This is a genomic window from Paenibacillus sp. J2L1-98 (assembly GCF_056269405.1).
The window spans coordinates 1-57,671 of sequence record NZ_JBWDNW010000014.1 but is presented as its reverse complement, the minus strand read 5'-3'; the positions used below and the strand labels follow the sequence as shown (position 1 = coordinate 57,671).

At 42.2% G+C, this 57,671-nt stretch carries 46 protein-coding genes and 2 pseudogenes (1 of these 48 running past the window's edge); 10 read left to right on the top strand and 38 right to left on the bottom strand.

The window, feature by feature from the left end:
* The 6 genes from AC0YNZ_RS21595 to AC0YNZ_RS21570 form a co-directional block, all read right to left on the bottom strand.
* Nucleotides 1-366, bottom strand: partial view of a cache domain-containing sensor histidine kinase gene (locus AC0YNZ_RS21595; RefSeq protein ID WP_475828569.1) — the 5' portion only. Its footprint begins 1,425 nt before the window's first position; the window shows 366 of its 1,791 coding nt (coding positions 1-366); it begins with the start codon at nucleotides 364-366; the stop codon falls past the left edge of the window.
* Nucleotides 367-747: 381 nt separating this feature from the next.
* The gene (locus AC0YNZ_RS21590; protein ID WP_475828568.1) at nucleotides 748-1,599 is read right to left on the bottom strand and encodes a carbohydrate ABC transporter permease; all 852 of its coding nucleotides are present in this window, start codon (nucleotides 1,597-1,599) and stop codon (nucleotides 748-750) included.
* Nucleotides 1,596-2,498, bottom strand: coding sequence for a carbohydrate ABC transporter permease (locus AC0YNZ_RS21585; RefSeq protein ID WP_475828567.1), 903 nt, complete (start codon nucleotides 2,496-2,498; stop codon nucleotides 1,596-1,598). Before AC0YNZ_RS21585 ends, AC0YNZ_RS21590 begins: the two co-directional genes overlap by 4 nt.
* 363 nt (nucleotides 2,499-2,861) lie before the next feature.
* Nucleotides 2,862-7,139, bottom strand: coding sequence for a carbohydrate-binding protein (locus AC0YNZ_RS21580; RefSeq protein ID WP_475828566.1), 4,278 nt, complete (start codon nucleotides 7,137-7,139; stop codon nucleotides 2,862-2,864).
* A gap of 369 nt (nucleotides 7,140-7,508) precedes the next feature.
* Nucleotides 7,509-12,905: an OmpL47-type beta-barrel domain-containing protein gene (locus AC0YNZ_RS21575; RefSeq protein ID WP_475828565.1), complete on the bottom strand. Its 5,397-nt coding sequence runs from the start codon at nucleotides 12,903-12,905 to the stop codon at nucleotides 7,509-7,511.
* Nucleotides 12,906-13,531: 626 nt separating this feature from the next.
* The gene (locus AC0YNZ_RS21570; protein ID WP_475828564.1) at nucleotides 13,532-14,362 is read right to left on the bottom strand and encodes a phytanoyl-CoA dioxygenase family protein; all 831 of its coding nucleotides are present in this window, start codon (nucleotides 14,360-14,362) and stop codon (nucleotides 13,532-13,534) included.
* Nucleotides 14,363-14,533: 171 nt separating this feature from the next.
* On the opposite strand from AC0YNZ_RS21570, the gene AC0YNZ_RS21565 reads away from it, so the two are divergent.
* Nucleotides 14,534-15,433 (top strand): helix-turn-helix domain-containing protein, encoded by a 900-nt coding sequence (locus tag AC0YNZ_RS21565; RefSeq protein ID WP_475828563.1) that lies wholly within the window; start codon nucleotides 14,534-14,536, stop codon nucleotides 15,431-15,433.
* A gap of 170 nt (nucleotides 15,434-15,603) precedes the next feature.
* On the opposite strand, the gene AC0YNZ_RS21560 is transcribed toward AC0YNZ_RS21565, so the two are convergent.
* Nucleotides 15,604-17,979, bottom strand: coding sequence for an AraC family transcriptional regulator (locus AC0YNZ_RS21560; protein ID WP_475828562.1), 2,376 nt, complete (start codon nucleotides 17,977-17,979; stop codon nucleotides 15,604-15,606).
* A gap of 227 nt (nucleotides 17,980-18,206) precedes the next feature.
* On the opposite strand from AC0YNZ_RS21560, the gene AC0YNZ_RS21555 reads away from it, so the two are divergent.
* The 7 genes from AC0YNZ_RS21555 to AC0YNZ_RS21525 all read left to right on the top strand — a co-directional run bounded on the left by AC0YNZ_RS21555 (nucleotide 18,207) and on the right by AC0YNZ_RS21525 (nucleotide 30,458).
* Nucleotides 18,207-19,172, top strand: a complete 966-nt coding sequence (locus AC0YNZ_RS21555) for an ABC transporter permease subunit (RefSeq protein WP_475828561.1) — start codon at nucleotides 18,207-18,209, stop codon at nucleotides 19,170-19,172.
* A gap of 102 nt (nucleotides 19,173-19,274) precedes the next feature.
* Nucleotides 19,275-20,162, top strand: coding sequence for a carbohydrate ABC transporter permease (locus tag AC0YNZ_RS21550; protein WP_475828560.1), 888 nt, complete (start codon nucleotides 19,275-19,277; stop codon nucleotides 20,160-20,162).
* A gap of 53 nt (nucleotides 20,163-20,215) precedes the next feature.
* Nucleotides 20,216-21,775, top strand: coding sequence for a DUF3502 domain-containing protein (locus AC0YNZ_RS21545; protein WP_475828559.1), 1,560 nt, complete (start codon nucleotides 20,216-20,218; stop codon nucleotides 21,773-21,775).
* 154 nt (nucleotides 21,776-21,929) lie between these two features.
* Nucleotides 21,930-24,107: a hypothetical protein gene (locus tag AC0YNZ_RS21540; protein WP_475828558.1), complete on the top strand. Its 2,178-nt coding sequence runs from the start codon at nucleotides 21,930-21,932 to the stop codon at nucleotides 24,105-24,107.
* Complete coding sequence (locus tag AC0YNZ_RS21535) at nucleotides 24,101-25,315, top strand: Gfo/Idh/MocA family protein (RefSeq protein WP_475828557.1); 1,215 nt, start codon at nucleotides 24,101-24,103, stop codon at nucleotides 25,313-25,315. Before AC0YNZ_RS21540 ends, AC0YNZ_RS21535 begins: the two co-directional genes overlap by 7 nt.
* A 24-nt stretch (nucleotides 25,316-25,339) precedes the next feature.
* Nucleotides 25,340-28,315, top strand: a complete 2,976-nt coding sequence (locus AC0YNZ_RS21530) for a glycoside hydrolase family 2 TIM barrel-domain containing protein (protein WP_475828556.1) — start codon at nucleotides 25,340-25,342, stop codon at nucleotides 28,313-28,315.
* A 70-nt stretch (nucleotides 28,316-28,385) separates the two neighbouring features.
* Nucleotides 28,386-30,458, top strand: a complete 2,073-nt coding sequence (locus AC0YNZ_RS21525; protein WP_475828555.1) for a DUF5054 domain-containing protein — start codon at nucleotides 28,386-28,388, stop codon at nucleotides 30,456-30,458.
* Nucleotides 30,459-30,531: 73 nt separating this feature from the next.
* Here AC0YNZ_RS21525 and AC0YNZ_RS21520 read toward each other — a convergent pair.
* From AC0YNZ_RS21520 to AC0YNZ_RS21505, 4 genes and pseudogenes are all read right to left on the bottom strand, one after another.
* Nucleotides 30,532-30,953, bottom strand: a pseudogene (locus AC0YNZ_RS21520) (ABC transporter ATP-binding protein).
* Nucleotides 30,954-31,016: 63 nt separating this feature from the next.
* The gene (locus AC0YNZ_RS21515) at nucleotides 31,017-31,775 is read right to left on the bottom strand and encodes a PDDEXK family nuclease (RefSeq protein ID WP_475828554.1); all 759 of its coding nucleotides are present in this window, start codon (nucleotides 31,773-31,775) and stop codon (nucleotides 31,017-31,019) included.
* A gap of 223 nt (nucleotides 31,776-31,998) precedes the next feature.
* Nucleotides 31,999-32,109 (bottom strand): annotated as a pseudogene (locus AC0YNZ_RS21510) (single-stranded DNA-binding protein); the annotation flags it as partial.
* A 791-nt stretch (nucleotides 32,110-32,900) separates the two neighbouring features.
* Nucleotides 32,901-33,890: a hypothetical protein gene (locus tag AC0YNZ_RS21505; protein WP_475828553.1), complete on the bottom strand. Its 990-nt coding sequence runs from the start codon at nucleotides 33,888-33,890 to the stop codon at nucleotides 32,901-32,903.
* A gap of 375 nt (nucleotides 33,891-34,265) precedes the next feature.
* Here AC0YNZ_RS21505 and AC0YNZ_RS21500 point away from each other — a divergent pair, with 375 nt between their 5' ends.
* Nucleotides 34,266-35,372: a tyrosine-type recombinase/integrase gene (locus AC0YNZ_RS21500; RefSeq protein ID WP_475828552.1), complete on the top strand. Its 1,107-nt coding sequence runs from the start codon at nucleotides 34,266-34,268 to the stop codon at nucleotides 35,370-35,372.
* Nucleotides 35,373-35,665: 293 nt separating this feature from the next.
* Here the strand turns inward: AC0YNZ_RS21500 and AC0YNZ_RS21495 are convergent, their stop codons facing one another.
* From AC0YNZ_RS21495 to AC0YNZ_RS21395, 21 genes are all read right to left on the bottom strand, one after another.
* Complete coding sequence (locus AC0YNZ_RS21495) at nucleotides 35,666-35,881, bottom strand: hypothetical protein (RefSeq protein ID WP_475828551.1); 216 nt, start codon at nucleotides 35,879-35,881, stop codon at nucleotides 35,666-35,668.
* 272 nt (nucleotides 35,882-36,153) lie between these two features.
* Nucleotides 36,154-36,546, bottom strand: a complete 393-nt coding sequence (locus tag AC0YNZ_RS21490) for a type II toxin-antitoxin system VapC family toxin (protein ID WP_475828550.1) — start codon at nucleotides 36,544-36,546, stop codon at nucleotides 36,154-36,156.
* Nucleotides 36,543-36,773: a hypothetical protein gene (locus AC0YNZ_RS21485; protein ID WP_475828549.1), complete on the bottom strand. Its 231-nt coding sequence runs from the start codon at nucleotides 36,771-36,773 to the stop codon at nucleotides 36,543-36,545. The genes AC0YNZ_RS21490 and AC0YNZ_RS21485 overlap by 4 nt, the downstream gene beginning before the upstream one ends.
* Nucleotides 36,774-37,919: 1,146 nt before the next feature.
* Nucleotides 37,920-38,570: an rRNA methylase gene (locus AC0YNZ_RS21480; RefSeq protein ID WP_475828548.1), complete on the bottom strand. Its 651-nt coding sequence runs from the start codon at nucleotides 38,568-38,570 to the stop codon at nucleotides 37,920-37,922.
* Nucleotides 38,571-38,732: 162 nt separating this feature from the next.
* The gene (locus AC0YNZ_RS21475) at nucleotides 38,733-39,626 is read right to left on the bottom strand and encodes a metal-dependent hydrolase (protein ID WP_475828547.1); all 894 of its coding nucleotides are present in this window, start codon (nucleotides 39,624-39,626) and stop codon (nucleotides 38,733-38,735) included.
* A 376-nt stretch (nucleotides 39,627-40,002) separates the two neighbouring features.
* Nucleotides 40,003-40,587, bottom strand: coding sequence for a hypothetical protein (locus tag AC0YNZ_RS21470; protein WP_475828546.1), 585 nt, complete (start codon nucleotides 40,585-40,587; stop codon nucleotides 40,003-40,005).
* Between the two features lie 219 nt (nucleotides 40,588-40,806).
* Nucleotides 40,807-40,941 (bottom strand): hypothetical protein, encoded by a 135-nt coding sequence (locus tag AC0YNZ_RS21465; protein ID WP_475828545.1) that lies wholly within the window; start codon nucleotides 40,939-40,941, stop codon nucleotides 40,807-40,809.
* A gap of 137 nt (nucleotides 40,942-41,078) precedes the next feature.
* Nucleotides 41,079-41,924, bottom strand: coding sequence for an ornithine carbamoyltransferase (locus AC0YNZ_RS21460; RefSeq protein WP_475828544.1), 846 nt, complete (start codon nucleotides 41,922-41,924; stop codon nucleotides 41,079-41,081).
* A 351-nt stretch (nucleotides 41,925-42,275) separates the two neighbouring features.
* A complete protein-coding gene (locus tag AC0YNZ_RS21455) occupies nucleotides 42,276-43,349 on the bottom strand; it encodes a hypothetical protein (protein ID WP_475828543.1) in 1,074 nt (357 codons plus the stop codon).
* Nucleotides 43,339-43,866 carry a sigma-70 family RNA polymerase sigma factor gene (locus AC0YNZ_RS21450; RefSeq protein ID WP_475828542.1) on the bottom strand — a complete coding sequence of 176 codons (528 nt, stop codon included), beginning with the start codon at nucleotides 43,864-43,866 and terminating at the stop codon, nucleotides 43,339-43,341. The genes AC0YNZ_RS21455 and AC0YNZ_RS21450 overlap by 11 nt, the downstream gene beginning before the upstream one ends.
* 278 nt (nucleotides 43,867-44,144) lie before the next feature.
* A protein-coding gene (locus tag AC0YNZ_RS21445; RefSeq protein WP_475828541.1) for an IS3 family transposase occupies nucleotides 44,145-45,505 on the bottom strand; the annotation gives its coding sequence in 2 pieces (ribosomal slippage) (nucleotides 44,145-45,049 and nucleotides 45,049-45,505; 1,362 coding nt in all).
* Nucleotides 45,506-45,911: 406 nt separating this feature from the next.
* Nucleotides 45,912-46,115, bottom strand: coding sequence for a helix-turn-helix domain-containing protein (locus tag AC0YNZ_RS21440; protein WP_113035934.1), 204 nt, complete (start codon nucleotides 46,113-46,115; stop codon nucleotides 45,912-45,914).
* A complete protein-coding gene (locus AC0YNZ_RS21435; protein ID WP_475828540.1) occupies nucleotides 46,112-46,585 on the bottom strand; it encodes a DUF2975 domain-containing protein in 474 nt (157 codons plus the stop codon). The genes AC0YNZ_RS21440 and AC0YNZ_RS21435 overlap by 4 nt, the downstream gene beginning before the upstream one ends.
* Before the next feature lie 301 nt (nucleotides 46,586-46,886).
* A complete protein-coding gene (locus AC0YNZ_RS21430; protein WP_475828539.1) occupies nucleotides 46,887-47,315 on the bottom strand; it encodes a hypothetical protein in 429 nt (142 codons plus the stop codon).
* A gap of 161 nt (nucleotides 47,316-47,476) precedes the next feature.
* Complete coding sequence (locus AC0YNZ_RS21425) at nucleotides 47,477-48,073, bottom strand: hypothetical protein (RefSeq protein ID WP_475828538.1); 597 nt, start codon at nucleotides 48,071-48,073, stop codon at nucleotides 47,477-47,479.
* Between the two features lie 305 nt (nucleotides 48,074-48,378).
* Nucleotides 48,379-48,642 (bottom strand): NUDIX domain-containing protein, encoded by a 264-nt coding sequence (locus tag AC0YNZ_RS21420; protein ID WP_475828537.1) that lies wholly within the window; start codon nucleotides 48,640-48,642, stop codon nucleotides 48,379-48,381.
* A 157-nt stretch (nucleotides 48,643-48,799) separates the two neighbouring features.
* Entirely contained in the window at nucleotides 48,800-49,381 is a 582-nt protein-coding gene (locus AC0YNZ_RS21415; protein WP_475828536.1) for a hypothetical protein, read from the bottom strand.
* A 1,033-nt stretch (nucleotides 49,382-50,414) separates the two neighbouring features.
* The gene (locus tag AC0YNZ_RS21410) at nucleotides 50,415-51,194 is read right to left on the bottom strand and encodes a hypothetical protein (RefSeq protein ID WP_475828535.1); all 780 of its coding nucleotides are present in this window, start codon (nucleotides 51,192-51,194) and stop codon (nucleotides 50,415-50,417) included.
* Nucleotides 51,195-51,628: 434 nt separating this feature from the next.
* Nucleotides 51,629-52,057, bottom strand: a complete 429-nt coding sequence (locus AC0YNZ_RS21405) for a hypothetical protein (protein ID WP_475828534.1) — start codon at nucleotides 52,055-52,057, stop codon at nucleotides 51,629-51,631.
* 179 nt (nucleotides 52,058-52,236) lie between these two features.
* A complete protein-coding gene (locus AC0YNZ_RS21400; protein ID WP_475828533.1) occupies nucleotides 52,237-52,722 on the bottom strand; it encodes an Imm26 family immunity protein in 486 nt (161 codons plus the stop codon).
* A gap of 129 nt (nucleotides 52,723-52,851) precedes the next feature.
* A complete protein-coding gene (locus AC0YNZ_RS21395) occupies nucleotides 52,852-52,983 on the bottom strand; it encodes a hypothetical protein (protein WP_475828532.1) in 132 nt (43 codons plus the stop codon).
* Between the two features lie 295 nt (nucleotides 52,984-53,278).
* Between AC0YNZ_RS21395 and AC0YNZ_RS21390 the strand changes: the two genes are divergently transcribed.
* Nucleotides 53,279-53,683, top strand: a complete 405-nt coding sequence (locus AC0YNZ_RS21390; protein ID WP_475828531.1) for a hypothetical protein — start codon at nucleotides 53,279-53,281, stop codon at nucleotides 53,681-53,683.
* Nucleotides 53,684-53,852: 169 nt separating this feature from the next.
* On the opposite strand, the gene AC0YNZ_RS21385 is transcribed toward AC0YNZ_RS21390, so the two are convergent.
* The 6 genes from AC0YNZ_RS21385 to AC0YNZ_RS21360 all read right to left on the bottom strand — a co-directional run bounded on the left by AC0YNZ_RS21385 (nucleotide 53,853) and on the right by AC0YNZ_RS21360 (nucleotide 57,421).
* Complete coding sequence (locus tag AC0YNZ_RS21385; RefSeq protein ID WP_475828530.1) at nucleotides 53,853-54,230, bottom strand: hypothetical protein; 378 nt, start codon at nucleotides 54,228-54,230, stop codon at nucleotides 53,853-53,855.
* 175 nt (nucleotides 54,231-54,405) lie between these two features.
* A complete protein-coding gene (locus AC0YNZ_RS21380) occupies nucleotides 54,406-54,702 on the bottom strand; it encodes a hypothetical protein (protein ID WP_475828529.1) in 297 nt (98 codons plus the stop codon).
* A gap of 188 nt (nucleotides 54,703-54,890) precedes the next feature.
* Nucleotides 54,891-55,319: a hypothetical protein gene (locus tag AC0YNZ_RS21375; RefSeq protein ID WP_475828528.1), complete on the bottom strand. Its 429-nt coding sequence runs from the start codon at nucleotides 55,317-55,319 to the stop codon at nucleotides 54,891-54,893.
* 616 nt (nucleotides 55,320-55,935) lie between these two features.
* Complete coding sequence (locus AC0YNZ_RS21370; RefSeq protein ID WP_218230387.1) at nucleotides 55,936-56,391, bottom strand: DinB family protein; 456 nt, start codon at nucleotides 56,389-56,391, stop codon at nucleotides 55,936-55,938.
* Nucleotides 56,392-56,447: 56 nt separating this feature from the next.
* Entirely contained in the window at nucleotides 56,448-56,681 is a 234-nt protein-coding gene (locus tag AC0YNZ_RS21365) for a YdcF family protein (RefSeq protein WP_475828623.1), read from the bottom strand.
* Between the two features lie 323 nt (nucleotides 56,682-57,004).
* Nucleotides 57,005-57,421, bottom strand: a complete 417-nt coding sequence (locus tag AC0YNZ_RS21360) for a hypothetical protein (protein WP_475828527.1) — start codon at nucleotides 57,419-57,421, stop codon at nucleotides 57,005-57,007.
* Nucleotides 57,422-57,671 lie beyond the last annotated feature (250 nt).

Here is a 57,671-nt window from a genome sequence, read left to right as displayed (position 1 = left end):
CACTTCAATCGATTGGATCGAATTCGTGCTATTGGCGATATTGGTCAAGACAGATCGCGCTGCAAGCTGGTTCAAATAAGTATCATACGTACCGTTACTCTGAACAATAAATTCCAAAAGATCCGAATTACGGGACGACGCAAGTGACATTTGTTCGATAGAAGTCATTTGAATGACTAATTGCTGGTTCAACTGATTCAAGAGCTCCTGCTGATAGCTGGAAGTATTGCTGACCGCCTCCTGGGAGGAAACCCAATATCCAACCCCTGTGACAACCAACAACAAAATCGTGATAAAAATTGAAAAAATGCCGGACAATAAAAATTCAATTCTGTATGTCTTAAAAGGGTGCCGCCAGTCGCTCATTGCTATATGCCTCCGCTCCAAACAAAGAAAGCTACGGTTTCTGCATGAGAAACAACGTAGCAATCGACTCTTTAATTTATCTTATCCTTTAAAACCAGTGGATGCAATCCCCTCTGCGCTAGCAAGAAAAGGTATACCGAAGGTACATTATTCTATCCAGCCAGCGTTTTGCATAAACCAAAAGTGGGCTCGCTAGAGTCCCTTGATTTTATCCACCGACTTGAAGAGATGGTGAGCCGTTTGAACGTCCGATTCACCATCTTGTATGCATTTATTTTTTCGCTTCGTATTCCTTGCCCTTTAACTGCAATACATTTTTCGATACAGGAACACAGGCACTTTTTTAGGCGATCGATTTGTTCATGCACCTTATCCTTTTCCTTATCCTTTAATACCCGTGGAAGCAATCCCTTCAACAAAGTGCTTCTGCGCTGCGAAGAACAGAATAACCGAAGGTACGATTGACAATAGAGACATCGCCATAAGCTGACCCCATGGCACGGAAGCCTGCGTATCGACAAACAGACGAAGCGCCAACCCTACTGTATACTTATCAACCGAATTAATATAGATCAAATGCCCAAAGAAGTCATCCCAATTCCACAAAAAGCAAAAGATTCCTACTGTTACTAATGCCGGTTTCATTAGCGGCAGGATGATACGGTAGTAAATACTGAACGAGTTGCAGCCATCCACAATGGCGGCCTCATCGAGCTCTCGCGGAATGCCACGAATAAACTGAATCAGCAGGAAGACGAAGAACGATCCTCCAATGCCTCCGGACAAAGCATGCGGTACCGTGAACGGCAAGTACGTGTTAATCCACCCGAACCGGTTAAACAAAGAATATTGAGGCACAAGCGTGACCTGGCTTGGAAGCATTAATGTCATGAGAAGGACCGAGAACCAAAGCTTCTTGAGAGGAAACTCCATCCGTGCGAAGCCATAAGCGACCAAACTACAAGAAACAAGCGTTGTAAAGAGCAGACTGATAATAAGCGTGAAAGTGTTCATATAAAAGTGCGTGAACGAATACTTGGGGAGAGCTACCCAACCATCCGAGAAGTTACTCCAAACGGGATGGCTTGGAAAAATGTTTGGCGAGCTAATCTCTGCGTTCGTCTTTAAACTCGCCCCAAACCACCAGAGAACAGGATAGATCATGACCAGACCAAATATTAGCAAGAATAAATGTGTGCGAAATTCACGCGATAATAAACGAGATAGTCTCATCCTTTTTTCCCCGCTTCCGTTTCATAGAATACCCAGTATCGTGAGCTTGTGAAAATAAGTGCCGTAGCAAGACCGATGATGACGAGCAGCGCCCACGCCAATGCGGAAGCATATCCCATCTCGAGGCGGGTAAATGCCTTCTCATACAAATATAAGGCAAACATATAGGTTGAATTGATCGGGCCGCCATGGGTAATAACGAAAGCTTGGGTAAACATCTGAAATGAACCGATGGTTTGCAGGACAAGATTAAACAAAATGACCGGCGAGAGCATCGGCAGCGTGATTTGGAAAAACTGTCGCAGCTTCCCTGCCCCGTCAACCGATGACGCTTCGTATAAATCCGGGGAAATTTGCTTCAAACCTGCCAGAAAAACGACCATGGCGGAACCGAATTGCCAAACGACCAGCAGGATTAATGTGCTTAGAGCTGTCTCGGGATTACTGATCCAACTCGATGCTTTGATGCCGAACACCGATAAAATTTGATTGATAAAGCCATCCATGCCAAAAATATTTTTCCACAGTACCGCAACCGCAATACTCGAACCAATCAGCGATGGAAAATAAATCAGCGTGCGATAGAACGATATCCCCCGTATTTTGCGATTGAGCAGCATTGCTACGAGCAAAGCTGATGTTATCTTAAGCGGTACAGAAACTACCACGAAAAGCAGTGTTACCTGGAGCGATTGATAAAAGTCCATATCTTGGGTAAGCATATAACGGTAATTCGAAATCCCTACCCACTTCTCTTTTCCCAGCAAAGAATAATCGGTGAATGAATAGTATAGCGATTGAATCATAGGCCACAGCGTTAACGTAAGAAAGCCTATAAGCCAGGGCGCTATGTACAAGTATCCGCTCCATGTTCTTTGAGCGGTCGTTTTGTTGTTCATGGTGTTGCCCCCTCATTTAAGAATTATGTTCTTAGTATAAAAGGTCGGGCGTTTTCGAATGAATAATTAAAACAACGAATTCTTTCACTATTTAACAAGACCTGCATTCCTCTTAACGAAAACCCAGCGTCGCGTCTAATTCGGTTCATTGAGTAAACAGAAGCTTAACCGCTTCTTAGCCTCGCTCTTCTAGTATTCGCGCAAATCAAAGAGGGGGAGAAACGAATCTCCCCCTCTTTCATTACCGATCCTAATTTTCGTTAATTGTGACGAAAGCTGCATTTATTCTCTTGGTGTCATACACTTGAATTGCTCTACGTTTGTGTCCATACATATTGAGCTATCCGGCCTGCGGGAATACTCTTATGACGTTGGCGTCGGCGTTGGCTCTGCAAACAACTTAAACCAGTTTATGTTGAATCCGTCTGTATTCCCCTGAAGCCTGATTGTATGCTTCCCGGCCGTCAGTGTAACCTTATCGGACACTGTTATCCAATTCTGCCAGCCCCCCGAATTCGGTAATGTGGTCGTCTTTTGCTCTTCTCCGTCTACGATAAAACTGATACTTGATCCTGTCGACTTCGTGACAGCCACTCTGTAATTCAGGGTATATGTTCCTGTTGACGGAATATCGATGCCGCTGTATTCCATCCAGGAACCTACATTAATCCATCCAACATTCTGCCCACCGCCAATGTCAGCGGTGTCTTCCGTCTGTACATTGTTCGAGGAAGTATAGTTTTCCGCCTCAACAAAGACTGCCGGCAGTGCCTCTACAGTTACACTGATGCTCGTTGTCAATGGCACGTTGTTTGGATTTTCCACCCCTAATGGCAAGATTGCTGCTCCAGTTATTGTAAAGGTTTGTTCAGTCTTTATAGCCGGATCATAGCTTGAAGCGTCAACATTCCAAATCACATAGGCATCTATACCTCCATCATCGGTATCCAATTTTACCGTTTTCGGCAATCGAAGAGCTGCTGCTGTCTTCGCTGTTCCATTGTCCACTTTTACCGCTGCAGGCGCAGTGATGCTGTTCAATTTAACACTATTTATCATAGGTGCTGACTTGTCAACAGCGAACACCTGAGCCTCCAGCACATCAATTGGGCTGCCGCCTTGACCGCCGCCAGGGAAGGAAATTCTTACATAACATGCCTGCACGCTAGTCTTGCTCGGATCAACCGGATAGTTGTAATACAAGCCATCTTGCTCCCATCCATACAATGTTGTATCGCTTTCCGGAACTGCCAGTGTATTTCTCGATGTCGGCAATCCGCCGCCGGACAATGTGTTTGTTTCATTACCTGCTATCCAATTTGTACCGTCAGCGCTATACTCAATCTTTACCTTGTTCGGCACGTTGTAGTAAGTAACGTTGTCGGCATTCGGCATATGGTGGTTAAAGAAAATATTAACGCGGGTAAGGTCTTGCTCTTTGCCCAAATCATACGTGATGCTCGGATTTGCGTCGCTTGCCGGTGCTGCCCATTTTGCGCGGTTGCCGCCGGTGGTATCGTTGATGATGCCGTCAGATAATTTACCGGCGTTACTGCTGTCGCTTGTTAATGTCGGCGTAATTCCAGCTGCTACGTTTGCATCCGGAATAAGCGTAATGTAGTTACGGGTTGACGTATATGTCTTTCCATTTACAGTTATGTCAGCCCAGTAGCAGTACATTGTAGAAGTAGCAACATTTTTTGTAAATTTCATCGTGTTATCATTTACAACGAACGGTACTTGATCGGCAGGCACTTCGGTTACAATGATTTTGCCTGCAGAGTTGCTACGTTTACCGTCAACTTTTGCATAGTGGTATTTGATATTTGTGTCGCCCAGAATATCAACCGCGCCGCCTTTTTGTGTGAAGCCTTTGAATGTCACAGGAATGTCTTTGTTTGTAGAGAATTGTCCCCAGAACAAATTACCATTTGTGAGCATATTTACGCCAACAAGCGGAAGTGCAGCCGAAATCGCACCGCCCGATACCTTTACAGGATAGGTGTCGGTCTTAACCTGAGGAGCGTTCACACCATCACTATATGTTGCCGTAACTGTGATTGTAGCTGCACCGTTACTGACAGCTTTTACCAAACCTGTTGCAGCGTCTACAGTTACTACCTTATTATTGTTACTTGTGTATTTAAGTTTAGCAGGTGCGAAAACATTGGTGTAATCATTCATATAGCACTCCGCTTTGAGTTGCAGCTTGTTTGTTGAGGTCTGGCTGCTGAACAACTTGACACTTGTCATCTTGTATTTTCTTGCAGGATTTTTTGTTTTAATTTTAATGATTGTATCAATAGGGTCTGTACTAACTTGTGAAGTATCTATTGTAATGTAATATTTATTATTCACTTTTGTTGTTGTGAATGGCAGAGAAACACCCTTGTTCAGCCACTCGACCTTCTCAACCTGATAATTGAAGGGTCCAATTCCGCTCATCGAGGCTTGGCCGGTAAAGCCTGTCTTGCTAGTACCTGAAATCAGGTTTTTGACCATGTGCATATAGACATACTGGTCACGGGACATTGCGTAACCCCAGTCAGGACCCTGACCGTGGGCGATAGCCTTCTGCGGATCGGTATACCAGCCTGATTTTAATGTGTAATCCATTGTGTATGGCATAGTGCCATACATGGACTCGCGCAGGTCAGGACCGCCGGCATTATCCATCCACTTCACTATAGAAGCACGCATATCCGACAATTGCTGTGAAGAAATCGGCACCATTGAGAATATATTGGTATTATCCAAATTACTGCTCAGGTTATCCATACCGCGGGTAACCGTAATGGACGAGTCGTAATTCATGACATAGCCGTGTCCGTATTGGTTAATGAGTTCTTTTGTTGCTTCAGCCCAATCGTCACGTTCGTTACCGTTGGCGTATATTGTCCATACATCCAATGCAGTTGTATACGGGTCATTCCATTCCTCATGGGCGACTTTTCTTGTTTGCGGCAAAATACCGTTTCTCCAGCCACCGTCAGTATAAGGTTCACTGTTCCAGAATGGACGCTCGTGAAGTGTAATATCTTGGTCACCGGTTTGTGCATTGGGGTTTGCATCAATTAAAACACGGTCGTTATAGTTGCGGGCAGAACTCCACGCCACGTCAACATTGGCATAGCTCTCGGGGCCGCCATCGGCAAAGAGATACCATGGATCGTATCTTTCTACCAAGCCTTGGATATCGCTTTCTAAAATTTCACCGCCTTCGTATAGTGACGACACGTACACACCGAACCTCATGCCGTAACGCTCTGCAGCCTTCTTTGCCTGCATTACTCTGTCTTTCACATGCCAGGCGCCGTCCTCAGACTGGTACAAAGCGTTGAATTTGTACATTTTATTACTGTCGCTTGGGGTTAATTTCGCGTTGGGTGACGGCCAGTAGTAAATGGTGTTTTGAAGGCTTTCTGTTGACAACATGGTCATACCCATTTCTTTAGCTGTCTGTGCCCACTCGTCATAGTTGAAGTTCGGGTCATAAAGATTCGGCATTGTACCTGTGGTGTGTGAAAGAGCCGACATTTTACCCTCAATAAACCAATCAACCGGGTTTTGTTTGACCGTTATAGTATATGGATTTGTTGCGGTATTACCAAGAGCGTCCGTTACCTTCACTGTGAAGGTGTAGTCCTTTTTCGAAGAACCATGAGCGCCGTCTGCAACCGTACCTTCAATGTGACCGTCTGCGGCGAGTGTCAAACCTGGCGGCAATTGACCATCAGCGATTTGCCAAGTATAGCCGGGATTTCCGCCCGCAGCCTGGAATGCAAAGGCAGACGCCTGCGGAGCAATAGATGACGTATTCACTTTGCCGTCAATTTTTGCAACCATCGCTACATATGGGTTTTCATCATAAGCGTATGGCAGTGTATTTGACGGATAGTCGTTTGCCGGGACATTTGCATTGCGGGCATCAAATGCATCTTTATCGATAGCAAGGCCCTGTGTAACAATTTTCAGTTGGTTGTTTGTTACGTTTGGTCCCGTTACCGAGTAGGTGAGACCGGGAATTGCGTTTCCATCGCTATCGCTAAGTCTTGTATAAAATCCGAGGAAATTCTTGTTAGCGCCGGTGTTTTTATGCTGAATTTCAATGAGAAGCTTGTTCCAACCTTGTTTTAATTGGACTGGATATTTTGTACCGGTCTTGCTCACACGAGCTGCAATTTGATCTTGTTGTCCAATGAGAATATCGTTGGCGAAAACTTTATACACACCCGAACCGCCTACCTGCCACTGAACCGTTTGCTCTGTAGGGCTGTAAACAGAGGTTGCGGCGAAAACCCACTTGTTGTTTGTAGCCTGTCCCTGTTTGACATCAAAATAACCCATCAGGTCATTGTAATCGTCATAGTTGCGATTGAAGATACGGTCGTCGAAATATTGCCAGGTGGATATTTCTGTACTGTTCGGATCGGCAAAAGACTCACCAATGACAGGAACGATGTTTCCAACCACCGGATTGGTAAAAGGTCCAGAAACCGCCCACTGGTTAATGTAAGGCGCGGTGCCGTTTGTTTGAGCCGCATATGCATGAGGTCCAACAAGAACATTGCTGCTTGCAATGTTTGCAACCACAATTGAAGTTGCGGCAACGATAGAAAGTTTTTTGCGCAATCTCTTCATAACACTTTCCTCCTGTTTTCTTTTACATGATGATAATACATAGTGAAGATCAAAACCGAACTAATATCCCGATAGGCGTCCCCCCATAAATACTGGATGCGCTTTCACAATAATATGTACAAGAAATCTTGTATACATAAAAAAGTATATTATCCTTCGAATAATGGTGCAGATCAGCTACGATTTTTTAACATTTCTCTAATACAAGCTCCCTAGCAGTGATAAACTGAACTTAGTTACTTTAAGAATCACATTTGTCTTTTTGAAGGCGTTTCAAAAAGAGCCCCCTTAAGCTTGACTTCTCTCGCTCAAAGGGGGCTGTTCAGCTCAGCTGGGTTGTCGTAGTTACCAGCTGCTTTTGCTAATGCTTTACTTTTGTGTCAATACATATTGAGCGTCTCGCAGCAAATATTTTGCCGCTTCGCTTGAAATGTGCTTCCCGCTTTGAGCTTTCACTAGATTCACAAAGCCCGTCAATTCGTTGTTTGCCAATTTTCCCAGAAGACTTTTGGTAATATCGGCATCATCGATCCACTTGTAACTAGCAAAGCGTGTCACCAATGCCTTTAATGAATCGATGCTGGCCACCGTCGTAAACTGAACGGTCTTGCTTGCCTGGTTGCCGGCCAAGTCACTGGAGGATACAACAAGCTTATGCTGTCCAAGCGGCAGCTTATAAAGCGGGATCGTCGTGCCGTTCTGGTAAGCATTCATATCGAGCGTTACCGTCGTCTTGCTGTTGTCGACACCCGACAAGTCGTCGGTCACTGCAAGCTGAAGCGTCACATCCACGGAATCTTTATAAATGCTGTTGTCTCCCGGTGCGGTCACCGCGATCGACGGACCTTTCTTATCAATACTAACGGATACCGTATGCGCTTGTTCCACGTTGCCTGCTTTGTCTACGCTCCAATATACAAGTTTGTGAACGCCTTCTTCAGACATTATGACCTCATTCCCCGACTGCGCTTTGCCATCTACCGTGTAATAGGTGTTAGCAACACCGATTCCGCTGTCAGTTGCTTTCAAGAGTACGGTGACGTCTTGCTTCGCCCAACCGCTAGGCGCATTGTCCGTTGTCGTTGGTGCTTGTTGATCGACTACTCTGTAAGTAGCCTTCGCTTTTACGGCTGTTCCTTCAACGGATCCGTAAACGTTAAATACACCCACTTTTGCTACCATGTCTGCAGTGATTTCCTCCCATACAACGTCCGCTAATCCCGTCGTTCCGTCGTTGTAGACGGCTTCAACCTGCGCGGGAAGTGCGGGGATTACGCCTTGGTCCGTATCTACGGCAACCGATTTGTAATCCACGATTTCCTTCACGAACGGCTCCGGCGCTTCGAATACTTCGAATTCGGTAAGCCCGAGTTCTCCCTGTTCAGACGGGGAGGAGTTCGAATATTTATTGTCCGGGTCAATCGTAAATTTAATCCAGCTCGTCACAATCGACTCGTCAAATAGGACAATGTTGTCAGGCTTGCCGTCCCACTTGATATTCTCTACCTTCCTGCTGCCGCCTTCCCATTCCAGAAGCCCTTCTCCGATCTCATTGATTTTCTGGCCGCGGTCAATGAGATTCACCTTCCCGATTGTCTGCGGAGCATCAAAATCCAATCGAATCCATGGCGCTTTAGTATTGTCGCCAGGAGCTGATGCCCAGCTTGTCGATTTGTCTCCGTCGATCGCTTTCGCCCCCACATACCGGGCATCATTGAATCTGACCGATTTGACAGAAACCTTGGCAGAAGGAGCGATATTGTTCCCGACTGCAGAGATTGTAATAGGGCTGCTGATTAGAGTGACCCCATCCAATGTGACTTTCACTGTAGCCGTCGCTTTAAATCCGCTGCCGATCTCGCCCTTCACAACGATCGTGCTGCTGCCCTCGACAACGGATAACCTTGAGTCGCTGAACTGATATTCGATAACGGCTTTGGATAGATCGGCTTTTTCTCCTGTGTTTAATAGACCGTCAATCGCAACGACGATCGGGTCATTCAGCTGAATCATCGTTTTGTTAGGCGTGACAGTCATTTTGTTTAGATAAGAGCCTGTATAGATTTTTCCTGACTTGTCAACGAAAAGATACGTAACATATTCAATCGGACGTCCGCCGCTCGTCACTCTAATTTTCAGCTTTGCCGTGCCTTCTGAAACAGCGGTTAGCAGGTTTGAATCCCCTACCTTAATAATATCCTGGTTTTCGCTTGTTACTACGATCTCGGCAGCTTCATCAATCGGTTCACCATTGCCCTTGAAAGCTTTGATTTCATATTTGCCTGTAGTCGCATCAATCGGCTTATACTCATATTCGAAGCGATCAAATAAATTCGAATCTATCCCGTTTATGGCCACTTCAAGCAAATCAATCGTTGACCCGTTTGAACCGCCATCAAATAGTAATTTAACGTATTGAGCTTTCGTGTTGATTGGATATTGGTTGTAGAAGCCAAAATAAGCAGTTCCCGTCGGACCGTTAACGGTGCTGACATCTTTCCACTCTGCCCCATCGTCGCTAGTTTGAATTGTAATTGTTTTAGGCGTATTGACGTATCTTTGGTCTAAAGAATTAAAGTTAAGATTGATATTGGCAATGTCGGACTTTGCCGGCAGCTTAAATTGAATCCATGCCTTTTCACTTGCAGGTACCGACCATTTGGATTGATCAAAATGAATTCCGTCAATTGCTTTTCCATCAACTAAATGTTGTATCGCATCTTGCTCATGACTCGCTGTAATTTCCGTGGTCTTCGCTAGATTCTGGTGCGCCAACAGGTCCAGGAACACTTTGTTGGTCGTGAACGTCTTGCCGTCCAGCGTGACGTCGGCCCACACGACACCCCGTGTAAGTTGCTCTACATACGGCGGGATGATTTTGTTGTCCTTGAACGTGAAGGTATTGACTTCGTTGATGAGGACGGGCTTGTATTTATCACCCGCATTGATATCCACAATCCCGCCGTGCCACTTTATTTGCGCCGCGTCGAGTCCGATGGCGCCGCCTTTCGCCGATCTGCCTTTGATTTCATAGCGGAGTCCCTTCAGCAATTCAAACTCGCCGTAAGCTTCTTTGTCTTCAACCAGCAGCGTTGCGCTGATCATATCCTCGCTAACGTAAATTTTGCCGTCTCTTGCCGTCACTTTCAGCGTGTCATGTTTCGTTACCCCTTCATAGGTACCGCTTACGGTGATGCTTGTTGCTCCGTTTGATACCGGACTCACGATTCCGTTATCGTCAACCGCCGCTATTTCAGGATTCGCACTATGGTATGTTAAACCCGAAAGTGCGGCTTTAAGCACTGGAAAAGTCATATATCCCTCAGCGTTGATTTTGAGTGACGAGGGTGTAAGCTGCACTCCAGTTGCATTGACATTCGTAAGCGTATATCTACGTGCGGCATTGTCCGTTACAATCTTGATGATTGAATCTATTGGATCCTCCTGAACATTGGTAAGATCGATTGTCAGGCTGTCTCCAGTCTGTACAAACGACGTGACAGGAATATTCTCGTTTAACCATGTAACGGATGTCACATGATCTTTAATCGGACTAATGGTTAAAGACTTGCCGGCAATGGCATCAAACCCTTTTTTGCCATCAGGTCCCTTCATAATATGAAGATAAACATTGTTGTCTCTATATGTTGCATATCCCCATTGTGGACCTGTAGTGCTGTTAGGGAAAGCAAATTTCTCGTAGTTGCCTTTTCCATTATTTTCGTAACCATAGCCCGACAAGAAATATGGCATTGTGCCGGTAGTAGACTCGTGTCTTTCCGGCTTGCCTTCAGGCGCAAACCATTTTATCAAACTTTCTCTTACATCAATGAATTCCTGCTCTGCCTTAGGATATCTTGTCGCAATATCCTGAACAGAGTCCCAATAGGGCCCGCGGCTATCTATAGGCGTCTGATCATTATTATCCACATAGCCTCTGCCGGCGTTCATCACCATTTCCTTTGCAACTTGCCTGAAATCGTCGCGTTTACCATAATAGGGAGATAAGGCGTTTTTTGTACGTATCATTTTCCACGGTTCCATCGGAGTGCGTTTTACAAGATGATTTGCCGCGGTATTTGAGTAAATGCCAGCTGCTTCGGCAGTTCTTAAATCAGGGTCTCCATACTCTTCACCCCATGCATTGGAGTTTACGATAATTTCATCGCTATAATTGCGTATAATACTGTACATCACGTCATAATTGGCATTGCGCATTGCCTGAGGACCGTCAAAATAGAGGTATGCCGGATCATATCGCAAAATGAGATCCTCAACATTCTGCACAAACACATCAGTTGAAATATGCTGCAAACCGCCGCCCTCGGTTGCGTAATACAGGCCGAATTTCATGCCATAGCGTTTGACCGCCTGCTCAAAAGGCTTAATGGTGTCGATAAGCTTGCCGTTTTCATCCTTGGGCAAATACAGATGTCGGGGATGGTTCGGATCTGCAAACTTGGACGGCCAAGTATATAGTTGTTGCAACGATTCAATCGAAACTAATGAATGCCCTTGACGCTTTGCTCTCTCCGCCCATAGATCAGCCGAGAAATTCGGGTCCACAAAGTTACTGTAAGACGGGAAAGCATGTGTTAAAGCGCCGACCCGACCTTCTTCAAACCATTTATTGGGGCGTTCCTTTACTGTAATGGTCATATTCTTTGTCGCGGTATTTCCATTGAGGTCCGTTACTTGTACCGTAAAGTTGTATTCTCCCGGTTTGCTATTGATACTGATGATGCCTTTACCGCTATTTAAATCGACATTTCCATTCACTAATCCATCGCTAATAGTGCCATCAGCATTTAATTCCAAGCCATCAGGCAGTCTGCCCTCTACGATACTCCAAGTATAACCGGGAGCTCCTCCACTTGCCATGAATTGGAATGCCGAAGCTGCAACGCCGTATTTATTAGTCGTTTTTGATTTATTCCATACATACGGCCATTCCTTGTAACCAAACGGCATATTGTTGGTTGGGAGCGGCATTTTTATGGCATCCTCGGTCGATAGACTTTGGGTGACGATTTTTAGTGCTTCAGATTCGCCTTCAACCGAATGGACAAGTCCGTTTATTTTGTTGCCGTTTAGATCGGCGACTCTCCCATAAAACCCAAGGTACGCCACGTTCTGATCCTTAGCTATCGGAACATTGTTGGCATTAACGTCTTCTGTATACGTATGTTTGATTTGAATCATCAATTTATTCCAACCCTGCTTTAACAGGACTGCTTGTTTGGTCAAATCCTTTTGTACTTCCACAGGTGTGGTCGGTGTAGATACACACCGATCGTTGACATAAAGTCGATATGAACCGCTGGCGCCTACATTAAAATAAGCTTGTTGTTCTACAGGACTGAATATATATGAGGAAGCGTATACATATTTGTTTTTTGTATCAATTCCTTTCTTCACACTATAATAACCATACAAATCCTGATAATCATCGTAGTTTCTGTTATAAATACGATCATCGAAATATTCCCATTTATGGCTTTCGCCATTCAAGCTTAACGGATCGCCGATTTGGGGAGTGATCGCAGCAGCGTCAGGATTTACGATTTGCCCTGCTTCACACTCATAAATTTTGTCCACGACAGGCGAATCGAAAGGACCTGATACCAACCAAGAGTTAATAAACGGAGCGTTCCCCGTTGCTTGCTGCGCGTTTACCTTCGTACCGGGAGAACCAACCACGAATGATGCAATGAGCATTGAAGCAGTCAATACTACAGCAGTAAATTTACGATAAGTTTTTAACATTTTACACCTTTCCTCCTTTTAAAAGTGATTGCTACGTAACCGTAGCAGGCCCCAAGCTTTCAGAATCAAAACAACTGAGAAAGCATTTCTCGCTTTAATTAGGCCTTGAACTCCTCCTTTCTTAATAGAAAATCTAAAGAGGAAAAACTTCACAAATACGCCTACAACTTAAAGTGCTTCGGGAATATAACCTCGCCGAAGTATAATGCTACTTTTTCACTGTACAGCCATAAGCAGTTCAACAAAATCAAATAAACTGTAGATTTCTTTGAAATCTAGTCAATGATCTTCACCAAAAAAAGCAATTTTCTTTAAAAAGTTAATAAATGACATAAAAATAATAATTACCGTTGATAAAAGAAGGTTACAACTTTGCATGCTCCGGACAACAAGCAAGTGGTGTTATCATACCGGTTGGTAAAGGAGCCTTTGATCGGATAAGGACCCAATTGTACGAGTGGTATGCTATGTTCAATCGCTCCTTAAATGCATAAAGGATGCCATTCTTGCTTAGTGGCATCCTTTATTTATGAGTACTTTTTTATTGGATCAAATTGTTGTTTCCAAGCTTTATTACCTTACCTATTTCTTTATCATGTGAATTTACTTATGCTCGCATTAACACCTTACTTGCTATACACAACCGGATTGAGCGGGCTGACAGCCAAATCGCCCGCTTCGCAGCCGGGAAGCCACGACTTTAAATCGTTTTTGCGTGAATTACTGTCCGGCTCGGCAACCTTCGTTCCGTCCGCGTAATAAATGATGGTCATGACCTCGCGCATCGTTTCGGTCGGATTGCCAGGAGCCGAATGGAGCGTCCAGCCCGCATGGAACGTCGCGTCTCCGGCAGTCATCGCTCCGTAATTAACCTGCTCCAAACCTTTTCCTTCAATATAAGCCTTTAGCGTGCGGTGAGATTCATCGGAAATAACGACTCTGCTCACATAACCATTTTGATGGGATTCGGAAGCGAAGGTCATCGAGCCTACCTCTTCCGAGATCGGTACGAGCGGCATCCAAAGCGTGATCGTCTTGTCCGTATCGAACGGCCAGTAAATTTGATCCTGATGCCATGGTGTATGACCGCCACCCGGTTCTTTGAACAGCGCTTGATCGTGATAAATGCGCACCGCGTCTACTCCCATGAGCTCGGCAGCAATTTTAGCAAACCGCTCGGCTAATACGAATCGCGCAGCCTCCTCACTTTTTTCCCATAGATTTGTAACTTGAATGAATGCCTTGCCGTAGGTATCCCTTTCTTCGAGCGGCTTGTCATGGTAATTCAGCTCTTTCACCAGATCTCTAATAATGGGTCTGTACGTTGAAATTTCATCTGCCGACGCCACATTTCGCAGCATAATGTGACCGTTCTTCTGATAACCTGCTATTTGATCCTCCGATAGAACATAGTTTTCATCTATTTGCGGAAATTTTGTTGCACCTGTCTCGTTCATTAATATCTCTCCTTATGATCTTGTTTTAGGTATCCTTACCTGTACTATATTAGTTTCAAAACATTGAATAATCTTTGTGGGAAGTGATTGTTATTTTGTCAAAAATGACTGTATACACGATCACGCTTTTACGGCATCATAAAAGAAAAGCTGAATTTGGATGGTGAATAATTGACTAACCTAATAGACCTGCTAGAACAATCGCCGATACTGCCCTATATTCGGGAATGTGACTTTGCCGTGCGTTCGCCGTGGTTTATGCATGAACGAAGGCTGCTTGATTACCTGTTGATCTATATCCAGGAAGGTACGTTGCAGGTTGTTGAAGACGGGGAACGGACGGACTATCAGGCAGGTGAATTCTGTCTGCTCCAGCCCGGCACCCTGCATACTCTCCAAGGGCTGACGCATTCGGTTACTCCGTTTGCCCACATGGACATCTTCTATAAAGTGAACCGAATGGACAGCTTCCCGACGCGGGCGGGCCAAACGGACCTAACACCCTATTTGCATCTTATGCAGCCGCGGATTAACGACATGATTGGTTTGAAAATCCCAAGCAAGTTTAGGCCGCATGATCCGTTTCGATTTCGGGACACGCTGCTCAGGATGATCGATTGCTGGAACAGGCATGACACTATGAGCCGGCTTGAAGCGCAAAGTCATGCTATGGATCTGGTCGTCATGTTGTTTCAGGATCATGCGGAAAGAGACTTAAATTCATCGCCTTCCGACACTTCTCTGAAATGGATGACGTCTTACCTGCACTTAAATCTGGCCAAGTCACTTACCATTGAGCAAATGGCCAGCCGCGCCAATCTTTCCCCGTCCCGTTTCAGAACGGTATTCAAGCAGCAATTCGGACAGCCTCCGCATCAATACTTGTTGCAGCTGAGGCTGCGACATGCATGCGATTTGCTGCAGCAAACGGATTACCCGCTTCAAACGATAGCTGAATATTGCGGTTTTGCCGACCTGCATCATTTTTCCAAATCATTTCGAAAGGAAATCGGACACGCGCCCGGCGCATATCGCAAAGAACGACAGCAAGCCCGGTTAATCATTGGATGATAACAGCAATCTATATCTGGATTGCTTTGTAATGACCGGTTGCTTAATTACAATGAAAGGTACCTATCAAGACGATAAAAAGGCGATCGGAAAGTTTCCGGTCGCCTTTTCATGCCATAACCTAATTTCATCCGTCTCGAGCAAATCAGCCGATAGTTCTCCAATTTTCGTTAATTTAGATCTTCCTCAATGGTCTGTCCAAGCTGCAATTTGTACTCGCTGAGAGACATGCCAAAATGCTTTTTAAATCGAGTATAAAAATAATTGCTCTTTTCCAGGCCAACCTTTTCAATGATGGTCGACAAAGGCAGTTTGGTGTTCTGCATATATTCGTCCAGCTTAAGCATCCGGATGTCAAAAATATATTGCGCAATCGACTGTCCGTTTGCTGTTTTAAACAGACGGCCGACATAATTCGGTGATAGACGCAATTTTTCGGCAATGGAGCTAAGGCAGAGCTCGGTGTTGGAATAATCCTGCTCCACTATTCCGATAATGCGCTGCATCAGAAGGTCATTGCTATTGGATGTGTTTTTGAGCGCTGTTACCTTATTGCTGAGCTTTTGTAAAAACACATTCATCAAACTATCAATATCTTCACTTACTTCCGCATGTTCTATATCCTTCAAAAACTCCTGCAGCGTTAGATCCTGATTGTCCTTTATGGCAGACATTTTACTGAGCACACCAGAATAGATTCTGTAAACCAAATGTACAATGCCGAAGAAAATCTCGTTGTACGAATATTGATACAGCACTTGACTGATAGACTGATAGATCGCAGTGGCTTCCTCATCGTTGCCCTCCAGCACTTTTTCGATCAGCTGTTCCTCCTTTTTGACCGAAACTTGGAATTCATCGGGATTGATTTCATCCATCATATAAGGAGTGATTATGCAACCATGACCATAGCGCATTTTCAAAAGAATCGAGCCTTTCATATTGTTATACATGCTAGGCAAATGTTCCAGACCCTGGAACAACGTGCCGTATGCCATAGACAATGAAATATGAATATACTTATGCGTATTCCATTGTATTTCTCGTAAAATATGTTCCACTTCATCCTGCAGCACCTTATATTGCGATACGGTGTCACAGTCAATAAGCATCACAAATTTATCGGAATCACAGCTGAAAATTTCGCAATTTCCGTATTTCTCAGCAATCTCTGTTGCGATATTAACAATCGCATAGCGCAATGCCCAACGTTCTTTCTGACTATTTGCAGACATAAACCGACTGTAATTGTCAATTTTAAAAAGACACATACACAGCTGATTGGATGCGATATAATCCAATTTCAAGTCATGCAGCTTTTCTAGCACGGTGTCCATTGAGTAGGTGGAGCTTTCACTTAAAAGAGCATTCAGGAAATCTTGCTTGGCAGCATAACCTGTTTCACGCATGATTTTATCGAGCTGTAGATTTTGCTCCTTCATGGATTCAAATACAGACAGAATATCCTGAAATTCTTCCGTTTCAGACACTAGCGTATCGTTTTTTTGGGGAGTTTCCCCTTTTATAATTTTCGTAATGGCTTGAATCGGGTTATTGAGCCTGCGGGCCAAAAACAGACAAATCATTGCGCAAAAAATGAATACAATCACAACTATACCCACAGATATAATCGATGCTGTAATAACATCCTTGAAAATTTTTTTAACGGGTGTAACGCCCATAATGTACCAGTTATTTGCATTACTTTTGCTGCTCGAAACAAGGTAACTGATTTCGTCCATTTTTTGTATCTGATTGATACTGCCATCCAGCTCCTGTGCTTTCTGGCTTAATGCGCGTAATTCACTCATGTCATGACCGAACTCCGGTGAGAGAACCATACTTAGAATAGAACCGTTGGTGTCAACCACCAAAAAAGACGTTTCCGTTTCAGGATCATTACCATTGATTGCTTGAATGGAATCCGTAAGCGCTTTCGTACGAATATTGACAACAATGGCGTTTTTTAAACCAGATGCAGTGGCGCCAGGTTCAAATAATATATATGAACACACCTTTGCCGATTGTGTTGCTTCATCAGCAGATGCCACAATGGGGCGACCACGATAATCGGCCACAAAATTTTTGTCAGTTAACAGCTTTGCAATCGCCTGATCTGAAAATGCAGATGCCGATCGACGTTCTCCGCTTCGTGAGGAATAAAACAAATCCATCCGCGCATTATAAAGATACACACTTTCGATATCTTTCAGTGTCAGAAAGTGCTTGTCTATGACCTTACTTGCCAAAATCGCCACGCGCTCATCATTTTCCTTCATATTTAAAAAATCGATGATATCCTTGTCACTGTACAAAGCATTGCCTAATTTTTTTGCGGTCTCGTCAAGATAGGTAATACTATAATTTGACTGTGCAATCAGTTTGTCGTTATAGCGGCTAATCAATGAAATCGTAGTGCGCAAATAAGTAAACGTCAAAAAAATCGTAAGCAAAACCGTGATGATGATCGTGATAATCAAAAAAGAAAAAAAAGTTTTGCGCAGAAAGCTCGTGCTTCGATTTTTTGTTTTAATAGAGAGCTTCATTGCGACCTCCTAGTCATGTGACTTCTTATGCATTATCCGATTTTTATTATAGTTTTAATTACCGGATGCCTCAATGTTTTTTAATACTTTGTAGAAATCGTTAGTTTTTGGAGATGCCTATTGTCGAAAAACTAAGATAAGTATACTTTTGAATGTTGAGCAAACATTATCCGACTCCTAATATTAGGTCAGAGATAAAAAATGATGCAACGAAAGGGGTGAACTAAATGAAGACGATTACGAAATCAGCCCACACGGGCAAGCCCTACAGGACATTGCGCAGCATGCGCCGTCAGACACCTTTCTACTTCATGATGGCACCGGGTTTAATTTTTATTGCGATCTTATTCTACATTCCGATGGCCGGCGTTCTCATTGCCTTCAAAGATTATAAGGCACGCGACGGAATTATCGGAAGTGCGTGGATGGATCCACTGTTCAAAAACTTTGAATTTTTCTTTAAATCCGACACCGCGAGAACCGTTACTTTCAATACGCTTTTTTACAATATAATAGAAGCGGTTACCGTTACTCTTCTCGCACTGGCGTTGGCAATTCTATTAAGTGAAGTGAAAAACAAATTTGTCTCGGCAACTTATAAAGGTTCTATCTTGCTGCCAACCTTCCTCTCATGGATTGTCATTCAGTACATTCTCTTTAGTCTGTTGAGTGTGGACCGTGGTATTGTTAACAGCATGATTACCGCAGACGGCGGAGAAGCGATTTATTGGTATAGTGAACCGTCATACTGGCGCATCATCATGCCAATCGCTTATCTTTGGAAGAATGTCGGATACTATTCTGTGCTGTATGTGGCAGCGATTGCGGGGATTAACACCGACTACTATGAAGCTGCACAGCTGGACGGTGCTTCGAAGTGGCAGCGAATCAAACATATCACATTGCCGCTGTTGCAACCGACCATTATTATTCTTTCCCTGCTTTGGGTAGGTAAATTATTCAATGGCGGTCTGGGCGACTGGAACGGATTCTACACGCTTCCGAATGATGCGGGTGCTCTATACCCAACAACAGACGTTATTGACACGCTTGTATTCCGCTCTTTGAAGAAGGTCAATGACTACGGCATGACAGCGGCAATTGGTTTATATCAAGCGGTTGTTGGTTTCTTCCTTGTGTTGATCTCTAATTACATCATTAAAAAGAAGGATCCTGACAGCGCACTATTTTAATCGAACAGAAAGAATAGAATTTGTGCTTTCTGACCGGTCTGCAGAAACGGAGGCTGTCTTTGTAAGAAGACTTCAAGCCGTTTCTACTTGGGGGGGATATACATGCTTCTAAGAAAGCTAGATTTTTCAAAATTTGTGATTCATCTGATTTTCATTGCAATGAGCCTGGCGTGCATCCTTCCGCTGCTTCTGGTTGTATCCATATCGTTCACGGACGAGAAAGCATTGATGCTTGACGGATATCATTTCTTGCCTAAAGAGTTCAGCATGACAGCTTACCAGTATGTATTCAGCGGAGCAGGCTCAATTGTAGACGCCTATTCAGTTACGATTTTTGTGACTGTTGTTGGTACACTTTTGCATTTGCTGATCTCTTCCATGCTAGCGTATTCGCTGACACGTCCCGAAGTAACACACCGTAGAGCGCTCTCTTTCTTTGTGTTTCTTCCGGTACTGTTTAACGGCGGTCTCGTTCCGCAGTACATTTTGCTGACGCAATTTCTGCATTTGAAAGATACCATATGGGTGCTGATTATCGTCTTTCTGGTGTCAACGGTTAACGTGCTGATCATGAAAAACTTCTTCCGCACCATTCCGGATTCATTAATTGAATCAGCACGCATCGATGGCTCGGGTGAAATCCTAACTTTTTTCCGGATTGCACTTCCGCTTTCTAAACCATCGCTTGCTACCATCGGATTGTTTGTAGCTATAGGATACTGGAATGACTGGATGACCGCCTCATTGTACATCGAGTCAGCAAAACTGCGCCCCTTGCAATATTTGCTGCAATCTTTGATGAACAACATTGGATATTTGCAGTCGAACGCACAAGCTTCACAGTCGATGGAGGCTGCTATTGGTATGCTTCCTAGTGAAGGCGCGCGCATGGCAACCTGCGTACTCGCCATCGGCCCTATTATTTTGCTGTATCCTCTACTGCAAAAGAACTTTGAAAAAGGCTTAACAATAGGTGCTGTAAAAGAATAATTTTACCGGGTAAAACACCCGGAAAATTAAATAAATTTCAGGGGGGAACGACAATGAAAAGATTTTCCATGATTCTGTTGTCTGTAACGATTCTGTTTACCATGATGCTGACCGGCTGCGGACAGAAAGACCCAAGCTCTACCGACGATCCTGTTTCAGGTGATGGTAAGTTGGTTGAACTCACCTTCTACATGATGAACAGCCCTGTCAATGAATTTGACCGCGTCATGAAGAAAGCTAACGAAATCATTGCCAAAGAAATCAATGCAAAACTGAATCTGATTCTGGTAGACGGCAGTACTTACGCTGACAAAATGAATCTGATGATCAATTCCGGCGATAACTGGGATCTAGCATTCACTGCTAGCTGGGGTGGAATTAATTTCTTTGATAACGCTGCCAAAGGTGCTTATGCTGACCTGACTGACCTTCTACCTAAATATGCGCCTGAAACTTATTCCCGTATCCCTAAAGGCCTATGGGATGGCGTGAAAGTAAAAGACCGTATCTATGCAGTGGTCAATTATCAGCAATGGGGCACTGCCAAGCGCAACGGCTTTAACTTCCGTCAAGATCTTGTTGAAGAAACGGGGTTTGACTGGCAAGCCGTTAAAGGCAAGCCAACAATAGAAGCCCTCGAAATGGTAGGACCATTCATTGGCGATGCGCTGGCTAAGCATCCCGATATGATCGGTTTTGAAACCAGCTCTGTCCATAGTCTCTTTGCCAATGAACCTCTTTACTGGAATATGGAATCTGTTGGTGACTTGACTATCCCTGGCTGGATCAATCTTGATGAGCCAGACAAAGTCATCAACCAGTTCGAAACTCCAGAATTCTCCAAATACGCAGAAATTATGCGCGACTGGTACAACAAAGGCTATGTTCGCAAAGATGGTGCAACTGTAAAGGATACTAGTCCAGATCGTAAAGCGGGCAAATTTGTCGTTGAGAAAACCTATGGCTGGCCTGATAGTATCGATCTTCCCGATCAAGAGCTTAGAATGTCCATGAATCAAAGTGGAAATGCCCCTGCTGTATCCGTATCGACTACTCGTACGATGATTCAAGCAGGAGCTGGCTCCAATGCTGCTATTGCTATCAATTCAAGTTCAAAAAATATTGAAAAGGCTTTGCAGTTAGTTGAGCTGCTAAACACCAACGATGACCTATACAAGCTGATTACGCTCGGTGAAGAAGGCGTTGACTACAAATACGACGAAAATGGTGACTACACTCAAATTGAAGGAAAATACAATTTCAACTGGAACGAATGGCAGATCGGTCAATCTTACAGCCCGACGTTCAACCGTGCTCCATATGCCAAGAGCAAAACCGGTGAATTACAAAAAGAGACCCAAAAATTTGTATATGAGGCGGACAAAACCGCAGAGATCTCACCACTGTCGGGCTTCGTATTCGACCCGACTCCTGTAAAAACTCAGGTTGCGAACTGCTCATCAGTTACCACCGAGATGATTCCGGCAATAAGTTCAGGTTCTGTAGATCCTGAGAAAGCATTGCCTGAATTCCTCAAGCGCCTGAAAACTGCAGGCGTGGACGATATCATTAAAGAAAAACAAGCGCAATATGACGCCTGGAGAAACAAATAATCTCGTTTTCCTTTGTGAAATCCGGTGTATTGATTTATATCGTACACCGGATTTCTATTTTAATAAGCCGAACAGAAAGGAATCCGATATGCGATATTCACTTTTGTGTAAATCTTTTTCCGGCAGCGAAGTATTAGACTGTGAGAAAGTTTCTGTGAATCTGGAAAACAGCCAATCTACTTTCTCACACTACCCTTGCAATGCTTCGATTACTTCTCAAACACTGCCGCATGGGCAACGAGTGGATATTACCTTGTCTTTTCATGAAGATGCTGCCTATCCTATGAATTTTTCATTTTCTATGGAAGCGGAACAATGGGAAAAAGGCAACTACGTGTTGATGCCCGGTGCGGTTTATAATGGCAATCGCTTTACAAGCCTGCCTCTTCCCTACCCGCCTTATTATGAACCTCCCCAAAATAGCCGATTTACAGATGCCGAAGTCATAACCAGCATTCCTCATCTCGATATTGAGAAAACGCAATCGCAAATCTCTTTGCTTTCTGGTGATATGACATCGTCTTTGTGCGGATTTTATGATTTCAACGATCAATCCGGTTCTGTCCTGTTGGGTGAGCACCAGTGCGGGGGTTATTATACAGGCTTTACCGTCGATGAAAATCAAGTCGATCGCCAAGCATCCTTTGTACTCTCCGTTCCGGGCGTACGCGAAAATACGCAATATTATTTTGGAGATCAAAACGACGGACAAGGCTTCCGTCCAGATGTCTCAGCTCCATCGCAGGATACCGGGGCATTGTTCAAGCAAGGTGAAACACTGACTCTTACTGCTTGTGTCTTTCATTGGCGGAAAATATCTTTGCCGGACTTTTTTAAGCTGGTAAATCGTTCGAAAACAACTTTGGAGTTCCCAAAGCATTTTTATAACGTTCCATTTTACAAGGCATATGTAAGTATCAAAGAAAAGTACCAAAGAGAAAACTTTACAGAAGAAGGATATTACTCTGTAGGAACCGACTGGAGCATCCCCCAGCAGTGTTGGCAGGCGGGCTGGATTGGCGGAGGCATCAACAGCTATCCGTTTTTGCTGGAGGATTCATCCGAAGCACGGCAGCGAGCGGTGTCTACCCTTCGCTTTATTTTTTCACGGTTGCAGCATCCCACCGGATGGGTGTTCGGCATGTATGGAAACGGAAAGTTTTATGGTGATGGTGGCGGCAGTAACCCTGATACCGTTTTATTGGTCCGGAAAAATGCCGATTTGCTTTATTTCATGCTAAAGCAGCTCTTCTGGCTTACGGATCACCACCATTCCACGATCGAGTTAGAGCAGCCCGTAAAGGCCCTTTGCGATGCGTTTGTACGGCTGTTCCGAAAATACAGGCAGCTCGGACAGTTTATTGATATCGCTACAGAAGAAATCGTAGTTGGCAACTCGGCTGGAGCGTGTATGGCTGTGGGAGCACTAGCATTAGCTGGCGAATATTTTCAGTCTGCGGAATACCTCGATGTCGCCGAACGACTCGGTGAGTATTATTACAACAACTATGTAAAAAAAGGCATGCTGAACGGCTGTCCAGGAGAAATCTGTCAAGCACCGGATAGCGAAGCGGCCTTCGCCATGCTGGAAAGCTATGTCCAGCTGTTTGAAACGACCCAAAAGAGCATCTGGCTTTCCTATGCGGAATACACCTCCGAAATTGCCATGACCTGGGTCATGAGCTATGACTTTGTGTTCCCTGCACACAGTACGGCTGCAAAACGCGGTGTGCACAGCAGCGGCACAGTGTTCGCCAACGCGCAGAACAAACACTCTGCACCTGGTATTTGTACACTTTCAGGCAATAGTCTCATCAAACTATATCGCTTTACAGGCAATGTAAAATATCTGCACGCTCTACATGCTATTTCACACAGCTTGCCGCAGTATGTATCACTGGCTGAGGATCCGGAACTTTCGCTCGAAAAAAAATATCTGCCTCCAGGCTATATGAATGAACGTGTGCAAACAAGTGACTGGGAGGGCAAGGAAACCGTCGGTGAATTCCTATATGGTTCCAACTGGCCGGAGGTTTCCATGCTGCTTACGTTTGTGGAAATACCCGGCGTCTATGTGGATTTCACAAGCCGCATACTTCAGGTATTCGACCACGTGGAATGCTATGTTACTCAGTGGGGTCAGGATTCCGTACACCTGGAAATGTATAATCCTACGGCGTACAGCACGATGGTTACGCTGCTTGCGGACGAACGCACAAACGCTCGGCGCGTAACGCATCATTACTTTGGACTAATGAAAATGGTCTCCCTTTTAGCCGGTGAACGTACACAAATTGAACTAAAAAATAACAGGAGGTCCTCCCTTTGTTGAATATTGGTGTTATTGGATACGGCGTTCGGATCGACATGCTGATGGATGATTTGTTCGCGCTACCTTATGAAGTCCGGATCAAGGCAGTAGCAGATTCCGCCCATGAGCGCGTTCGTGCTTTGATGAAAAAAGACGGCTCCAAAGAAGAGATGCACCAGATGGGAATCGATAAAATCGACGGGCTTATGCGCAGCTGCGAGATGAATCCGGATACCATCACCTTTTATACGGATGCGGACGAGATGCTGGACAACGAAAAACTGGACGGCGTGATCGTGGGTACGAACTGCAGCACGCATACTTATTTCGCCAAAAAGGTGCTGGATCGCAATCTGCCGCTGTTTTTGGAAAAACCGGTGGCGACTACGATGGAGGATCTGAGAACGTTAGCCGACTGCGAAGCGAAAGCAACGGCTCCCACAGTTGTTTCCTTCCCCTTGCGCGTCACACCGCTGGTGCAGGAGGTCAAACGTATTCTGGATACAGGCACGATTGGCAAGGTAGAGCATGTACAAGCGTTCAACGATGTAACCTATGGCTATGTATATTTCCATGACTGGTTCCGAGATGAATCCGCATCGAATGGGCTCTTCTTGCAAAAGGCTACGCATGATATCGACGTCATCAACTATCTGCTCGGTGAAGAACCCGTGAACGTTTGCGCCATGAAATCCAAACAAATTTATAAAGGCGACATGCCTGCCGGCCTGCGCTGCAGCGAATGCGACAAATGGGAAACCTGCATGGACAGCACTTACAATATCATTCATTTGCGCAATGACACTCCGCGTAACGACTATTGCGGCTTTGCGGTAGACACCGGTAATGAAGACTCCGGTAGCATGATTGTGAAATACGAAAGCGGCATGCACGTCATGTATTCGCAAAACTTCTTTGCCCGCAAAGGTGCCGGGCGGCGAGGTGCCAGACTGTATGGCTATAAAGGTACCGTGGAATTCGATTTTGTCACGAATGAAATCAAGGTATTTGATCATATGAGTGACAAAGTTACCGCCGTGAGGCTTGATGATCAAAGCTCGCGGCATGGCGGCGGTGATATTATACTCATGCGGAATTTTGTACACCTGATGCAGGGCAGAACTACCGAATCCGTCGCCCCACTGAAAGACGGGATTCGCAGCACCCTTGTATGTCTGCAAGCCAAAGCTTCTTCCGAAAGTGATCAATTTTATCCTGTCACTTTATAAATCAAACGATAATGGAGAGATATTATGAATTATAATTATCACCAGGATTTAAATATCGTTCGAGTGAATACGATGCCAGACCGGGCTTATTACATTCCCTCTGCATCCAGCAAAAACACCACATCGAAAGAAAATAACGAGCGTGTATTGCTCTTGAACGGAAACTGGAATTTTACGTATTATCCATCCTTTGCAGAAACTTCTCTGGAGGGTGTTTCGGACAACGTCCTCCCGGTTCCGTCCAACTGGCAAATGTACGGGTACGATAAACATCAGTATGTCAACTTTGATTATCCGCTGCCGTATAATCCGCCCTTTGTGCCAAAAGAAAACCCATGCGGTGTTTATAAGCGCACCTTCTCTGTGAAGCTTACAAAGGAAATGCGGTTTTATTTGAATTTTGAAGGTGTGGATTCCTGTCACTATGTATTTCTCAACGGCGTATTTATAGGCTATAGTCAGGTCTCACATTCCACAGCGGAATATGATATAACTCCGTTTTTACAAGATGGTGAGAATGAAATCGCCGTTGCCGTTCTGAAATGGTGCGATGGAACCTATCTGGAAGCGCAGGATAAATTCCGCATGTCAGGCATTTTTCGCGATGTATATCTGCTGCAACGCCCGCAACTTCATGTACGCCATTATGTTGTACAAACGTCCTTGCAACAAGAAAGTGCCACGGTATCATTCAGGTTTGATGATTTTGGCACGGCGCTTTTTAAATCCGTCAAAATTCTGGACGCCGAAGGCACAAACGTGGCACAGGGCGAAACATGCGATGATACGCTTAGCCTGACTATAGAAAATCCTGTGCTTTGGAATGCAGAGCAACCGTATTTATATCAGATGGTTCTCGATACCTTAACTGAGCGGATTGTGGATAAAATTGGGATTCGCACGGTATCCGCTCAGGGCAATCTGCTGCTCGTCAACGGTCAGCCTATCAAGTTCAGAGGTGTAAACCGTCACGACAGCTATCCCGATACCGGCTATGTGGCTTCGCATGAGCAAATGGTACGGGATTTGGAGTTGATGAAGCAGCACAACATCAACGCCATTCGCACATCGCATTATCCGAATGCGCCGGAATTTTATCATTTATGCGATCAATACGGCTTTTATGTGATTGACGAGGGTGACATGGAAACCCATGGCGCATGGTCAAGCCATGGTGAGCGCGAAGATGACTGGTATGGACTACTTCATCACGATCCGCAGTTTGAAACGGCTGTTGTGGATCGTGTGCAGCGACTTGTCACTCGTGACATCAATCGCCCATGCGTGCTTATCTGGTCTCTTGGCAATGAGAGTGGATTCGGCGTCAATACGATTGCCGCTGTGGACGCCATGCGGAAATTGGACAGTTCACGCCCCCTTCATTACGAATCCAAATTGCTTATACCTGAAGATCAGGGGAAATTCAGCTTTGACATTATGGATGTGGAAAGCTATATGTATCCAGATCTTGAAACCGCTGAAAAACTGGCTCAAGAAAGCAAAAAGCCATTGATCTTGTGTGAGTTTGCTCATGCTATGGGCAATGGTCCTGGCAGCCTATCCCAATATTATGATTTGTTCTATCGTTATGATGGCTTTGCCGGGGGCTTTGTGTGGGAATGGTGTGACCATGCCATATTGCAGCATGATGCAAACGGCAAGGCGCAGTATCTTTATGGCGGGGACTTTGGCGAAGAACTGCATGACGGTAACTTCTGTGTGGACGGATTGGTTTATCCCGACCGTACGCCGCACACCGGCTTGCTGGAGCTGAAAAATTGTGCCCGTCCTGTTCATATAACAAGAGCTGGAAATACATTCTCTGCAGAAAACAAATTAGACTTTGCAGACCTCTCCGATGCTCTTACCATAGTCTGGTCGCTGGAGCAAAACGGTACTAAAATTGCAGAAGGCAGCATTGCCAACTTTAACCTGGCCCCGCACGCAAAAGCACCATTACCGCTTTCGCTCCCTCCAATAGACGGAGCTCGTGTATATCTGAAATTCGAATATTTGCAAAAAGCCGCACATCCGCTAATCCCGGCCGGAACATCGCTTGGATTTGATCAATTTGATCTTTCCACAGAAGAAATGAGTGTGTCCTTGCCTGTGTCGCGCTCTGTCGTAACGGCTAAGCAAACCGAAACCGGATGGCTGATTTGTGGTGAAGCTTTTTCTTATCATTTTAATACAAGACTCGGTACGTTTGATTCGTGTGTGATAGACGGCATCGAGTGTTTTGTGAGACCCGCTGAATTTGATATTTACCGCGCCCCTACGGATAACGATATGATTGAGGCTGGGATTTCCAGTTACAGCAAACGGTCCTGGAAAAGCCTGCGGCTGGATGCAGCCTATGCCTACACATACGAAACAGTAGTGGAGCAATCCAATACATGTGTTACCATTACCTGCCCGCTGTCGCTTGTGGCAGATCGCGCAGCGCCTTTCTGCAATCTGCAGTCCGTTTATAAAGTGCATGGAAGCGGAGCCGTTGAAGTGTCATTGCATGTATCCGTACGTCAGGACCTAGCCTATCTGCCGCGCTTTGGGATGCGCTATTTTCTAACCGAGGAATTTCAGAATTGTACCTATTTCGGCTATGGCCCACAAGAGAGCTACAGCGATAAGCACGCTGGCTGCTATAAAAGTATGTTTCATGCAAAAGTACCGGAGCTTTTTGAAAACTACATTTACCCGCAGGAGAACGGCTCGCACTATAGCACAGAAGAATGTACGCTAGCGAATGAAAATATGTCACTTAAAGTATCCAGTACAAAACCCTTCAGTTTCTGTGCATCGGATTATACACGGGAAGAACTCGCCGTCAAAAAACATCATTTCGAGCTGCAAAAGAGCGGCTGCACGGTCTGGAACATTGACTATGGGATGACGGGAGTCGGCTCTGGAAGCTGTGGCCCCTACACACTCGAGCAGTATCGTTTAACTGATAAAGAATTTGTGTTTGACTATACGTTCTTGCCTCTGAAGAAATCATAATAAGATTGGGGCACCCCTAAAGGTCCTTTGACCTGGGATGCCCCTTAATAAGAAACGGAGGGGCATTCTCATGACAGCCATCAAAAGAGTGCACGTCATCTTCAAAACGCATCTGGATATCGGCTTTACGGATTTGGCGGGCAACGTCTACGACAATTACATGAACAACTTTATCCCGCAAGCGTTAACGTTATCGGAACGGTTGGCGAAGGAAGACGGAAAATCGAAATTTATCTGGACGGTCGGGTCCTGGCTAATTCGGGAATACTTAACGTCGGCAACGAAAGAGCAGTGCAAACGAATGGAGCTGGCGATCGAACAGGGTCATATCGTTTGGCACGGGAGTCCATTTACGACTCATACGGAACTCATGGACGAAAAGCTGTTCGAGTTCGGCCTGTCGCTTTCCCGAAAATTGGACCGACAATTCGGCAAAACGACGATCGCGGCGAAAATGACAGACGTGCCCGGACACACGATCGGCATGGTGCCTATTCTGGCGAGAAACGGAATTCAGTATTTGCATTTGGGCGTCAATCCGGCTTGCAAGCCTCCGAGCGTTCCGAAGGTATTCGTCTGGCGCGCGGCCGACAGTTCGGAGATCGTCGTCAATTACGCGGCGGATTACGGCGAATCGCTCCAGGTGGAAGGGCTCGAGGACGCGCTTTATTTCGCGCATACCGGAGATAATTCAGGTCCTCCTTCCATCGAAGAAATCGAGCGAATGTACGAACGTTTGCGAGATAAGTATCCGGAAGCGGAAATCTTCGCCTCGACACTGGACGCCTTTGCAGAGAAGCTGCTTGCCTGCAGGCCATTGTTACCGATTATTTCGGAAGAAATCGGGGACTCGTGGATTCATGGTGTCGCTTCCGATCCCAAGAAAGTCGCGCATTATCGGGAGTTGCTCCGATTACGGGATAAGTGGGTTGATTCCGGGCTGCTGGATACCAATAGCGAAGCTTACGAAAGGTTTTGCAGCCGTCTGATGTTGATTCCGGAGCACACTTGGGGATTGGACGAAAAAAGCTATTTGGCGGATTACGTGAATTACGGCGCGGCGGAATTCGCGGCGGCTAGAGCGATGGATGAAGTCGTGAATCTTCCCGTGAAAAATAAATACGAAACGTTGTATGCGTACTACAAAAAGCGCAGCTACCGTTTGCTCGAAAGTTCCTGGGAAGAACAACGCTCTTATCTCGATCAAGCTCTGGCGGTGCTGAGTCCGGAGCTGCAGAATGAGGCCCGGCAAACGTTCGAAAAGATGCAGCCGGAAAATACATGCGGTGAGGAAAGCACCGAAACCCTGGAAGCGAACAGGAGCTACGAGCTTGGGAATTTCCGCGTAAGCTTCGCAACAGACGGCTCGATCCAACAATTGGACGACCACAACGGAAAGTCGTGGGCAAAAGACGAAAAACGGCTAGGCTTATTTCAGTATGAGACGTTCGGTAAAGAAAATTACGATCGTTTCTACAAGGAATATGCCAAAGACCTTGAAGTTCATTATACGTGGGCGGAGCCCGATCTCGGCAAGCCGGGTTTGGAATATACGAAGCCGACTCCCGAGCATAAGCGGTACACGCCGGTCTTAAGAAGCCTGCGATTGGAGAGGCAAGTGAACTGCGCCATCGTCCGCGCCAACTTGGAAATGCCTTCCGACGCTTGCCGGTATTTTGGAGCGCCTAAAAAACTCATGATTACTTATCTTTTCAAATCCGAAGAGCCGATCATCGATATCGAACTGCATTGGAAGGACAAACCGGCTTGCCGCTTGCCGGAAGCCGGGTGGTTCTCGTTCGTTCCTTTCGTCGACAATCCGAACCGATGGACGATGGACAAACTGGGCGAGCGGATTTCGCCTTTGTCCGTCGTGAGGGACGGAAACCGGAACATGCATGCCATAAATAGCGGGGTTTACTATGAAGGCGCGGACGGAAAGCTGACCATCGAGACGCTTGACGCCCCCGTCGTTTGTCCGGGCGAAGCGCGGTTGCTGCAATTCGACAATAAGTTCGTGACGCTGGACGGAGGGTTTCATTTCAATTTGCACAACAACGTTTGGGGAACGAATTTCCGCATGTGGTTCGAGGAAGACATGAAATTCAGGTTCAGATTAACTTTCGGTTCCTATCGAATTTAGATATACACTAAGTCTCAAACGAAAGAATTAAAAAGTCTCCAAATCACGTTTAAAGTGAATTTGGAGGCTTATCTTATTTATAAATTAATTTTCCTTCTTCAAGGAAAAGCACTCGATCACAAAGTGGCAACACTCGGTCATCATGTGTAACAATCACCACACTCTTTTGCTGATCTTTTACTTGCTTCGCGATCATGCTTACTACATCTAACCCTCTTGACGCATCAAAGCTTGCTGTTGGTTCATCTGCGAAAAGGACAGCTGGGTCATTCATTAGTGCCCTTGCGATAGCGACCCGCTGCCGCTCCCCACCTGAAAGCTTATCAGGATATGCGAGTAGTCGATGAGACAAACCCATCTTATTGAGTAAGTCTTTTTCCCGTTTGGCTCAATAGACAGAAATGTGCTCTTCCCTGAACCAGATGGGCCCATAACGGCGACCAGCTCACCTTCTGATACCTCCAAGTTTAACTTATCCAAAATCTTTCTTTCTATGCCGCCATCTTCAAAAGTTCGTTCTTATGTTTCTTTCCATACAGGAAAAACTCCGAGTACAGTTTAAGTTGGTTGATAGACATCTATTAACACCTGCTTTTCAACTGAAATAAGTGGATTCATGAGCTGGTTAATTGTTATGGAACTATTAGAAGCGATATTTTGGTTTACATCCGTTTGAAAGAGCCCCCTTGCTATCAAATGATAAATTAAAGGCTTAATTAGTAGGGGATGGTATTCGTCACTAAAACAGTCCGCTAGATTGTCTACCGTGCTCCTTTCCAAACAAACTAATCGATAAGTAACCTTTTCAATCCATTCCGAATAATAAGACCTCTCTTTAAGAAAGTTTTTTAGGAACCGAATATTACGCGCGAGAACGGACGGCATCATTTTGGGGTATATCACAAGGTATTCCCAGCCGTGGCTTCGTGCATATCCCTCGCAGAAATAATTGACTTGTTCTAAGCGTTCATCTTTCTCTTCTTCGGGTTCATGCTTTACTTGGTAAAGAAACGGAATCGTATTCTCACGAAATACTAAGGTATCCGGAGTATGATTCCATGACTCTTTAACTAAATTATGTATAAGAATTTCAACGGGTTGAACGTAATATCTAACAACCGATTGATCCAACTCCAAGTAGTAATAAAAGAGTCGTTCCCCTAAGGATTCATACTCAACGAGACGTTCCATTTTTTGACTATAGAAGCTCCCGATAATATGCGGATGCTGATGACTATTTCGGTTATTTACCTTCCGCTTAGGAGCATAGAGGTCATCCTCTTGCTTCCAATCCATGTTTGACCAGTCATAACTCATATGATTCCTCCGATAAATATCATTTATTATCCGAAAAAAACACCAAGTTTCATGTTATCATGTATGGTCAAATTCTCGATACAGATATTTTGAACAATAGGAAAAACCTTGATATACCAAGGCATCTGGTCATCAAGGTTTTCCTATTTGTCTCAAACATATGACGTTATTTATCTCATTTATTACCGCAATCTGTCTCAATTATAACCGTTACTCACAACATAAACGGACGGTCAACAGCAAGCACGAATTGCGTTACTGCGACTCCGCTAGGCGTTTAGCGCAAGTCGGGATCCCTAGTGAATCTTCCAATGACTACTACACGATTCAACAATACAATCTCCTCAAATAAATTATGTATTATTTACCTCCAACTTCTTGCATAACACCATATGAAAATGTCAATTTACATTAAGGTTGGAAACCGAAGAATCCTTATTTTACAAGGGTTTTCAGTGGTTTCTTGCCTCACAGAAATTACATTAAAGTTTGAAATTAATTCAATCCATTTGTGAAAAGAGAGCCATTAAAGTTGGATATTTTATAAAAAAGTCTGTTTGGTTCCCAACTATAATGTCATCGGACAGAAAGTTTGCTAGTCTAATATTTTAGCTACCTGCGGAATGTATCCGGCAACGGTAAGACCATCTATTCCCTTGCCTAGTGAAATGTCCCACATCGCTAGACTTAACGTCATATCTGTGTTCTTCGCAAAGAATTCGATACACTGTTCCAGATCCATCTCGACCTCTGGCGTGCTCACAACGTCTGCGGGAGCTTATCATACCAATTGGTGCATTCGGAAATATCTCATCTAATAGTACAGAAACAGTTTTATGCCAGTGATTCTCTGGTACCGAGATAAAATTAGAAATAACTTTTTCGTGATTTTGTTCGAGATCAGCCAGGGATATAGAGAATAAAATTGTACAAGTATATTGATAAACTTTTCTTTTAACGCTTCATTTTCAGGTAACTTATGTAGATCTGCCTTTGTCAGTTTGACACTCTTCAAATAAACCCATTCCTTTCAAATATCGTTGGATAGCCCCCCCTAAAAAAGGAAAATAAATTTCACTTCTACTCATTCTTCGAGAAAGTGGCAGTTGGCTTTGTACTCTGCTCTCATTCGTGTAATAATTCCTTCCCTAAAGCTTCGAAAACAATGGATTCCAGCCATTCCTGCAGCGATTTGTTAGCACTACTCGCTTTAGCAGTTAGTTTGTCCTTTTCTTGCTCAGATAAATAGAACGTCACCGGCGATAAACCCGTCTCGATGAGCGTTCCATCGTATTTAGGCGTAATCTCACCTGAACGTATAAAAGTTTTCAGCTTGTCGATCATATCGGGATGAGTAGACGGCATTACACCAGTCAAAACAGACTTCTTCACTTCAACCTGAATGGTTTCACCTATCTGGATGCGAAGATTTGCAGGACCAATCAGCTTAAAAAACTCTTCAATGATGGTGTAAATCATGGAGTCCAGAGTAATAGGCAGTGGAAATTGGAACACGGCATATCCATAAGTGGTTATAGCTTTACGATCCGTAATAGTGGTAGCAGGCCGCCATCCTTCATCGATCGCTCTTTCTAGTGGTATTCGTTCGTCCATACTAACCTGCAGCATAACTTCAATCCGGTTTCGATTTACACGCTTCATGCTGCAGACGCGAGCCAATCTATTCCCCAAGCGGTATGGTTGGAATAAGAAAACCTTCGATTTTCGGTCGTAAATGGTATCATATTTACCTGAATCCGGATTGTTAGTCAGAAATCTTTCTAGATCGACATCTTTAACAAAATACGTTCGCTTCCCACGAAACTCCATTTCATAATGAGGCAATCCCTTTTTAAAAAGCTGGTGAATATAGGTTGTAGACCTTCCGATTCTTTTAGCAGCTTGTGCCGATGTTAAATCCTCTTTCACGTATGCCGGTTTAATACGCTCGATCTCTTCCCACGTAAATCGGTATCCTCCATCTCCTTTATGTGTTAAACGGTTAACGGGATTAAGTCGCTTCTTCGCATCCTCAAGGTTCACGATTTTATATATTGATCCTACTGTAACCTTTAATTCATTAGCAGCCTGGGTCGTATCTAAATATTCGTTCATCGTTCTCTCCCTCCAATAATTTTTTTAACCATGAGAATGTCTGTCTGGATTTTTATCAAGCTATCTCACAATATTGTAATTTTTCTATTCACTCATAAACTAATCAGCATATATAAAACAATGATACCATAGGAAAAGATTTCTTAAAATAAGACTGACCTTACTTGCTTTTTAGTACCAAAGTTCTTATTAGATCACTTTTCAAACTTATTCTTATATAGAATGACAAACATAAAGATCCGGTTAAAGAAAAACTAATTATCTATTATTTTTTCTTAACCCTTCTATCTACAAACTTTCTCTTATAGAACTATTTTTATAAATCAATTTTGCTATACTAGTCTTATAAATATCACTATAAGGTGAGTGAGATATTTGACTGAATATAGTGAATTACAGTTATACACGAATAACTCTGCACAAGCACTAGAAAATTTATATGATCCACAACTCATACATCGTTTAACGGATGATCATTTCTTTCCAATTATATATTCGTCAATTATTGCTTCAGAGAATGATAAAGGCGACTATGATTATGAGCCGCTTTCAAATATCGGAATGGTTTACTTATTCCTACACAGAAGAAATGGCAGCCGTAATCCAAGAACAATTACTGAATATGCCCGCGAACTCCTTCAGTTTTTGCGTAAGGTCACCGAGTATGAAATATCCGATTTTCGCAAACTAAAACGGTCCCAGATTGAGGCATATCAGGAGTGGATTGAATGTGAATATCCAAAAAAGAAGACACAAGCGAAAAAAATAGCGATCCTCTCCTCTTTCCTCTCTTGGTGTTTTGATGAAAAATATCTGAAACGGGATTTGACTCGTGGACTTACTGGCGTTACCTTAGACAAATCTCAAATTCCAGATCGAGAAATATCTCCGGCTTCGCTGCAGGAGGCTGTACATTTCTATAAGGACGATCCTAAGTTCAAAAGCCTGATGCTCCTCCTGGTCAGTACAGGATTGCGGATTAATGAGGTCATTACGCCGATGTGGAAAGACCTCTACTTCGACTCGATCCGGCATAAATACTATGTCCGAACAAAGACAAAGCGCGGCGGAGAGAGACATGCTCATATCAAGGATTACGTTCTTCAAGAGTTGCAGGAGTATCGTCGTCGCCTTGGATTAAGTACCACTATTGATCCAAATGACGAGAGCCCGCTCTACCCAAATCGAAATGGGAAGCATTACTTACTTACGAGCTTATCAGCTATCGTGACAAAAAAACTGGCCGCGGCGAATCTACGGACAGAGCATAATCAGAAAACGACTGCCCATTATTTTCGCCATTATTTCGCACGAGCTGCCTATAACAGCGGCGCACCGGTTGATAAGATTGCTAAAACCCTTGATCATGCCACGAGCCGTACAACGGAAGATAATTATCTATCCCGTGACATAAAAAAAGAAAATGACGTCAGCGAGTTTGTTGTAATTCCTGGATTCGAGCTTAATGGCGATAGGGTATAATCCAATAGGCTATGCCAAGTGAAAGGCGCTTTCACCGCCTTTCCGGCTTGATTTTCTGATCCTTACTCGGACACCGCCTGCCTGTCTAGCCCGAGCGGCAATGAGCGGAAGGTGTTAATGTTTGTGAGCAGTTTCTTTCTTGCTGACTTGCTTAGTCGTATGTAGGTTTCAAAGAACAATAATTACTCGTTGTACCGTAGCCATCGCAGATTTAGGAACATATAGGTTCTCGTAGGGCAAGGGTGTCCGAAGGGATGATAAAAAGTTTTTTGAGCGATTTTCTCATAAAAATTTTATCGTCTTGTGCGGTGAGGTTCTATGTGATCGAAATACGACCAGATGACTAAGGTATGACGAGTGTCTACTTTGAAAAACGAAAAACGATAAGGATGCACGCGGGAAGACCTGCGAAATAAACCTTCCGCTTCTTCGATAGGTTTTGCTTCTTTGAAATAGCCGGATGCATTTAGAACGATAATGGAACGAAGCGATAGCGAAAGTGGAATCATGTTTCCCCTTACTCCGCAGAACATGATAGTTTGAGGAGATGGAGTGTTAACGAAAGCGGAGGAAGCCATGATGTTCAAGAAACACCCAAGAGGTGAGGTTTTTTACTTCTTAATAGATGCGAGTTTTAATACCATGTTATAAAGCTCGCCATTTCCTCATTGCCTCGAGCTAACTTTAAATGTAAGAGAGCTCGGCAATACTTGTTGGCGGTCTCGATCCGATGTAAATTACCATAACAAAAATCCCGCACTCCAATAGCAAGAGGCGGGAATTAGATGTCTATCACATTTATATTCAGCTCTTCATTCACGAATTTCATATCGTGGTCTCTTGAAACAAGGCATAAGTTTTCATTCACAGCTGAAGCAATAATAAGAGCATCGGGCGTTTTTAGTTTCCGTCCTTTCTCCCTTTGAGTCCTTCGTAATGATCCGGCTGTTTTAGCAATTTCTGATGAAACTTCAATGACCCGCCCATACCCAAATAACTTTGCTGCTCGCAAATGTTCGTCATCCTTTAGCCCTGACAGAACCTCACACTCTGTTATGACCGAGAAATACATCTTCATGCGGTCACGTGAAGCCTGTTGAATAAACTCGATCACACGAGATTCGTTACTCAATATTGCAATGGCTATGTTCGTATCCAACAAGTATCCCTTCATCGATCCCATTCCTCACGAGCACTATTCACATCACACATTAACTCATTTGCCCGTTCTTGAGACAGTGTTCCTGCAGCCTCCAACAGATCTTCAATACCCATTTCATCTTCTTGTATTTCAAGCGTTTCATTTTGAAGATCAATCAGGACCTTCTGGTTACTGACATTTAGCTTTTTAAAAATACTTTTTAACTGGATGACTGTCTCATGGTCCATTTTTTTGGCCATAACCACCATCACTCCCTACCCGTTCTTCATCTCAGTATACCATATCTAATACAATGCAAAAAGAAGCCTGAGCAAAGGCTTCTTTTTTATTTCCTTTGTAGACCAAGAAATAAATTTATAAATGCTGGCGAGGTCTTATTCGCCTTGGCAGACCAACTGAGCTTTAATAATAATGGAGATGGCTATGTATTACTTCAAGCCAAAACAGGATTGATGGAGCATTACATAGACCATTTTATCAGTATATCCTTAACCAATTAAGTAGGGTTATGAATACCCTTTAATATAGACGGCTTTCCAATGAGTCGCAAAGCGATGCTTAAATATATCCGGATTAATTTTCGGATCAACTATCCTTAAGGCTCCTGTTCTAGGGGCCTTTCCTCTTTCCTCCGCGCATTGTAACACATTAATAATTAATGTACTGAATACTTTAGATCGGAGAGATTTTTGGAGATGCTTGCTGCCTAAATATCCGGAGTTGATATATTAGATTAAAATTTAAAAAGTATTACATTAAAGTGTCAAAGTATAAAAGTATTAACGACAACCATCCATGTCCAGTTCCATAGACTGAACGTAGGGCAATCGGTTGAGTGTACATAACATAACCCTTTAAACCTTTTCTCTTACTCATATAACAGTCAATACTCTCGAAAAAGGTAAAGTTTAATTATATACATCGCTTCGTTATTCTGCCCATTCGTATTATGAGGTCACCGCTAACTCTTAACTACCTAACCAAGTAGCCACCACGCTCTACTGCCAGTTAGCTGAATAGGCTACCGACAACGGCAGCCTGTTCACATTGTGCTATCGTACCCGTTAGCTTAACGCCAGGATTTGTAAGTCCTCTTTTCCCATTAACCTATTTGATTGTAACTTTCGCCTAGGTTTTTAGCAAAATTATGCAATGTAATACCGCCGATAATTGCCACGAACACAATAATACTAACAAAAAGTAAAATTCGTTTTTTCATTCTATTATTAGCTCACCTCGTTTATGAATCCTGAATATGTAATAATTTAGACGCTATCTGCGATAAAAGGTTACGCTAACCTGCCAGTTAGCGTAACGAAGGGCTCCACGCGGCAGCCCTTTCGGTGTTCCAACTATCGTACCCGTTAGTTCAATGAACCCTGTCATTAGGTGCTTTGCGTTTCTGACTCAAGCCTTAAGCAATCTGTACACAAATAGAAATAGATGAATGATTCACCTATATGGAACGAAAATCCATCATGTATCAAACCATCGGAATTATAATCTTCGCTGCCGATGGTTGCTATGTACTGCATTTCCTTGCCGCAAGAGGAACACTGCTTTTGAATCTTATCAGTTGCGAACAAAGGCGGACCGAGTAAGCGGCATATGTATTCTGAACCAAATAAGGTAAAGGGTTCATCGTTGCCCGCATCATCTAATAGGATATCTATCTTTAATAGAGGTATCAGTTTTACGCTGTTCAAAGGGAGAGGACACGGTAATTTGTCATCATCTTCCATGATCCAATGCTCTGAATCAGTTTGTTCAATAACAGTTATAGCTTTAGCTACAGGTTCAAGCTGAAAAACCTGGGGTTTCCAATAACCCGAACAATTTAGACAGGTGACAAGAGGTAAGCTATTCAACGTAGCTTTGCGGTGTACATTTAGTCGAGGATCTGTAAGGTCAAAGCTAAAGATTAGGTGCATTGGAGTGAGACAATTCACACAAATAGGTGTTTTCCAACCTGTCCCCCCAAAACTGTGATTAAACTGCTCTTTTCCCTTAATAACGCGATATCCAGCAATCTCCATAATCTAATCCCCTTTAATCGGAGCAAAGAATCGTAGTGATAATAGTTTCATAATATCATGCTTAACTGCCGTTAGTTTTAAAAAAAATGAGCAGGCCACCGCAGCGCCTGCTCATCCATTATTATTCAACTATCGTTCCCGTTAGCGTAATGGAAGCGAACATCATTTCACCCCCATACCCTCGGTAATCAGTTGTGTTTTAGTATCCACAGGAGCTAAACTCCATATATTATCTTGGAGAAAAAATACATATTCATCTCCCTCCCGATTTTCAGCTAAAATAACAGCGTTATTACCAACCTGAGTTTCCTCTTTTACAAAGAAGGGTTGTTCATTGTTCATTGCTGATTCTCGGTAAACCCTTTCCATCCTATCCTTCCCAGTAGGACTTATGATGACTTCACCTTTTGAATTGTAGATATAATTTACATTGACAAAATTGTCCTTTGTCAATATCGGTACAATACCCCTGATATCCCTTTGCGAGTCAGTTATATCATATCCTAATTTCCAATAATCACTTAACTCCTCGACTTGATATTCTTCTAAGGGATACACACTTACAACCGCGTTTCCTGTAAGAGCATATTCCTCACCGATGTGTTGTTCAATTTGCAACACCGTGATTAGTTTTATTCCCAAATAAATAATTACAAGGGAAACTAACATCCAATCAATAAATAGCTTTCGTTTGATCGGAAGAAGGAAACTAACGATTCCGATTAAAATAGGAAACCAGACTGTGGGATCGCTAAGAAAAATAAGGTGCAGGGAGAATGCCTTTTGTGAAATTGGATAGAACATATGTACTCCATGCCCCAGATAATCAACAAAGATGTGACCTATCAGCACACTCCCCGTTACACTTATATATAAGGATAAATAGGTGCGGTTAAAAATAAACCTCTTGAGTAGGTAAGCTATTGGTATCATTATCAAAGACATTATAAGAATGGAATGTGACCACGGCGAAATATCACGAGGTCCAAAAAAATCTGGGAATATACCAAAAAATCCACCCATCGAAATAAAGGCGATTTTGTTATAGAAAGACATCTTTTGTCTTCCCGCCAGTACGGTGCAAATAACCCCCCCTACAAGAAAATGTGTAAGAATATGCATTGCTAACACGACCGAAATAAAAACACCCCATATCTTATTTGAATGTGTAGCCCCCTTAAAATCACCTATACTTTTCCATTTTTGTGCACTTTAATCTTTATGTCAATAGAGTTTATATGTCCTTTTAGTTCCACGCCATAATTTCTAACTATTGAGCTATCCTGTCAGTTACTTAAATAAACAAATGAGGAGTTGTGCAAGCGCATACACCTCAACTATCGTTTCCCACCATCCATGCCGTTCACGCGACACCACGGAAGTAATTGCGTTCTTCCATGGGAGCGTAATAAAGGTTTGTTGTTCTCTTTAATTAATAGTAATTAGCTTTGAGTATTTTTACGATTTCTACTGGCAGTTCTCTAAAAGCCAATTCTAGCCAAGAAATTACCGTTTCATCAAACTTACGCCATGATTTTAAGAATGGCAATACAGATCTGAAGATTTCCTCGTTATTAAAAGCTAATATACTTACTTCGTAATTCCTATCCCCCCATATAGCCCATTTCATGGAAGGGCTATACCAAACAACCGTAAATGAGTTGTTGGAAATTGAATCTGCTGGCCAATTCTCTGGTCCTAATTCAAGTGCATTCCAATACTCGTTACTTTCAATATTCTTCGGAAACTTAATCCAATTAAAGTAACCAAACTCTTTGAAGTAGTATTCCATTGGCTTAGGGTCTAAAACGGCGGTTACTATATATTCGTCCTTTGATACTGATGCCAAGTGTTGAAGTGTCCCCCAATCACTCATTGCATCATCAAATTGTTTAAATAGATAGTAACCAAATTCTTTACGAAAAACTTGATTTGGCAAATCACAATCTTGGTTACAGACTTTACTTAAAAGTTCCTTGTATTTATAGAAGTCTTCTATGTTTCTTATATGGAACATGCATTCTCACCCCATTTTACATGATACATATAATTCAGGATTACCATATTTATGAATCAGAATGAGCATCATTTAGTCTTTTTTTATTGAATTATTCTGCCCGTTAGCCATCCATGCCGCTCACACGACACCACAGATTATGGAAGTAATTGCGTTCTTCCATGGGAGTTTAATGAGCAAGGAGAAATTACAATCGTTCAGATCCTTCTTTTGTAATATTTATCCGTGGCTTAGCATTTCAGCAATGATGTAAAGCCTTTCGATAAGGGCGGGAAATTGCATTGCAATGTAAAGTAAACTCAGAGCAAGAATGAGCAAAGAAACGGAATTGATTATTTTTAAGATTTTTTCCATTTTAGATCTCCTGCTCTTATAATCAAATACACTTCATATAGTATATTGATTCCCTGATTCAACTATCCTGCCTGTTGCACAGGCGAGGCTGCCCTATATATGCAGGTAATCTCGTCTTGGTGAGTGTTAAGCTCCCGTTAGTTCAACAGACAATGTAAAATGATTGCTTGTTGAACAAATAGTAAATCTTTTTTAAATGCATAACCAACAAAATATTCAGAAGAGATCGCTTCTTCACTAATTTCCTCACCCCGAAAAAAAGGTGGACACGGGTTCAACATTGCTCTATTCTGAGTTAATTTCATTCTCTCTAAGGTTATTTGGTATTTGGCGATGTACTCTTCGTTTTGCAACTCTTTGGGTAATGAGTCCGTTAATACCACGTCGCTCTGCATAAGAATCTCGTCGAGATCAGTATGAAACTTATAAAAGTCTGAATCGTCCCCTAACTCATGACCCTTCGTGCAAACATGATTAAATTTTAAATTCATCACATTCGAAATGGCAGCCCATGAATTGCAAATATTCCCTGCTGGACCTACGAAAGTGTAAACGAGTTCCTGAAACTGCTCCCTTCTTTTACTTATAGAATACAAATCAGATAATATCTCACATGGATGATTAACGGCCGTCATCGCATTAATTACGGGAATAGCTGAGTGACTACATAATTCTTGTATTTTTGAAAAATCAGCGTGCCTAACAACGACTGCCTGTGCCCAGTTTTCGATGTATTTAACAGCATCACTCAACTGTTCCCTTCTATCTAAGGTCTCGGAAGGAAATAAAATGCATTCTCCTCCCAACTCTTTAATTCCTCTCTCAAAAGTGATTCTTGTTCTAATGCTTAATTCAGGAAAGAATAAAATAAATGCCTTTCCCATCAAGCAATTTTTGTGCATCCCCAATTTAATTTCGTCAGTTAAGTGAAAGATATTAAGTATTTGATCTGTTGACAATTCATTGATATCTAATAAATTCATCTAATCAGCCCCTCGCATAAATAATCTATATAAAGTATATTTATACAGTATACGTTCCGTCTAAAACTTTCAACTATTTAACTAATCTGCCCTTTAACTCAATGCCCAGTAGACATCTGTATAAAAAACATAATTTTGCGAATAAGCAAGAGGAGCTGCCGCAGCAGCTCCTTCGTCTAATATCTTTTATTCAGCTATCGTTACCCGTTAGCGTAATCACAAATATCAGCATATTTTAATGTTTAGATTTCCGTATTCGATATAGTCCAACAACTAGACAATACCTTTCATTTTGGTAGCCATAAGTATTGAATTATCGTACCGAGAAAGCTTGGATAGATTGAATTAAATTTAATTACCGTGTTGATTAAAATCTTTCAATAACCTAACTAAACTATCATGAGTGAATTTACCTTGTGTTTGAACTTCGTAATAATGCCCTTCCTTCTCACCACGAAGCAAATGATCCCCATAGTAACTCCACTGGATTCCGTTTAGTTCAAATGTTTCACTTGCTGTTGGTGGCTTGTAATTTGAATCAGGTGCGTGATTCTGTACCTTCTTCCCATCAATAGTAACTATTTCGCTCTTTATTTTAGGGCTAAAAGCAGAATTCGTTATTTTTTCTGCAATTTCTTTGGGATACTCATATACAAAAAGGAAGCCTTGAGTTTCGTTATAGTCCGCTTCCGGGATACTATAATATAAGGTTACTCCATTATCCGACCTGTAAGTAGCTAAATTTGACGTAACGCCATTCTGTTCGGTCTTTAACTCGTAAAGATAAGGTGCTATCGCTCTGATGTTTGTTAAAGCGATTGCCACTTCTTCCGGGTCGTTTTTCGCACCGATGATCTTATTTGTATCGGGCAGCTCTACTTTTTCTGAACGCAGGAGAACCACATATCCGTAAGGACCCTTATCTTCTTTACCAATTGAAACCCGAACCGCAATTGTCTCTTTGACATCTTTACCTTTAATGGAATAAATGACTCCTGGCGGAAATACGTTAGAGTCGCCGGATCGCTTAATTTGCCATTCCCCGATACGATTAATCTCAGCAATTTTGTCTCCGAGTTTTTCTTCACTAAGCATCTCACCCGTTGCCCGATAGTAATAACCATCTAATACAATGTAACCCTTAGTGCTTACGGCAAAATCTGTAACTTCTTTCGTCCTTTTTGCCACGAGTTCAGATATGGAACTAGCTGCTACGGGCAAAGTAAATGCTAACATCGCTACCAGTGCAGCAGCTATCCCCATACGCTTTGTTAATTTTTTCTTTGGTTTCATGGACTCGTAAGCTCCTTTTTCCGGAAGCGATGCAAGCGTATCATCAATTCTTGTACGAACAATTTCAGGTATTTCTGTAAAGTCGTTCTTTTTTATCATTCGTTTCAGTTCAAAATCGAAATTATTCTTCATAAGAAGTACCCCTTTCCTTATGATTCCCAAGTAATTTTGCGAGTCTTCCTCTAGCCCTGTTAAGCCGGGATTTCACCGTTCCTTCACGAATTTCCAACACCTCAGCTATTTCTTTGATTTTTAGGTCTTCGTAATAAAAAAGCGTGACGATCGTCCGATGATCATCCTCTAAGAAGTCCATCGCATTCTGTATTTCTAAAGATATGTAAGATGGCGTTTTAATGGGATACATCCATTCCTCGATAGGAACCACCTTTTGGTTCGAATGAATTATCCGTTTGCAGATATTGATCAAAATTCGAATCAACCACGTTTTAAAGAATTTAGGTTCCCTCAAAGAACCTATCGAACTAAAAGCTTTTAAAATCGTTTCTTGTATGGCATCCGCAGCCGAATCATCGGTCTTGAGAATCGATTTTGCCACGCGGTACATCGTTGTTTCCGATTCATGAATCAAACGGACAAATGCTTCCTTGTTTCCTTGTTGAGCAAATTGGACCAATTCTTCTTTCTGCAATTAATACCCTCCTTTCGTTTCATTGATTAGATAAAAATCAAAAACAAAAGGTTCCCTTTGATAGTTAATCTTTTTTAATTCAGGTATCTTTTTGTCCAATCCTAACAAAGTTTCTCCCTATTTACTAAGGTGAAATATGCCAATCCCTAGCAAATAAAAAAAAGGATCAATCTAACTGCGCTGCAGCCGGCGATCCCTTTTTATATAACGTTACTGCCTGTTAGCGTGGAAAACGGCAGCCGATCGTGAAGTGACCCCTTAAAGTTAGACGAATATTTTTATGCAACCTGTTGGGCATGAGCTCGGTACTGTACCGGGCTCATGCCTTTTAATTTTGACTTGATGCGTTTGTGATTGTAGTAATCAATGTATCGTTCTAGTTCTTGCTTAAAGTGATCTGCACTTTCAAACTCATTAAGATAAAGAAACTCCGACTTCATAATGCCAAAGAAGTTTTCCATTACCGCGTTATCGTAACAATTTCCTTTGCGCGACATGCTTTGGGTAATTCCTTGTTTCTTCAAAGCATGTTGATACTGCTTCATCTGATAGTGCCAGCCTTGATCCGAATGCAGGAGGAGTTCATCCTCGTCAGATAAGCGTTTAAAGGCCTTATTTAGCATCTCGGAGACTAAGGAATAGGTAGGGCGAGTCCCTATTGTGTAGGTGATAATCTCGCCGTTAAACAAGTCCAGAACAGGTGATACATACAGCTTTTCACCAAACAACTTAAATTCCGTAATATCGGTAACCCACTTCTCATTTGGCCTATCTGATTGAAAATTACGATCCAGTACGTTAGGCGCAATTTTACCTACTGTTCCTTTATGGGAACGATATTTCTTCATGCGTACCACAGATTTCAAACCTAATTCCTTCATGATACGCTGCACTTTTTTATGATTAACTCGGTGGCCCCGATTAACTAGTTCATCACGAATACGACGATAGCCATAACGTCCTTGATGTTCCTCATATATGGATTGAATAAGGAGTTTCAGTTCTTCGTCTGGGTCTGGCTTCCCAAACTGTTTTACACAGTAATAAAAGGTGCTACGTGGGACTTCAGCGAGCTTTAGCAATTCAATCACCGGGAATTCGAGCCTTAATTCATAGACTACTTGCGCTTTGTCTTGTTTGGTGATTTTTCCTTGTTTTGAACTAAGGCATTCAACTTTTTTAAGTAGGCGTTTTCCATACGCAAACGTTCTAATTCAGCTTGTAGAGCTTCAACTGAGCCCTCGGCAGGTTCTTGCTTCTTCGTCATTTTTTTGCGTTTATCTGTCATGAGTGAACGCCCCTTTTTCTTTGATTTTAGGGCGTTCATTCCATGTTCATTGAATTGACTGCGCCATTTTCTAATGATCCCAGGAGAGGAGATATTGAAAATGACAGCAGCTTCATTTGGAGACGTCCCGTTCTCGTTCATATAGTTGAGTACGTCTGGTTTAAATGGGATGGTGTGAGCTGTATAGCTCTTTTTAAAAGCTTTTATGCCGTGATATTCGTATTGCCTAATCCACATACGTAAAACTTCATGATTTATCCCTAATGATTTCGCAATGGTTTTGACTCCTTCAGCACCATTCTGATACCTATGGATGGCCTCCAATTTCTCATCTAAACTGAATTTAGGCAAAAAAACTGCACCTCCTTTGTTAGTCGTGTCTAACAAATGGGGTGCAGTTCATCGTTCTGACCGGCTGCCGTCATGTCTTTATTGAGCTATCGTACCCGTTAGCTTAATCATTCATTGTGTTATCAATCTACTTAGTTCTTGCTTAGCAACTTCTTCAACCCAAGCAACAAGTTTGGACAATCATTAATTCTGTATATTGTATATTCTGGATAACCATCAAGGGGTGTAATGTGCTCAAAACAATGGTCATGAGCAAGCATTATTATTGATGAGTTATTCTTATGGTATAGTGTCATATTGCCGTTAGCCTCAAAGGCGAAGGCTATGTAATCGTTAGGATTGATTAGCTTTCGAACTCTTCATCATTACTTACATCTGCGACGTACGGCGGGTTTTTTTATTTTATTCAATCCTGCCGATACTCGAGAATATCTCCAGGCTGGCAATCGAGTGCTTTGCAGATCGCTTCGAGTGTTGAGATTCGAATGGCTTTCGCTTTTCCGTTTTTAAGTATCGACAGGTTCGCCATTGTAATGCCGACTTTCTCCGATAGCTCAGTAACGCTCATTTTCCGCTTTGCAAGCATGACGTCAATGTTAACCACTATCATACGGTCAACTCCTGTTCTTCTTTGATCTCGATCGCGTTTTTGAGCAGTTTCTCAAGAACTGCGGCAAATACTGCGATTACGACTGGCGCACAGGTTATAAATAGCCCGATGACCATGACGCCTGGTGCGTCTGCGCCGTCAGCTACAAAGTAGAAAAGCGGGAGATTACATGCAAACATGAGTGATACGACAACCGCCGCTCGCTTTATTTTCTTAAGCGCTAAAACAGAGGTTTGCGAAAAAGCGGTATTTGTATCGATGTACCTGAGAAGCTTAAATGCCTGAAGTAGCGTAAATGAATACGCAATAGACGCCACATACGCAGCCAAAGCGGAAAGATAAACTTTAATATCCGGGAAATCCGGCATCATACTATGCGCCATCGCTGGGAGTCCATAAAAACACATCACTAATGCAGGAATTGCCATAACAACCAGAACAACTTTTAAAAAGAGCGTCTCTTTTTTCATCTATTTCACCTCATTTTTGATTTTATCACTTAATTTATCGTTTTACAATAAAAATGTATTGATTCATTTGTTTGAGCCCAACAAGTTATTTATAAAGAAGAAGCCATACGGCTTATTTGTTCCTCCTTCAAATTTGATCCGAGATATGGACATATTTATGAACCCACTAATTGAAGTTATTCGCGAAAATGATTAAACTATCCTGTGCCCGTTACTTTAATAAAACAAGGAGCAGCTGGCAAACTGCTCCTTGTTCGTTCAGCTATTGTACCCGTTAGTTCAATGATTCTTATGATTTCCACTAGTCATAATACCCTTTTCTAAAAACGATTACTGCTTCTACAAATGCTCCAGGCTCTTCATCCTCATCATAATCAGGTGCATAAAGTCCAATACCAAGCTTATATGATGTAACTCCTATACTGTCTTCATGTTCTAACTCATTATCAAATTGCTCCAACCACTTCTTTGCTTCTATAAAAGGAATCCCATTTAAAGTTCTTCCATTGAATATAGCCTTTGTTGGCTGAGAAAACTCAATAGCTTCGCAAAATCCATTTTCATCTGTATAGTAAGTAAAAACATCCGAATTAACAAAAAAGTCAGTATATGCCCCCCGAATATCATGCTTTTCATCTGGCTTCTCTGGCATTACGCTCCTGACTTGTCCTTTAGTCATTCCCAACGAAATAGGACCAGCATTTTCATATGGTTTTATATGAAAATCCATTAGACTACCCCCTATTAACTACTCTCACTCTCATTAATATACACCATTTACTACGCAATTCTGCCCGTTTAATGCGGAAAAGCTGCCCGATCAATATCGGCGGCCTCATGTGTTTGTGCCGAACTATCGTACCCGTTAGCTTAACGGCAAATTATTTATGTTCATTCACATTTGTAAGTTTCCGCAACAAAACTATAATCTAAATCATCTTTATGAATAAATACCGAAATTTTTGAACGATAACCCGTTTCTGAATATGCAATATCAACTTCAACAAGGTCGAAATGTACCTTGGACGCTTGACTCGCATCAATTCCACCAGTTAAAAAATGCAGACCGTCACCGAAAGATTTAAAAATCAAAATCTTATCTTTTAAGTACTCAGTATCAATGTTCACCAATTCCCCATTAACTAAAGCTTTAATAGTTAAATCTTTAGGAATACACTCAATATGATGGATTCCTTTATAACAATTTAATGAATACATATACGAATGTGTTTCTTTTGGAGTTATATTAACTCCATATTTAAAAGCAAACGTTTTATAAACCATTTCATAAAATAATGGAATAATTATATCGTCCCACGCATCATAAGCATGGGCATAAATCGGTATCAAATGTGGATACAGACTATAAATTGCACTGTTGAAGTTTAATATTATTGCTGTATCTGAAATTTCGTTCAACCCATCATCAATTTCATGGTCATAGGTCTTTAATACCCTCCTGTCAATCATACCTCCACTCCTTACCATTTATTTAACTCTCCCGTTACTTCAATGAAAAAAGCAGACTGTCGCTGCAATCTGCTTCATTCCACTATCGTACCAGTTAGTTGAATTCCCTGGGTTAACTCATCCGATATTGTCTGAATCGATTTCTCTATCTAATGTGCTTTCCCACCATACCGAATCGTCGCCATTTACAAGCTGTAGAATAAGTTTGCGGAAAGGATAAGGTTGTAAAATGTGCTTATCGAGCTCGTTTACAGATACCCAATAAAATTCAATATGAGACTCACGAGAGGCCGGGGATTTGGATGCGTCCAGTTCGAATATGTTTACTCTGAAAACTTGATTGATTTCACAATGTAGCCCCTTGTTTTTTCCCATTTATGTTCAACCACTCCTAAAAAGATTTCTACATTGCAAGACAACCCTATCTCTTCTTCAATTTCGCGTTTTAGAGCTTCTGGCGCACTTTCACCAAATTCAATATGGCCACCTGGCAAAAAGGTATTAATATGTCCAATTGCATGCGCCAATAGAACCTTGTCGCTACTGATAATAATGCCCCTTGCCAAATGATGAATATTAGACACCATTGCTTCTACCCCCGAAAATTAGTTGGCCTTACAGAAAACCTAATATTAACACATATTGGAATTAACCTGCCCGATAGCGGAGAAGGCCATCGATCACGCTTGTCGACAGCCTTCTCTTGATGTTTGTTGAGCTCTCGTATCCGTCAAAAATTTTAGACTACCTTGTTACAGAGACCATATTACCGTTCTTATCCATCCCTCTAAAAATAAATGCGGTCGAGTCCTGGGGGCTTAATTCTTGATAGGACGCCACATAACCATTAATTACAGGTAATTCAATACATACGGTTGAATTGCTCTTGATAACGTCCAAATCATCCGCTACAACATCATCAATGCTGTCGTTACTAATGATGATGCTTTTGATCTCAGGGTTGACTGTCTCGACGGCAAAAATTGTTTCGTATCTCTTCTTGGCATTCAAGTGAGCGGACCATGTTCGTTTGATCGTATTCGGCTCACTCGCACTAGGAAGTATTTGGGAGACGTTGGATACACGATATAGAAATCCCCATTTCGTGGTAACCAGCTTAACATAATCCATATGCTTGGTTTTCCATATGACTATTTTTTTCGTCCCGAACGCTTGGTGGTACACGCCTTCCCCGTCTACGTGCGGATACGAATCTTCCAACGCTTTGCTTTCACTGAGGGCATATCCGCTTTTATGTCCAATATAAAGCATGAGGAGACATACGCACACAAAGTAGAGAAGTAATCTTGACTGTTTTCGTTTCATCTTGACTCCTTTTCGCGTCCAATACTCAAGCAAAGTAAATAAATACCTAGTTACAGTTTAAGTCCATTGCAAATAATCCCATAAATTAAAAACGTGTATAATAATCAGAAGTTGCGCATAACTGCCCGTAATGGAGGGCTACTACATGGCAGCCCTTTCGGTGTTCAACTATCGTACCCGTTAGTTCAATAATATTTAGTCAAAATCTATATCAGATAAATCAATTTCCTCGAATAGCTCTTTTTCTACATAGTAATTGGGATCGTTTACGATCACATCCCTCACATGACGTTCAACGATTGATATTTCTTCTGTAGTAACGTCGTATCTGGCAAACAACATGTTAATGGACTTAAAAAAATACGTTATAAATGCTTGTCTCTCATCATCGTTTCTGACTATTTCTTCATACGGAGCCATAATCCCCAAGTAAGGATTTTATTACGGGTATCCCGGCTAGGGCCTTTTACTTCGACTATTTTTGTCTGAGAATTAGTCGATACCATAAGTGACATTTTATTCCCCTTAAGCTTCTCAAAGATATTGTGGGGTACCATTATTTTGTCATTGAGTATCTCACTGATGTAACCCTGCACCTTATAAGATATCGAAAAATAACAACCGGGTTCAGAATATAGCTGGATTATTGAGAGGGTCATTGATTCACTTCTACCTTCCTTAATCTTTCCTGATTACTACATATTCTTCCCAAGATGAACATTACCTTTTTCAAATTAATAGAAGACATCTTCCCGTTACTTTAACGAACAACAGCAGCCGATCGTATGGCCGGCTGCCGTGATGTCGTGGTTGAACTATCGTACCCGTTAGCGTAATGCGTTCGTGTCATCGAAGATGGGTGCAAGTTCTTGTCACTTAACGGTAATGGGATTAAGTTCTTAACATCGATCAATGACATGAACTTGATCATATAACTCAAAATGCCGTGCAGCGCGTGAATCCTAATATTTATATGTTCTTGTCTCCCGACATCAATTTGCGCGCTTGCCTGGCATATATTTCATACTCCTATTCATTTTGAATAGCATTTCATATCTTTACAGCCATATGTAATGTTGGTTTTGTCATCACGGTTAGTTAAAGAACGCTCAAAGTCAGCTGGAGCCATTGTGTTCAGATCTTCTACAAATGCAACTGCTGCAGCTTTGCTATCTTTTTGTCTAGGATTGCCACCAATCGCGAATCCAGAGGGTCCCTGATAAGCCGTGAACAGCCATTTGTGATTTGCATGATCACTAGCTTCAAATAGGTACGTGAATGCATTATCATCTTGAATCGTTTCATGTAGGGGAGCACCAAAAAGCGTAATCAATTTACCGCGATAGGTAGCTATCTCATCAGCATCTGTACTTACATTCATTATTTGGGAGGTCCCAATCAGACTTTTAGAATCTTTGATAATGGTATATTTTAAATCAGCATACTCTTTGGCTTTAGCAGCACTGCCATCATCAATGGCCATTAATCGCCAATTAAATATGATCTTTATAAATTCCTGTGATTCTGGATTGACATAATAACTAGCTTCTATAAATTGATCATTCTTCCTTTTGATCGACATTAATAAATTTTCTTTCCCTCCATAACCCATATATTTACCCTCATATTGAATAGTAAGAGACGGATCAAGACACCAAAGCTTACAATCCTGACGGACGGTTTGCAGAGAAGAGTTGATCTCTTGCTGATTTACCTCTTCACTGCCATTCTTAAATACGATAACTAGCGTCACTATCAGTGTGACCAGCAGTATTATTAATACAACCCTTATACGAGTACTATAATAGTTCATTTTAGTCCCTTTCCTATTTAAATCATTCTATTCCTACCTTCTTGATTTTACTGAAAATAACAAATAAAAAAACCGTTTTTTCAATGGTTTTTATAACTGACTATTCATACATTATCCAATATTTCAAACGACGCTTTTGCGTTGTTCAACATCAATTCGGGTGGACTTAATAGACTGCGAGATATTTTCCGTATTGAGTCGTTAGTCAGTCTTCAAGATCGTTTTACCTTGATTGACGACTTCAAAGCGACCATAGATATCAAGGAAATGTGCTGGATCCGTGACAATCGGATAGAGAATCTGATGAATTAACAACTGTCCTCGATTGAATCATTAAGCTGCACTAGCCGCTAGCCCTGACCTGAAATTAAGTTCGGGCTAGCGGCTATTTTGTTGAATTAACGTACCCGTTAGCTTAACAAAGTCCTATAGAATTACTTCGAATTACTGGTTAAGTCATTCTTTATTACCTTATAGAACATGGATACGTTATCTTCATTTCCATTAATTATTCTTTTATTTACTTTAGCAGGAGGATATATCTCATTTCCTTCAAATGTTAATGCAATTGCATTATCAAATTGTTTACTCATACTCCACTCTCCACCAATATTTCTTTTAATGACTTCTCCTAAGTACCCTCCCCATAACTTACTCATTTGAATAATTTGCTCTTCTGATGGTCCTTTTGTAAAAAATCTCTTTAAACCTTTAGGTATCCCTTGGTGATACTGTTCTAATATTTGGTCAAGATTTTGAAGGCTTTCTTCAGAAAAATCTAATTTAATGCCTAATTTGTCAGCTAATTCGAGTGCATCTTCCGAGTATGCTTTCATCATGTCGTCAATTGTATACTGCGTCATATAAATGTCTCTCCTTATTGTTGTTTAAACTATTACTTAACTCAAATTTCTTATAAATTATTCGTGGAAAGATGTAACTATCCTGCCAGTTAGTTCAATGGAAAAGGGAGCAGCTGCCGCGGCGTGATCTGCTCCCTTGTCATTCAATTATCGTATTCGTTAGCGTAGAAGGCGAATCGCTATCCTAATAACTTAGCCTCTGCAAGTTCTCGGATGTAGTCCGTTCCCCAAGCACCTAACGTTGTGTATATTTCCCACTCGCTTTGAGTGATTGGTCTTATTTCGATTAATCCCTTCATCAGCATACATATCCCAGGCTGGTATCCTGTCTGAGAACGGAAGAAATCAGGCTCAATTAAATCTGATTCCAACTGACGAAAGCCTATAATCATTTCTCCTAGTCCAGTTTCGTGAATTGCACGAATGTGCACTACTCCTTGAGCTACGGTCTGTCTTCCTGCAATATCCTCCGCCATTGGTGGTGAATCGCCCAACCAATTCATTAGTCCTGCAAGGAATGTTTTTGTTGGACTTGCCATATACGATTTCGTTACCTGTATCACTCTGCCACAAGCAAATTGCCCATTTTTCAAGGGAATAGCCCAAAATTGCCCTGGAACAAGAGATACATTTGTCTTCGGTCTAAAAGGATACTTAATATTCATGCCGCCGACCTCACTGAAAGTAATATAAGCACATTATAACCACCTGTCGAATTGCGTTAAACTGCCCTTCAATAGATGAAAAGGAGTTGCTGGAAAGCAAACTCCTCCGCTAGTCTAATAAAAGATACATTATGGCTTATTTTTATCCTTAATTTCACGAAGAGTTTCTTTAATTTCTTCCATCTTCTTTATCATCGAATATTGATTACTAATTATCCCTGCTAAACCAATTACCATAATAATCACAACAAGAAACCCCATTTTGAACCTCCAGCATTCAAATTCTCATTTAATCCATAGTAACATATTTCAACTATCCTGCCCGTTAGCGTAACGAAGAACTACCACGCGGCAGTCCTTTCGGTGTTCAACTATCGTTCTCCGTTAACGTAATAAGTCATCTCACCTGGCCATGCCAATAAATTTCATCCTTCACTTCACTATAAACAAAGAAGCAGCTGTCTTCACTTGCTTAGTGACTAAAAAAAACCCCTTCTAACGAAAAGTATTATATAAAACCAGAATGGTAACAGCACGTTGCTAGGAGGAGAAATTTATGACTATCCAACTCGCTGAATGTATTAATCACTCAGCTCAAAATAATCCCAATATAATTTCTATTATGGCCGAAATGATCGCAACTATGGAGAATGACGCCAAACTCAAAAAAGAAATTCTTTTTACAGTTGATGAAATCAGTATGGAGATTTCCAGAAAAGATAAACTCTGTTATGACGTAGTGAATGCTACTCGTAATAACGGTGACTATTACAAAGCTAAGATGCTATGGAAACAATTTAGAAATGAAGTAGAGCATGCCCTTGGAGAATTGTATAAGCGAATTCAATGGACAAGATACCCTGACGAGTGGAGTGAGACATATGAGCTCCTAAAGCGTCGAGCAGCTTTACATGATGATGAGGTGGAAAGATTAGAGCGGCAAGAGTTATTGAGCGTCTAGTCAGTTCTATAAATTGGAACAGTCAAATAACGCACCTCTTATCACACTCATACAATACCACATATTGGAACTATCCTGCCCAATAGTCCAATGAAAAACAGCTGCCGATTGATTGCCGGCAGCTGTCTTATTGTTGTGCTAATGTTACCCGTTAGTTTAATAAAGAAGCTCACCTACCGAGTAAAAACAGACTCTCACCTCGATATAATTGGTATTGTTCAAATACTGAGGAATCGGCAAACAAATCAAAATAATATTGATTTTGAAATTCGATTGTTAAGTCACCTGTTTCATAATGATGAATGTTTATAATACTCTTGTTATGCAGATAAACTTTCAAGATAGATAAAAAATCTGTTTCTTTACGTTCAGTAATACCGACCACAATATCGGTTTTATTCCTCAATCTCCAGGAACACTCTACATTTAAACTTCCATCTTCCAATATGATGTTTAACAAATCGCGTCCAATTGAAATTATATCTAATACTTTCTGTCCTATAAAATCAGTGAAATCTATATCACTCAATTTGTCTGCAAAACTCATTAATCTCACCTCAAAAATCGTCATTGTTTTCAATGATTCTACGAAAGTTATTTGATTCCTTTATTCCGCTATTCTGCCAGTTAGCGTAACGAAGGGCTGCCGCGAGGCAGTCCTTCTTTGTGCTATCGTACCCGTTAGTTCAACGCTAAAGTATTTATTTTGTGGTTTTTCAGCGTCAGGGCCCAGTCCCGACGCTCCCAACATACCAGAATGGCCCTGCTTTTTTAAGGTAAAATACGCCAATCTCGTTACCAGTTACGCGGTCGGTATAGCCTCGTACATCATACAGATGTCCGTAGTCTTTATCCTCAAAATCTGTCTTTGTCACGTCTGCCGTGAAGCATTGGATTGGATGCAGATGAAGGAAAATATACCGACGAATCGATATTTCCGGTGATAAAAACGAAACTACCCATAGCACAGCTAAAGCACAGGTTAATGCCTTCCATCTATTTTTCAGCAGCCATGTCAATCAAAGCACCTCCTCCCTACACACATCAATAAACGACCTTATATCCTGGAAGGTTGCGCCCCCTTAGCTTAATGAAAATAGAGCAGCTGATATGGTCCTTTGTAGTGTTCAACTATCGTACCCGTTAGCTTAATCAGCCAAATGCTGCGAAGCGTGAATATGGTGTTATGCCAAGGCACCCATCGAGCTTATTTCCAAAATTCATACCATTTTTTATTCCTTTTGCGTATATCTTTTAACAATAATTGCCTTGCTTGTTGCCATTGCTCTAAGCCTCTTTCAGGTCTATTGTTAAAATCAATTATCTCTTCGTCCATCGCTTTCCAGCCAGTAGTGCTACAAATTATTTTAATTGCATTTAGTGACCTGTTATCTCCCCGAACATGTAACATAATTGAAGTTAAATTAAATTCCTCGGGTATATTAAACTCTATTGAGTATCCCTCTTTTTCCAATAATCCCCACGATGCATCTGAAAAATCAGCATCAGGAAATAGCTTCATCAGTTTCTTTATGATTTCATCTCTATTACCTAGTTCGTCAATTTCGGATTCATCTATTTCTTCAATTTTCGTTACTTTATCTGGTAACTTCATAATTGTTACGTCCCAGCTCATGTGAACATCCTTTCATATAAGTGTAACTAAAATAAAAGTTTCGTCATTCCTGAAGTGATTCGCGAAATCATTAAAACTATCCTGCCCGTTACTTCAACGAAAAACAGCCGATCATCTAGTCGGCTGCTTTTCGTGTTATTCAGCTATCGTACCCGTTAGTTTAAGGACAATTACCTCTTCTTTTTCTTATAAAATTGAATGGCATATATTATAGTAAATGAAATTATGAGCCAAAGGAGAGCTCCTATAAAACTGAACGTAGAACCGTTCTTATGGAAAGTTACAATGCTCAGAATATCAGTGTTCATAAGATAGTCAAAAAAATAAAGTACCAAAAATGTTCCCATAAAAACTAAAATCGTTAGCCTCTTATCATTCATCGAACTTTTACCCCCAAAATGAATATAACATCTCCATATGTGCTCTCCTACGTTAACCAGCCAGTTAGCTCAATAATAAAAGAGGAGCGGCCACCACAGTGCGCACTCCTCCAGTATCGTTGCCCGTTAGCCATCCATGCTGCTCACGCGACACCACAGATTATGGAAGTAATTGCGTTCTTCCATGGGAGTTCAATGCCAATCCCATTCCGAGTAATGGTGATTATTAGGCCCTGTTAGAGCCTCGCGAACGTGATGTAATCGACTTGGACAGGCTCTGCCGATTCGATCCGAAGTGCCCGGTTGATCTGTCCCCGGTGATATTGCCCATGTAAGAGGACCTGCGACAGGATGTCCCGGACGGATGTTCGGAACGGAACCCCGCTCTGGTTCGCATAGTCGATCATCTCGTCCAACTCGGATTCCTCGAGCCCTTCGATATAGACGCGATATTGCTCGGCGTTTTCTTCGAACATCGTCCGGATCGCCGTCAGGTCTTCCGCTTCCTCCCACAACGAATATTGCGCGCTGCCCTTGCCCTGCAATCGGGACAGCCAGACTCGTTCCGCGACCGCGACGTGCCGAACCAGCTTCAGAAGGTCCTTGTTCTTTGTCTCACTCTCCTCAAGCGCGTCCAAGATGCGTCCGTCCGCCCAGTACAGGTGGTCCATCATGCACTTGATCGTCTTCATTTCGGTTTCCCCCTCTTCGTCTCATCGATTACTTGAACCTACTGTTATCCGTTAGTTTAATCATTTGAATGAACTAAAACAACCTTTTTTGGATGAATTCCTTGTTGCTGTAACACTTCCAAGGAGAAGCGTGCATTTTCAAAGGTATTAGTTGCTTTATCTTCTTTAAGTAATGATTCTGAAGGTACTCCTAACGCTACCCCGACATTTTTAAGAAACTCCCATTCGGTTGTTTCTACATGAGGGGTCGTACCACCAGAAGGTAGGAATAAATTGAGCGATACCGTTATGGTACAATGTTGCGGCTCTTTCCATAATTGAGGATGACTTGCTCCTGGAATTAATATAATGTCATTTAGTTAAATTATCCTGTCCGTTAGCTCAACAGGCTGCCGAGAGAATCATCAGCAGCCTACGTTGTGAAACATTATGGAGCTATCGTACCCGTTAGCGTAATGCCATTATGGTTCTTATGTAGATTTATTAATAGTTGATTAGATTTTGTATAACTATCGCTTCCCAACGCCTGAACATGAATGTGGTCATGAAGTCTCTGATTGCGAAACTTCCATGTTACAGCCACTAATGAGTTCTCTTGCTGATGCTTTTTGCATCAGCTTTTGTTTTTTGGTATACATCCTTGATCAACTACTATTCCATCATTACTAATAGTGACTCTGGCATCCAATTTATATCTGCTTGTATAATAACTACAAATAGTCTTGGTAGTAGTATTTCCAGATGAATCAACATACTTTATATAAATATTTACTTCAATTGCGTCGATATCTGGTTTTATTGTTACTTTGTCCCCGGGTTTAATTGTTTTTTTATAGATATCTTTTGGTATGATTCCTAAGTCGGACGCTTCTACCCCAGTTTCAAGTGAAACAATATCATAATCAGACTGATTATCTATCATCACAGAATAGTCACTATTAATGCCTGACTTTACTGGATTAACAATAATTAATCCACAAATTATAAGTAATAAAAAAACAAAAGGTACAATAACCCTAGCTAATTTCATTCGACGTCTCCTTTATCAATATAATTGATTTTTTTGACATCTTGAATCGCCCCTTATATTTCTCATATAAGAGATGCATCTACAACCTTCTTAATTATATAAAATATCAGGTTTTATTATCCATTCCTCCCTAAACTATCCTGCCCGTTAGTTCAACCGATCATATGGATTAATTCATCATTTTCTTCGCTTGAGATGAGTTCCACACGATCCGGAGTTACTTTATATTTCCAAACACTTTTCGCTTCGA

Excerpts from the sequence above, each read along its gene's own strand:
- AC0YNZ_RS21375 (WP_475828528.1), bottom strand. The coding sequence starts at position 55,319 with ATGAGCTGGGACGTAACAATTATGAAGTTACCAGATAAAGTAACGAAA.
- AC0YNZ_RS21395 (WP_475828532.1), bottom strand. The coding sequence starts at position 52,983 with ATGGGGTTTCTTGTTGTGATTATTATGGTAATTGGTTTAGCAGGGATA.
- AC0YNZ_RS21390 (WP_475828531.1), top strand. The coding sequence starts at position 53,279 with ATGACTATCCAACTCGCTGAATGTATTAATCACTCAGCTCAAAATAAT.
- AC0YNZ_RS21590 (WP_475828568.1), bottom strand. The coding sequence starts at position 1,599 with ATGAGACTATCTCGTTTATTATCGCGTGAATTTCGCACACATTTATTC.
- AC0YNZ_RS21470 (WP_475828546.1), bottom strand. The coding sequence starts at position 40,587 with ATGTTCCATATAAGAAACATAGAAGACTTCTATAAATACAAGGAACTT.
- AC0YNZ_RS21455 (WP_475828543.1), bottom strand. The coding sequence starts at position 43,349 with ATGAAGAATAATTTCGATTTTGAACTGAAACGAATGATAAAAAAGAAC.
- AC0YNZ_RS21370 (WP_218230387.1), bottom strand. The coding sequence starts at position 56,391 with ATGAAGACGATCAAGTGCATGATGGACCACCTGTACTGGGCGGACGGA.
- AC0YNZ_RS21415 (WP_475828536.1), bottom strand. The coding sequence starts at position 49,381 with ATGAAACGAAAACAGTCAAGATTACTTCTCTACTTTGTGTGCGTATGT.
- AC0YNZ_RS21505 (WP_475828553.1), bottom strand. The coding sequence starts at position 33,890 with ATGAACGAATATTTAGATACGACCCAGGCTGCTAATGAATTAAAGGTT.
- AC0YNZ_RS21560 (WP_475828562.1), bottom strand. The coding sequence starts at position 17,979 with ATGAAGCTCTCTATTAAAACAAAAAATCGAAGCACGAGCTTTCTGCGC.
- AC0YNZ_RS21420 (WP_475828537.1), bottom strand. The coding sequence starts at position 48,642 with ATGGTGTCTAATATTCATCATTTGGCAAGGGGCATTATTATCAGTAGC.
- AC0YNZ_RS21425 (WP_475828538.1), bottom strand. The coding sequence starts at position 48,073 with ATGGTAAGGAGTGGAGGTATGATTGACAGGAGGGTATTAAAGACCTAT.
- AC0YNZ_RS21545 (WP_475828559.1), top strand. The coding sequence starts at position 20,216 with ATGAAAAGATTTTCCATGATTCTGTTGTCTGTAACGATTCTGTTTACC.
- AC0YNZ_RS21410 (WP_475828535.1), bottom strand. The coding sequence starts at position 51,194 with ATGAACTATTATAGTACTCGTATAAGGGTTGTATTAATAATACTGCTG.
- AC0YNZ_RS21490 (WP_475828550.1), bottom strand. The coding sequence starts at position 36,546 with ATGAAGGGATACTTGTTGGATACGAACATAGCCATTGCAATATTGAGT.
- AC0YNZ_RS21575 (WP_475828565.1), bottom strand. The coding sequence starts at position 12,905 with ATGTTAAAAACTTATCGTAAATTTACTGCTGTAGTATTGACTGCTTCA.
- AC0YNZ_RS21405 (WP_475828534.1), bottom strand. The coding sequence starts at position 52,057 with ATGACGCAGTATACAATTGACGACATGATGAAAGCATACTCGGAAGAT.
- AC0YNZ_RS21555 (WP_475828561.1), top strand. The coding sequence starts at position 18,207 with ATGAAGACGATTACGAAATCAGCCCACACGGGCAAGCCCTACAGGACA.
- AC0YNZ_RS21385 (WP_475828530.1), bottom strand. The coding sequence starts at position 54,230 with ATGAGTTTTGCAGACAAATTGAGTGATATAGATTTCACTGATTTTATA.
- AC0YNZ_RS21475 (WP_475828547.1), bottom strand. The coding sequence starts at position 39,626 with ATGTCTTTCTATAACAAAATCGCCTTTATTTCGATGGGTGGATTTTTT.
- AC0YNZ_RS21480 (WP_475828548.1), bottom strand. The coding sequence starts at position 38,570 with ATGGAGATTGCTGGATATCGCGTTATTAAGGGAAAAGAGCAGTTTAAT.
- AC0YNZ_RS21430 (WP_475828539.1), bottom strand. The coding sequence starts at position 47,315 with ATGGATTTTCATATAAAACCATATGAAAATGCTGGTCCTATTTCGTTG.
- AC0YNZ_RS21530 (WP_475828556.1), top strand. The coding sequence starts at position 25,340 with ATGAATTATAATTATCACCAGGATTTAAATATCGTTCGAGTGAATACG.
- AC0YNZ_RS21570 (WP_475828564.1), bottom strand. The coding sequence starts at position 14,362 with ATGAACGAGACAGGTGCAACAAAATTTCCGCAAATAGATGAAAACTAT.
- AC0YNZ_RS21400 (WP_475828533.1), bottom strand. The coding sequence starts at position 52,722 with ATGAATATTAAGTATCCTTTTAGACCGAAGACAAATGTATCTCTTGTT.
- AC0YNZ_RS21360 (WP_475828527.1), bottom strand. The coding sequence starts at position 57,421 with ATGAAATTAGCTAGGGTTATTGTACCTTTTGTTTTTTTATTACTTATA.
- AC0YNZ_RS21515 (WP_475828554.1), bottom strand. The coding sequence starts at position 31,775 with ATGAGTTATGACTGGTCAAACATGGATTGGAAGCAAGAGGATGACCTC.
- AC0YNZ_RS21580 (WP_475828566.1), bottom strand. The coding sequence starts at position 7,139 with ATGAAGAGATTGCGCAAAAAACTTTCTATCGTTGCCGCAACTTCAATT.
- AC0YNZ_RS21550 (WP_475828560.1), top strand. The coding sequence starts at position 19,275 with ATGCTTCTAAGAAAGCTAGATTTTTCAAAATTTGTGATTCATCTGATT.
- AC0YNZ_RS21495 (WP_475828551.1), bottom strand. The coding sequence starts at position 35,881 with ATGATTCCACTTTCGCTATCGCTTCGTTCCATTATCGTTCTAAATGCA.
- AC0YNZ_RS21435 (WP_475828540.1), bottom strand. The coding sequence starts at position 46,585 with ATGAAAAAAGAGACGCTCTTTTTAAAAGTTGTTCTGGTTGTTATGGCA.
- AC0YNZ_RS21525 (WP_475828555.1), top strand. The coding sequence starts at position 28,386 with ATGACAGCCATCAAAAGAGTGCACGTCATCTTCAAAACGCATCTGGAT.
- AC0YNZ_RS21585 (WP_475828567.1), bottom strand. The coding sequence starts at position 2,498 with ATGAACAACAAAACGACCGCTCAAAGAACATGGAGCGGATACTTGTAC.
- AC0YNZ_RS21465 (WP_475828545.1), bottom strand. The coding sequence starts at position 40,941 with ATGGAAAAAATCTTAAAAATAATCAATTCCGTTTCTTTGCTCATTCTT.
- AC0YNZ_RS21460 (WP_475828544.1), bottom strand. The coding sequence starts at position 41,924 with ATGAATTTATTAGATATCAATGAATTGTCAACAGATCAAATACTTAAT.
- AC0YNZ_RS21440 (WP_113035934.1), bottom strand. The coding sequence starts at position 46,115 with ATGATAGTGGTTAACATTGACGTCATGCTTGCAAAGCGGAAAATGAGC.
- AC0YNZ_RS21485 (WP_475828549.1), bottom strand. The coding sequence starts at position 36,773 with ATGGCCAAAAAAATGGACCATGAGACAGTCATCCAGTTAAAAAGTATT.